Origin of the sequence: Pseudomonas duriflava (genome assembly GCF_007830155.1) — a bacterium.
In the GTDB taxonomy this organism is placed as follows: Bacteria; Pseudomonadota; Gammaproteobacteria; order Pseudomonadales; family Pseudomonadaceae; genus Chryseomonas; species Chryseomonas duriflava.
Window position 1 is genome coordinate 1 of record NZ_VLKY01000018.1, and the last position, 57671, is coordinate 57671.

The 57671-nt window shown below is 54.1% G+C and carries 53 protein-coding genes and 4 pseudogenes; 29 read left to right on the forward strand and 28 right to left on the reverse strand.

What is annotated here, in order from left to right; all coding sequences use genetic code 11:
• Positions 1–326 precede the first annotated feature (326 nt).
• From IQ22_RS19560 to IQ22_RS19575, 4 genes are all read right to left on the reverse strand, one after another.
• A complete protein-coding gene (locus IQ22_RS19560) occupies positions 327–818 on the reverse strand; it encodes a P-loop nucleotide/nucleoside kinase family protein (RefSeq protein ID WP_208733674.1) in 492 nt (163 codons plus the stop codon).
• Positions 819–930: 112 nt separating this feature from the next.
• The gene (locus tag IQ22_RS19565) at positions 931–1239 is read right to left on the reverse strand and encodes a hypothetical protein (RefSeq protein ID WP_145145150.1); all 309 of its coding nucleotides are present in this window, start codon (positions 1237–1239) and stop codon (positions 931–933) included.
• 76 nt (positions 1240–1315) lie between these two features.
• Positions 1316–1741 carry a hypothetical protein gene (locus tag IQ22_RS19570; RefSeq protein ID WP_145145152.1) on the reverse strand — a complete coding sequence of 142 codons (426 nt, stop codon included), beginning with the start codon at positions 1739–1741 and terminating at the stop codon, positions 1316–1318.
• Positions 1742–1827: 86 nt separating this feature from the next.
• Positions 1828–2223 carry a lysozyme inhibitor LprI family protein gene (locus IQ22_RS19575; protein ID WP_158635461.1) on the reverse strand — a complete coding sequence of 132 codons (396 nt, stop codon included), beginning with the start codon at positions 2221–2223 and terminating at the stop codon, positions 1828–1830.
• Between the two features lie 158 nt (positions 2224–2381).
• Between IQ22_RS19575 and IQ22_RS19580 the strand changes: the two genes are divergently transcribed.
• Both IQ22_RS19580 and IQ22_RS19585 read left to right on the forward strand, forming a co-directional pair.
• A complete protein-coding gene (locus IQ22_RS19580; protein WP_145145156.1) occupies positions 2382–2510 on the forward strand; it encodes a phage integrase N-terminal SAM-like domain-containing protein in 129 nt (42 codons plus the stop codon).
• A gap of 444 nt (positions 2511–2954) precedes the next feature.
• The gene (locus IQ22_RS19585; protein WP_145145158.1) at positions 2955–3350 is read left to right on the forward strand and encodes a YbaN family protein; all 396 of its coding nucleotides are present in this window, start codon (positions 2955–2957) and stop codon (positions 3348–3350) included.
• 55 nt (positions 3351–3405) lie between these two features.
• Here IQ22_RS19585 and IQ22_RS19590 read toward each other — a convergent pair whose 3' ends face one another.
• The gene (locus tag IQ22_RS19590) at positions 3406–4005 is read right to left on the reverse strand and encodes a DJ-1/PfpI family protein (protein ID WP_145145160.1); all 600 of its coding nucleotides are present in this window, start codon (positions 4003–4005) and stop codon (positions 3406–3408) included.
• 245 nt (positions 4006–4250) lie between these two features.
• A complete protein-coding gene (locus IQ22_RS23875; protein WP_280177103.1) occupies positions 4251–4379 on the reverse strand; it encodes a hypothetical protein in 129 nt (42 codons plus the stop codon).
• Between IQ22_RS23875 and IQ22_RS19595 the strand changes: the two genes are divergently transcribed.
• Complete coding sequence (locus tag IQ22_RS19595) at positions 4378–4707, forward strand: four-helix bundle copper-binding protein (protein WP_145145162.1); 330 nt, start codon at positions 4378–4380, stop codon at positions 4705–4707. The genes IQ22_RS23875 and IQ22_RS19595 overlap by 2 nt on opposite strands.
• 726 nt (positions 4708–5433) lie before the next feature.
• Here IQ22_RS19595 and IQ22_RS19600 read toward each other — a convergent pair.
• Entirely contained in the window at positions 5434–6126 is a 693-nt protein-coding gene (locus tag IQ22_RS19600) for a DUF2238 domain-containing protein (RefSeq protein ID WP_145145164.1), read from the reverse strand.
• A 287-nt stretch (positions 6127–6413) separates the two neighbouring features.
• Positions 6414–7016: a DUF4142 domain-containing protein gene (locus tag IQ22_RS19605; RefSeq protein WP_145145166.1), complete on the reverse strand. Its 603-nt coding sequence runs from the start codon at positions 7014–7016 to the stop codon at positions 6414–6416.
• Positions 7017–7578: 562 nt separating this feature from the next.
• Between IQ22_RS19605 and IQ22_RS19610 the strand changes: the two genes are divergently transcribed.
• Both IQ22_RS19610 and IQ22_RS19615 read left to right on the forward strand, forming a co-directional pair.
• On the forward strand, positions 7579–8589 hold the full coding sequence (locus tag IQ22_RS19610; protein WP_145145168.1) for an SDR family oxidoreductase: 1011 nt from the start codon (positions 7579–7581) through the stop codon (positions 8587–8589).
• A 192-nt stretch (positions 8590–8781) separates the two neighbouring features.
• Positions 8782–9390, forward strand: coding sequence for an exopolysaccharide biosynthesis protein (locus IQ22_RS19615; RefSeq protein WP_145145170.1), 609 nt, complete (start codon positions 8782–8784; stop codon positions 9388–9390).
• Positions 9391–9538: 148 nt separating this feature from the next.
• Here IQ22_RS19615 and IQ22_RS19620 read toward each other — a convergent pair whose 3' ends face one another.
• Positions 9539–10549 (reverse strand): zinc-dependent alcohol dehydrogenase family protein, encoded by a 1011-nt coding sequence (locus IQ22_RS19620; RefSeq protein WP_145145172.1) that lies wholly within the window; start codon positions 10547–10549, stop codon positions 9539–9541.
• Positions 10550–10715: 166 nt separating this feature from the next.
• Between IQ22_RS19620 and IQ22_RS19625 the strand changes: the two genes are divergently transcribed.
• Positions 10716–11630, forward strand: coding sequence for a LysR family transcriptional regulator (locus IQ22_RS19625; RefSeq protein ID WP_208733675.1), 915 nt, complete (start codon positions 10716–10718; stop codon positions 11628–11630).
• Between the two features lie 199 nt (positions 11631–11829).
• Here the strand turns inward: IQ22_RS19625 and IQ22_RS23390 are convergent, their stop codons facing one another.
• Entirely contained in the window at positions 11830–11979 is a 150-nt protein-coding gene (locus IQ22_RS23390; protein ID WP_167654194.1) for a hypothetical protein, read from the reverse strand.
• Positions 11980–12238: 259 nt separating this feature from the next.
• Positions 12239–12790 carry an ATP-dependent Clp protease proteolytic subunit gene (locus tag IQ22_RS19630; RefSeq protein ID WP_145145174.1) on the reverse strand — a complete coding sequence of 184 codons (552 nt, stop codon included), beginning with the start codon at positions 12788–12790 and terminating at the stop codon, positions 12239–12241.
• A gap of 264 nt (positions 12791–13054) precedes the next feature.
• Here IQ22_RS19630 and IQ22_RS19635 point away from each other — a divergent pair, with 264 nt between their 5' ends.
• Both IQ22_RS19635 and IQ22_RS19640 read left to right on the forward strand, forming a co-directional pair.
• Complete coding sequence (locus IQ22_RS19635) at positions 13055–13363, forward strand: con-10 family general stress protein (protein WP_145145176.1); 309 nt, start codon at positions 13055–13057, stop codon at positions 13361–13363.
• Positions 13364–13868: 505 nt separating this feature from the next.
• Entirely contained in the window at positions 13869–14351 is a 483-nt protein-coding gene (locus IQ22_RS19640) for a DUF421 domain-containing protein (protein WP_145145178.1), read from the forward strand.
• Here the strand turns inward: IQ22_RS19640 and IQ22_RS19645 are convergent.
• Complete coding sequence (locus tag IQ22_RS19645) at positions 14348–15637, reverse strand: DUF2254 domain-containing protein (protein WP_145145180.1); 1290 nt, start codon at positions 15635–15637, stop codon at positions 14348–14350. The genes IQ22_RS19640 and IQ22_RS19645 overlap by 4 nt on opposite strands.
• Positions 15638–16011: 374 nt before the next feature.
• On the opposite strand from IQ22_RS19645, the gene fdhF reads away from it, so the two are divergent.
• The 4 genes from fdhF (at position 16012) to cydB (ending at position 21964) form a co-directional block, all read left to right on the forward strand.
• Positions 16012–18993 carry a formate dehydrogenase subunit alpha gene (gene fdhF, locus IQ22_RS19650; RefSeq protein ID WP_145145182.1) on the forward strand — a complete coding sequence of 994 codons (2982 nt, stop codon included), beginning with the start codon at positions 16012–16014 and terminating at the stop codon, positions 18991–18993.
• Positions 18993–19475 carry a helical membrane plugin domain-containing protein gene (locus IQ22_RS19655; protein WP_145145184.1) on the forward strand — a complete coding sequence of 161 codons (483 nt, stop codon included), beginning with the start codon at positions 18993–18995 and terminating at the stop codon, positions 19473–19475. The genes fdhF and IQ22_RS19655 overlap by 1 nt, the downstream gene beginning before the upstream one ends.
• A 78-nt stretch (positions 19476–19553) precedes the next feature.
• Positions 19554–20927, forward strand: a complete 1374-nt coding sequence (locus tag IQ22_RS19660; protein WP_145145186.1) for a cytochrome ubiquinol oxidase subunit I — start codon at positions 19554–19556, stop codon at positions 20925–20927.
• Positions 20928–20962: 35 nt separating this feature from the next.
• The gene (gene cydB, locus IQ22_RS19665) at positions 20963–21964 is read left to right on the forward strand and encodes a cytochrome d ubiquinol oxidase subunit II (protein ID WP_145145188.1); all 1002 of its coding nucleotides are present in this window, start codon (positions 20963–20965) and stop codon (positions 21962–21964) included.
• Positions 21965–22002: 38 nt separating this feature from the next.
• On the opposite strand, the gene IQ22_RS19670 is transcribed toward cydB, so the two are convergent.
• The gene (locus tag IQ22_RS19670; RefSeq protein ID WP_145145190.1) at positions 22003–22452 is read right to left on the reverse strand and encodes a DUF3597 domain-containing protein; all 450 of its coding nucleotides are present in this window, start codon (positions 22450–22452) and stop codon (positions 22003–22005) included.
• A gap of 414 nt (positions 22453–22866) precedes the next feature.
• On the opposite strand from IQ22_RS19670, the gene IQ22_RS19675 reads away from it, so the two are divergent.
• The 7 genes from IQ22_RS19675 to IQ22_RS19705 all read left to right on the forward strand — a co-directional run bounded on the left by IQ22_RS19675 (position 22867) and on the right by IQ22_RS19705 (position 30299).
• On the forward strand, positions 22867–23985 hold the full coding sequence (locus tag IQ22_RS19675) for a COX15/CtaA family protein (protein WP_145145192.1): 1119 nt from the start codon (positions 22867–22869) through the stop codon (positions 23983–23985).
• 287 nt (positions 23986–24272) lie between these two features.
• Positions 24273–25241 (forward strand): cytochrome c oxidase subunit II, encoded by a 969-nt coding sequence (coxB, locus tag IQ22_RS19680; protein ID WP_145145246.1) that lies wholly within the window; start codon positions 24273–24275, stop codon positions 25239–25241.
• Positions 25238–27769: a cytochrome c oxidase subunit I gene (gene ctaD, locus IQ22_RS19685; protein WP_145145194.1), complete on the forward strand. Its 2532-nt coding sequence runs from the start codon at positions 25238–25240 to the stop codon at positions 27767–27769. The genes coxB and ctaD overlap by 4 nt, the downstream gene beginning before the upstream one ends.
• Complete coding sequence (locus tag IQ22_RS19690; protein WP_145145196.1) at positions 27766–28173, forward strand: hypothetical protein; 408 nt, start codon at positions 27766–27768, stop codon at positions 28171–28173. The genes ctaD and IQ22_RS19690 overlap by 4 nt, the downstream gene beginning before the upstream one ends.
• Complete coding sequence (locus tag IQ22_RS19695; protein ID WP_145145198.1) at positions 28170–28805, forward strand: cytochrome c oxidase assembly protein; 636 nt, start codon at positions 28170–28172, stop codon at positions 28803–28805. The genes IQ22_RS19690 and IQ22_RS19695 overlap by 4 nt, the downstream gene beginning before the upstream one ends.
• The gene (locus IQ22_RS19700) at positions 28789–29991 is read left to right on the forward strand and encodes a c-type cytochrome (protein ID WP_145145200.1); all 1203 of its coding nucleotides are present in this window, start codon (positions 28789–28791) and stop codon (positions 29989–29991) included. Before IQ22_RS19695 ends, IQ22_RS19700 begins: the two co-directional genes overlap by 17 nt.
• 68 nt (positions 29992–30059) lie before the next feature.
• Positions 30060–30299 (forward strand): hypothetical protein, encoded by a 240-nt coding sequence (locus IQ22_RS19705; protein WP_145145202.1) that lies wholly within the window; start codon positions 30060–30062, stop codon positions 30297–30299.
• Positions 30300–30302: 3 nt separating this feature from the next.
• On the opposite strand, the gene fahA is transcribed toward IQ22_RS19705, so the two are convergent.
• Both fahA and hmgA read right to left on the reverse strand, forming a co-directional pair.
• A complete protein-coding gene (gene fahA / locus IQ22_RS19710) occupies positions 30303–31607 on the reverse strand; it encodes a fumarylacetoacetase (protein ID WP_145145204.1) in 1305 nt (434 codons plus the stop codon).
• Positions 31604–32917 carry a homogentisate 1,2-dioxygenase gene (gene hmgA, locus IQ22_RS19715; protein ID WP_145145206.1) on the reverse strand — a complete coding sequence of 438 codons (1314 nt, stop codon included), beginning with the start codon at positions 32915–32917 and terminating at the stop codon, positions 31604–31606. The genes fahA and hmgA overlap by 4 nt, the downstream gene beginning before the upstream one ends.
• A gap of 102 nt (positions 32918–33019) precedes the next feature.
• Between hmgA and IQ22_RS19720 the strand changes: the two genes are divergently transcribed.
• Positions 33020–33802, forward strand: coding sequence for an IclR family transcriptional regulator (locus tag IQ22_RS19720; protein ID WP_145145208.1), 783 nt, complete (start codon positions 33020–33022; stop codon positions 33800–33802).
• A 42-nt stretch (positions 33803–33844) separates the two neighbouring features.
• Here IQ22_RS19720 and IQ22_RS19725 read toward each other — a convergent pair whose 3' ends face one another.
• A complete protein-coding gene (locus IQ22_RS19725) occupies positions 33845–34663 on the reverse strand; it encodes an AraC family transcriptional regulator (RefSeq protein WP_145145210.1) in 819 nt (272 codons plus the stop codon).
• Between the two features lie 539 nt (positions 34664–35202).
• Here IQ22_RS19725 and IQ22_RS19730 point away from each other — a divergent pair.
• On the forward strand, positions 35203–36531 hold the full coding sequence (locus tag IQ22_RS19730; RefSeq protein WP_145145212.1) for a peptidase: 1329 nt from the start codon (positions 35203–35205) through the stop codon (positions 36529–36531).
• 133 nt (positions 36532–36664) lie between these two features.
• Here IQ22_RS19730 and hppD read toward each other — a convergent pair whose 3' ends face one another.
• Both hppD and maiA read right to left on the reverse strand, forming a co-directional pair.
• Entirely contained in the window at positions 36665–37741 is a 1077-nt protein-coding gene (hppD, locus tag IQ22_RS19735; protein ID WP_145145214.1) for a 4-hydroxyphenylpyruvate dioxygenase, read from the reverse strand.
• A gap of 136 nt (positions 37742–37877) precedes the next feature.
• On the reverse strand, positions 37878–38510 hold the full coding sequence (maiA, locus tag IQ22_RS19745; RefSeq protein WP_145145218.1) for a maleylacetoacetate isomerase: 633 nt from the start codon (positions 38508–38510) through the stop codon (positions 37878–37880).
• A gap of 429 nt (positions 38511–38939) precedes the next feature.
• On the opposite strand from maiA, the gene IQ22_RS19750 reads away from it, so the two are divergent.
• Together IQ22_RS19750 and IQ22_RS24170 are read left to right on the forward strand one after the other, a co-directional pair.
• Complete coding sequence (locus IQ22_RS19750) at positions 38940–39362, forward strand: MFS transporter (protein WP_145145220.1); 423 nt, start codon at positions 38940–38942, stop codon at positions 39360–39362.
• A gap of 5 nt (positions 39363–39367) precedes the next feature.
• Complete coding sequence (locus IQ22_RS24170) at positions 39368–39589, forward strand: OprD family outer membrane porin (protein WP_158635462.1); 222 nt, start codon at positions 39368–39370, stop codon at positions 39587–39589.
• Here IQ22_RS24170 and IQ22_RS19760 read toward each other — a convergent pair.
• The 5 genes from IQ22_RS19760 to IQ22_RS19780 form a co-directional block, all read right to left on the reverse strand.
• A complete protein-coding gene (locus IQ22_RS19760; protein WP_145145222.1) occupies positions 39558–39884 on the reverse strand; it encodes a helix-turn-helix domain-containing protein in 327 nt (108 codons plus the stop codon). The genes IQ22_RS24170 and IQ22_RS19760 overlap by 32 nt on opposite strands.
• Positions 39885–40400: 516 nt before the next feature.
• Positions 40401–40736 (reverse strand): copper-binding protein, encoded by a 336-nt coding sequence (locus tag IQ22_RS19765; protein ID WP_145145224.1) that lies wholly within the window; start codon positions 40734–40736, stop codon positions 40401–40403.
• Positions 40737–40741: 5 nt separating this feature from the next.
• A complete protein-coding gene (locus tag IQ22_RS19770) occupies positions 40742–43894 on the reverse strand; it encodes an efflux RND transporter permease subunit (RefSeq protein ID WP_145145226.1) in 3153 nt (1050 codons plus the stop codon).
• Positions 43891–45366, reverse strand: coding sequence for an efflux RND transporter periplasmic adaptor subunit (locus tag IQ22_RS19775; protein WP_145145228.1), 1476 nt, complete (start codon positions 45364–45366; stop codon positions 43891–43893). The genes IQ22_RS19770 and IQ22_RS19775 overlap by 4 nt, the downstream gene beginning before the upstream one ends.
• Positions 45363–46616 (reverse strand): TolC family protein, encoded by a 1254-nt coding sequence (locus IQ22_RS19780; RefSeq protein WP_145145230.1) that lies wholly within the window; start codon positions 46614–46616, stop codon positions 45363–45365. The genes IQ22_RS19775 and IQ22_RS19780 overlap by 4 nt, the downstream gene beginning before the upstream one ends.
• Positions 46617–46831: 215 nt before the next feature.
• On the opposite strand from IQ22_RS19780, the gene IQ22_RS19785 reads away from it, so the two are divergent.
• From IQ22_RS19785 to IQ22_RS19795, 4 genes and pseudogenes are all read left to right on the forward strand, one after another.
• Positions 46832–47035, forward strand: a complete 204-nt coding sequence (locus tag IQ22_RS19785; RefSeq protein WP_145145232.1) for a hypothetical protein — start codon at positions 46832–46834, stop codon at positions 47033–47035.
• Positions 47036–47259: 224 nt separating this feature from the next.
• Positions 47260–47470: pseudogene (locus IQ22_RS23645) on the forward strand (copper oxidase); the annotation flags it as partial.
• Between the two features lie 180 nt (positions 47471–47650).
• The gene (locus tag IQ22_RS23880) at positions 47651–47773 is read left to right on the forward strand and encodes a hypothetical protein (protein WP_280177104.1); all 123 of its coding nucleotides are present in this window, start codon (positions 47651–47653) and stop codon (positions 47771–47773) included.
• 296 nt (positions 47774–48069) lie between these two features.
• Entirely contained in the window at positions 48070–48294 is a 225-nt protein-coding gene (locus tag IQ22_RS19795; RefSeq protein WP_145145234.1) for a CopD family protein, read from the forward strand.
• Here IQ22_RS19795 and IQ22_RS19800 read toward each other — a convergent pair.
• The 3 pseudogenes from IQ22_RS19800 to IQ22_RS19810 all read right to left on the reverse strand — a co-directional run.
• Positions 48284–49233 (reverse strand): annotated as a pseudogene (locus IQ22_RS19800) (IS481 family transposase). The gene IQ22_RS19795 and the pseudogene IQ22_RS19800 overlap by 11 nt on opposite strands.
• A gap of 270 nt (positions 49234–49503) precedes the next feature.
• Positions 49504–50240: pseudogene (locus IQ22_RS19805) on the reverse strand (DMT family transporter).
• Between the two features lie 226 nt (positions 50241–50466).
• A pseudogene (locus tag IQ22_RS19810) lies at positions 50467–51095 on the reverse strand (IS5 family transposase); the annotation flags it as partial.
• Positions 51096–51678: 583 nt separating this feature from the next.
• On the opposite strand from IQ22_RS19810, the gene IQ22_RS19815 reads away from it, so the two are divergent.
• Together IQ22_RS19815 and IQ22_RS19820 are read left to right on the forward strand one after the other, a co-directional pair.
• Positions 51679–52824: an aldose epimerase family protein gene (locus tag IQ22_RS19815; RefSeq protein WP_244309290.1), complete on the forward strand. Its 1146-nt coding sequence runs from the start codon at positions 51679–51681 to the stop codon at positions 52822–52824.
• Between the two features lie 54 nt (positions 52825–52878).
• Positions 52879–55293: a glucose/quinate/shikimate family membrane-bound PQQ-dependent dehydrogenase gene (locus IQ22_RS19820; protein WP_145145236.1), complete on the forward strand. Its 2415-nt coding sequence runs from the start codon at positions 52879–52881 to the stop codon at positions 55291–55293.
• A gap of 218 nt (positions 55294–55511) precedes the next feature.
• On the opposite strand, the gene IQ22_RS19825 is transcribed toward IQ22_RS19820, so the two are convergent.
• Both IQ22_RS19825 and IQ22_RS19830 read right to left on the reverse strand, forming a co-directional pair.
• Positions 55512–56549, reverse strand: a complete 1038-nt coding sequence (locus IQ22_RS19825; RefSeq protein ID WP_145145238.1) for an NADP-dependent oxidoreductase — start codon at positions 56547–56549, stop codon at positions 55512–55514.
• Between the two features lie 795 nt (positions 56550–57344).
• Positions 57345–57614 carry a hypothetical protein gene (locus IQ22_RS19830; RefSeq protein WP_145145240.1) on the reverse strand — a complete coding sequence of 90 codons (270 nt, stop codon included), beginning with the start codon at positions 57612–57614 and terminating at the stop codon, positions 57345–57347.
• Positions 57615–57671 lie beyond the last annotated feature (57 nt).

A 57671-nucleotide genomic window follows, 5' to 3' on the forward strand; every position in this document is an offset into this window, starting at 1 on the left:
CTGCTGGGCGGTGTGGTGCCATGAGCGACAGTTCAGCGGTAATTGGCACAGCATAAAGCCCGCCTGACGGCGGGGTTAACAATGAAGTGAGTTTCTAGTGGTTGTGGTGAGAAGCGAGACTGTCGGAACAGGCGAGTCCTGCAGCAGAGCAAGGTCGATAACAATGATGATCTTTGTGATCGCTTGAACGCTTGGCCCCTGCTGCGCGAACTACAGAATGGCCAGGGCAGTACCCAGAAAAGGCCGGATATACGAATGCAACCGCGCTGACGACAGGATCGAAAAAGCTATCCTCACTGCTTGTGGGGAGAGTCCATATAGAATTGTTAGGTGCGTTCAAGCCGAACCACGTTGAACTGCTCTTCCGGTGTTGGCGGTGCAAAGTGGGCCAGTAGGGCATCAAACGTGGCGTCATCTTGCAGCGGGTCACCGCCATTAATGGACCGGCGTTCCCTAAGCTGCCGTCTGCATGTCTCGTCCAATACATCAAGGTAGTGCAGTTGATGGTGCGCATCTGAGCTTTCAATGAGTTCCCGGAACCAGACCCGCTGATTCACAGTATTACCGGGAAAATCCAAGACAACAGACATACCTTGACGTAGCAGCGCACGGATATGGTCAGCCAAGGTGTCCTTGATGCGGCCAGACAGCGTGATGTAGCTGCCTAGATCGGTGACCTCGCCGGGATAGAGGCCACGCAGCAGATCGTCTTCCGAAAGGAGAACCGCACCTGAGGACTCTGCGAGCGATTTGGCGAAAGTGGACTTACCAGCGCCCATTTTTCCGCACATGAAGTGGAGGGTTGCTTTCTCAGTCACTGAAAATCTCCAAAGCGCATCTAACTATTAAGCTAAAGGGCCGGCTTTAGCCGGTCCCAGTGAGCGAAGCGAACGATTTGAGCGCCTTGTTAGCCGCTTCACGGCACGATACTCAGCGTAGGTGTGTGCCATCTGGGTTCTGCGCCTCTTCGTCTCTACGTGTGGGATAGAATTTCTTCTTTTCGTCTAGCTCGTAAAACAGTAAGCCATGAATCCCCATTGCTTCTTTCTTGGGGACACGGCGAGCCCATATACGCTCAAAGGCCGAATTTAATGCGCCCGCATCCTGACGCTCATAAACTTCATCGATGAATGCTACGTCTTCGCCGGTTGGAAATATCAAAGCGAATTCATCGTCTGTGGCCGAGAAAATGTCATATACAGCGTTACTGGCACCATCGAATACTTGGATATTTTTCATGAAGTGGCTAACGTTTGGTTAAGGGGGCGGGCTTTAGTCCGTCCCAGTGAGCGAAGCGAACGGCTTGAACCAGTTGTTAAATGACAAGTTCACGGATAGCTGCCGTGTCATCGAGATATTGCAATCCGTTGTAGGTTCTTGACGTGCCGCTCCACGCAGCTTTAGCCAATACGGGTAAGGCTAGATGGTTAGCAGTTAGAAACTCTTTGAATTCATTGACTGCGCTGATGCTTGGTTTTGAGACGCCGTACCAAAACGAGTACCAATGGCCATTGTGGGAAACTGAAAAAGATTCTGAGCCGTCAAATAGTCCTTTGTAGGTCTTTCCGTCAGAAAAAGCAAAATGTGCCAGCTCAACCTCAATAACATGCTCTGAGTAGTCTGGATGATTGTCGGGTATCACGAACTCAAAGCTGTCATAGCCTTCCTCGTCGTTGTGGTATACACACCAACGGCTACGTTCTAAGTCAGCGACCGTTAATTCTTCGATGCGTTTAGGCACAGTGTAAGCCATTGTCATTTAACGTTTGGTTAAGGGGCGGGCTTTAGCCCGTCCCAGAGAGCGCAGCGAACGATTTGAACCACTAGTTAGGGGTGCTGAATGAACCATTTAAGGTACTCGACTCTCTTCTGTGTCTGCTCTAAAAGACATGCAGTGTAGATTGTGTCGAAACCACTTCCTGCGACTGATTCATAGGTTTCAAAGCGACAACTTGCGTCACGCTGTTTGATCCATGCTATTTGGGCTTTTTTGAGATAGGCATCTTGCGTTTCTATTTCTGAGCCGGATGGGGAGCCATTTTCCTGATATCGGGCTATGAGAGTTTTATATGCAATATTCAGTTCTAGATCAGATTTTATTAGTTCGGAGTTAACGCATTCGTACATCTCTGCTTCAGTATTGGCAGCATTGCACGGATCACCTGCTTTGGCTGATGCGGTGGTCATGCTAGCGAGAGCAAAAAACGCACCGGGTATCGCCACGAATCTCCAGCGCATAATTTCCCTAACTATTATTAGACGTCATCTGACGGATAACATGCTGAACGGGTTTGACGCATAACCTTCCTTGTCATCTTCATTTTCCCTGTCTAGGCTAGGCGTTTCAGAGGGGCACTGACGGTATAAGGGAGTTACACGCCATGGACGGAAAGCCACGGCTGCTGGATCAGGTGCGGGAGCGGCTAAGGCTCAAACACTACTCGATCCGAACAGGGCGTGTCTATTGTGATTGGTGTAGGCGATTCTTTCATTTCTATCACGTTCGATAGCTGGTCTAAATGCATGTACTAGCGGTCTGGCGCAGTAAGAGGAGTTACCGGGCTGCGCTTCAGCGGTATCTGATAAGGCATTAAAAATAGAGCAAGACCTTATGGTTACCCTAGCCTGTGATGCTCGCGCTAAGACAGCTCCTTAACGGTTTGTGGCAGTAGGGCTCTATGAATGAACAGCGGTTCGATCAGGCGCGGAAGTAGGGCAGGCGAGAGAAGGCAGATGCGATAGATACCGCTTCGCTCGCCTTATTTTATGGGGTACAGCTCAAGAGAGGTCGATAAAAGAAGGTTTTTACTTCTTATGAATGCTCATGCAACGCTTGCCCCTTTTCCTCAGAGCTGAAACCATTCGTGGGGCAGTGTCGTATCGTGCGTGATCATGAGCGAGCGCTAGCTTTCATACCTTGCCGTACCGAAGCCTGTTGATGAGTATTCCTTTCCATGTCTGATCCTTCCCGGCGCCTGCGTTGGTTCTGGCTGCTGGTGGCCTACCTTGCGGTTGCGCTTGCCCTGATTGGCATTGTGGTGCCGGGGTTGCCAACTACCGAGTTCCTGTTATTAGCTGCCTGGGCCGCGGGAAAGAGTTCGCCGCGGCTGGCGGCATGGCTGGAAAACCATCGACTGTTCGGGCCGATGCTGCGGGATTGGCGCGAGGGCGGGATGATCAGCCGTCGGATAAAGATCACGTCCACCATGACCATGACCGCTGCATTCATTTTTATGGTGATGACTGTTTCCCATGTGCCATCCGTTGTATGCACAGGGCTGCTGATGCTGATAGGGGCCGTATACATCTGGTCGCGACCGGAGCGTAAGAAACCGTCCAAGCCCAAGTGATGGCGGTCTGTACCGCTATCCGTACCTGTAAACGTTTAGCAGTAGGTGTTTTGACTTACTCCAAATAAGGCCCGATAGCTGCTAGCGCTCGTTCGACATAGGCCTCTTTTTCACCAACCGGGGCCACGTAATGCAGTGCCTCCATACAGGCCTCACGGCTAGCAAGTTTGGCAATTACCCAACCGGCCAGATAAGGTGAGGAGAGGCAACCGCCTGCGGTGGCGATGGAACCCCGCGCATAGAAAGGTTGGTTCAGCACATCTACCCCCGCTTCGATAACCCAAGGTTTGGTGGTGAGGTCTGTACAGGCTGGAACATTCGTTAACAGGCCAAGTTTTGCCATGAGCAGAGCCCCCGAGCATTGCGAGCCGATCAGTTGCCGGGCGGGGTCCAGCGTGAGCTGATCAAGAAGGTTGTGGTCCTGGGCAATATCCCGTGTACGGCTGCCACTGCCAAACAGTATAACATCTGCCTCGTTGGCGAATTCCAGCTGCTGCTGGGCCTTAATTGTGACCCCATTTAGCGACGTGACGCTCGTGGTGGGACAGGTAATCTGCACCTGCCAGTCCAACGATCTCATCCGGTTAAGAATGCCGGCAGTAATGAACGAATCCAGCTCGTTGAAACCCTCGAATGTAAGAATGGCAATGCGCATGATTATTTCCCTACCGTTTGGGGAATCGTCGCATGAGGATGATTATTTGGAACTAGACAGCTAGAGTCAGGATGAGCCATACACCTGTATTGAGGGAATGGAACAACCAAACTTTGCGTTGATTCGCTGACCTTGTGGCAGGAAGGCATCTGCTCCTACTGCCTGTATCAATCATGTTCCCTTTCTCCCGCGCCTTCACACCTTACATTATTGTAATTTTTTCACTGAAACCTTTAGCAAGCTGCTTAGGTCGGACCTTGTGTACCTGTTAACCATAAAGCAAATTGCCAGCTGTTTTGTTTTGTTTTGTGGTGAGCGGGCTTTTCAAAAGGAGATTTGATTTCATTCATTTCAACCTTGGAGACGTATTCCATGACAAATTCCATGTACGAAACCTGTATTCAAGCTTGCTCTAACTGTGCACTTGTCTGTGAGATGTGCGCTTCGGCCTGCTTGCGTGAAGAAGACGTAAAAATGATGGCGCGCTGTATTGAACTTGACCGCGACTGTGCAGCCATGTGCGCTATGGCAGCCGTGCTGATGACGCGCGACAGTATGCTTGCCAAGGAATTTTGTGGCTTGTGCGCCAAGATCTGCCGTGCGTGCGGTGAGGAGTGCGCCAAGCATCAGATGGATCATTGTCAGGAATGCGCCAAGGCATGCATGAGCTGCGCTGAAGAATGCGAGCGTATGGCGGCGTAAGGATCACGAGCGAAACCGCTATAGCGGTTTCGCTCCAGTGTTCACGCCTATAGATGGAGCCCATAAGTAAGCTGCTCACTCACTTTCTTTTTGCTGAGAGCCTGTTATCAGAGTGGCTATTTCCTGAGCAGGCCCTATCGAGTGGGTAGCCTTGCCAGCAGACTCCAATACATGAATAAATGAAAAGCCCCGAAAACTCGGGGCTAGTGCCAGGCACTACAGGGGAATGGAGATTGCCCTACCTGGTAAAAAAGATATCGGCAGTGAGGGGCCTATCTTTAGTAAGGGTACGGTTACTCGCAGCTATCTGAGGTCTATAAAGACAGGGCGATGCGACTTTTCAGCATCGTTCATGTAACGACAAAACGCATTCTATTGTTGATAGGTCGGCTATCAATGAGTAATCCCGGACGAGTATTACTAACAGGACGTTTGATGGGCTTGCCAGGAAAGCTATATGCGCTCATGCAGGGGTTAAAGCAGCCGGCTAAGGCTTAAGACTCTACAAACAGTGCCATGCCTATAGCGCTAACAGTAAAGAGACCCATGCCATCACTCCGATGAGAAAGGCGCCAAAGCGATTTTGGCGCTTCCAGATAGCACCTCCCTGAATATGCTGCATGCCAAGGTATGCGATAGCACGGCTATATTCAGTACACCTACACAAGCCGCTAAAATGGCCAAGCTACTCTTTAGCACGCACGTGTCCTGGGCCAGCGGATGAAATCACGAAAGTGATAGGCGATATGGCTGTTTGAAGCGATTTGCCCATTCCAGAGCAGCGTCACGATGGCGATAGGCGTTAACGGCTGCAGCGCTCAGGAGAATAAGGGTGGCACCTAAAGTAGCCATGGCCATGTCTTTCTGGGCATCCCACGGATCCTGCTGGGCGCCTATGAAAGCCTTTGCCGTGTCGCCGCCCAGATACGCGCCCCCGATCCACTCGATCAACTCATATACGGCTGACGAAGACAAAATGAGATTGAGCGCTAGAAAATAACTCAAGAACCCTCTTACCGGAACAAACCGTAACAGACCCTCGCGAATGGGATAGGCCAGCAGAAAACCGTAACTGAAATGCACCAACCGGTCGAACTGGTTGCGTTGGAAACCCATGGCTTCATCCAGGCTTTGCCCGGTCAAGGCGTGCCACCAGGCGTTATAAGGTACCTGGGCATAGGTGTAGTGAGCACCGACCTCATGAATGCACAAGAATAAAAAGACCAGAGTGAACGAGGTGCGTGAAAATAAAAAATGCCGATGACTAGCCATCAGAGTGATCACGAACGCGATAACCAACAGATTTTCCATCAGCCAATCGCCCCGTTTGACCGGGGAGATAGCAAGCAGAGCCCAGATCACTCCAAACAGTGCCGTTAATGACAGTACGTACCAGCGGTACGAAACCTCTTTATGCATTGATAACTCCTGAACAACGTTTGAGCAAAGCAGCTGAAGGAGATTTTCCAGCTAAGTTATTGTTGCCATAACATTTATTCAGACGTCATTGAGCCGCTTAAGGTCCTCGGCAATAGGGCTCATCTGGCTCAGGATACTGTATGAGTTGCCAATCATGAGTGGAAATAGGTCCGCTTGCATCGCTTGATGAAGCACACACAGGGATAAAACTAGGAATGAGAACATTAAACGCAAGAAGGGCAACCGCTAACAGATTGCCCTTCTTACGATGACTAATTACCTAGACGTTATTGCTGCTTTTCGGCGTACTTGCTTTGCAGCGCCTTGGCTTGTTGCAGGTGAGCTTCAAGCTTGGGTAGTGATTCCTTGGCCAGCGCTTTTAGTTCCTGATCCTGGCCGTTGTTAGCCTCGTTGCGATAGATTTCAATGGTCTGCTCGTGAGCCATGACCTGGTTGTTCGCATAGGCGGGATCAAACGACTCGTCACGGACTTGAAGGATCAATTTCTTGGCCATATCCATGAGTTGAGCATTGTCAGCCACTTCCAGCTTCTTCTGTTGAGCAAGTTGGCGGAGCTGATCGTTCATCTTGGTATGGTCGTCAATCATCATCTGAGCAAACTTCTTGATGTCTTGAGCCTGGCTTTTTTCCAATGCCAGCTTGGCTGTCTCAATTTCAGCAATCCCTTTGGCAGTAGCGTCATCCACGAAGCCCTCAGGCGTCATGGCTTGGGCATTAGCAGAAGCAGCCGTTCCGGTGTTTGCCGTGCTCGTGGCGGTGCCACTTGTAGCGCCATTAGCGTTTTCACTGTTGGTCTGGGCAACGGCTGTGCCTGCGGATAGCAGCAGAGCGCAGGTAAACGCGAATTTTTTTGGCAGTGCTAGAGTCATTATCGTTCTCCTGGTCAAACATGGATCCACCGGGCTGCCTGCAATGCAAAGGCAATTATCAGGTTTCAAGTCCCGCTCCGATGGCTGATAGGCTAACCAGCCTTTTATTGTGACTTGAGTCTATTTCAGGCGTTCCCTGGTCTGCGGAACATATGTAATGAGCCATGTCTGGATAAGGCCCAGGCTTGTCTTCGCAAGTGGCAGGACAATTCAAGGGCCACGCTAGCGTATCGCTTACAAAAGATGTGCAAGGTGCCTAAAGAGGAATACAGCGGCAAAAAGCTTAGGCCGTAAAAGGCTCGAGAAACGATCCCCATAATTAAAGGCATGGGTAAAGGTATTAAATTTCCATGCGAGAGGTCTGGCCACTAGGGCAGGGCCACCTTTGTACAATTTTCTACTTCGGCATGACATGGGAACAATGCTGAAAGCTCTGCGTCTATCAAGGGCTTGTCTTTGTAGACGCAAGCGGTAACTGGCGTTACCAGGCGCGGCCAATCAATCCCTGTAGTAACCGAGTCGTTGTCTCGTGCGCTGCCTATCCTTTCCCATGGGAGCTGCCATGAATCCGAACGATATTTCTACTTCTCGACGTAAGCTTATGCAAGGTGCGGCTGTGACGCTGGCCGCTGCGGCTGCAGCACCTGCCTTGGCCCAGACCGATAGCAGCAATACCCAGGCGGCTTCTCCGCCACCGTTAAAGGATCCTAAGCAGCTCTACCCCAAGCCGCCGTTTCAGGAGCAGTCTCAACCCTGGCCGGGCCTGGCCGGTAAGATGACGCCAAAGCCGGATCACGGTGAGGACAGTTACAAAGGCAATAACCGTCTGGCCGGACGCAAGGCTCTGATTACAGGAGGTGATTCGGGAATCGGCCGGGCGGCTGCCATTGCTTTTGCCCGTGAAGGAGCGGATGTTGCCATCAACTATCTGCCGGATGAAGAACCCGATGCACAGGATGTGGTTCGGCTGATCCGCGAGGCGGGGCGCAAGGCTGTAGCTATCCCTGGAGATATCCGCAACGAGGCTTTTTGTCGTGAGCTCGTAGATAAAGCCGTTAACGGGCTTGGGGGCCTGGATATTCTGGTCAATAACGCGGCCCGTCAGCAGAGCCATGATTCGATCATGGATATTAGTACCGAGCAGTTCGACTGGACGCTCAAGACTAACCTGTATGCGATGTTCTGGATTACTAAGGCGGCTATTCCGCATCTGCCTGAAGGTGCAGCGATTATCAATACTGCGTCGGTCGTGGCTTATGACGCACCGGCTAACCTGCTCGATTACGCCTTGACCAAGGCCGGCATCGTCAACTTCAGCAAGAGCCTTTCCAAACAACTGATCAAGCAGGGCATTCGAGTGAATGCCGTGGCGCCCGGTCCGTTCTGGACACCTCTTCAGGTCAGCGGTGGGCAAACGATGGAAAAGCTCAAGAGTTTTGGTGGCGATACACCTTTAGGGCGCCCCGGACAACCGGCAGAAATCGCTCCGCTCTACGTACAGCTTGCTTCTACCGAGGCCAGCTATGTGACAGGCCAGGTTTTCGGCGCATCGGGCGGTCGGGGTGAGCCCTGATTGTTCAGGATTGCTATCTCTATGTTTCGGCTCCTCGTATGAGCCGGAGCATAGAGGTGCCGCCAGACCCGTACAAGGTCTGGAAGGGGCCATGTTTTACGCCCAGCTAACACAACTTGCCGTTCCGGTGTCGGAAGAATCCGTTATCCATAAGAACAAGTAAGCCCACCCCGAACAAGACGTGAGGTTTAGATGCCAGACGCCAAAGCAAACGATAAGCAGCAGGGCTTAGAGGGAGTTATTGATAACATTATCCAGTTGGGCGAGAAGCAGGATGAGGTATCGGTTGGTGATATCAAGCGTGAGATTGGCCAGCGAAGCTACGGGCCTTTTTTGTTCGTTCCGGCCGTTATTGAAATCAGCCCAGTAGGTGGCATTCCAGGTATATCCACACTGTTTGCGCTGATTATCGCTGTCTTTGCCGTGCAAATGTTACTTGGGCGAGACCACTTCTGGATGCCGAAAATACTGACTCGACGCTCCGTTAGTAGCCAAAAACTGGAGTCGGGTCTGAACAAGATTCGTAAGGTGATTCAGTGGCTGGACAAGATCATTCGACCGCGTCTGGTCTGGGCAACCGAAAAGGGATTCGTACGCCTTGTAGCCGCTATTTGCCTGATCCTGACAACGTCCGTACCTCCACTGGAGTTTATTCCCTTTGCCAGCCTGGCACCGTTTTCCGCCATTTGCTTGTTTGGTTTAGGCCTTACAGCAAAAGATGGGCTATTAGTGTTGGTAGGTATGGCAGTTTCCCTGGTTGCATTTTATCTAGCCATCACGGGAATGATAGGCGGGCAGTAGTAAGCCGTTTGCCTGTGAAGCTTAACGGGCTGGACCACTCAGCCAGGGCAAAGTGGCCCAAGAGTAACTTACCTTTCTTCCCTTTTACTACGAGCACAAACTAAAGAGAGAGTCGGTACAAGCCAGGTTCCTATAAGGCGCCCTGTGCTTAGGAAACGGTGATAACTACTTTACCGAATGCACCGCGGGCTAGGTGCTCATAAGCCTGAGGTGCTTCTTCGAACGAATACACCTGATCAAGTACCGGCCGGATTGCATGCTGGTTCAGGAAAGCATTCATACGATCAAAGGAAGAACGGGGTGCAACAGCAATACCGCGAATATTTGTTTGCCGGAAGATGAGCGGCATCAGGCTAAGTTTGGTTGTTTGTCCTGTCAGGAAGCCGATCTGTGCAATCCGGCCCGCGGCCTTAGTTGCAGCAATGGACTGGTTCAGGCCATCGCCACCAGCAACATCCAGCAAGAGGTCTACGCCTTTGCCATCGGTGAGCTTCAGAACTTCTTCTTCCCAGCGTGGAAAAGTCCGATAGTTTATGCCAGCCACTGCACCAAGCTTCTTTACCGCTTCAAGATTCTCATCACGGCTGGAGGTCACTATTACTTTGGCGCCAAGAGCGGTAGCAAGCTGCACTGCAAAAATCGATACGCCACCGGTGCCTTGTACAAGCACTGTTTGACCGGCCTGAAGTTGACCGTAATCCACTAAGGAATACCAAGCAGTCAGTGCTGCAATCGGCAGGGTCGAGGCCTCTTCGTCGGACATGGTGTCAGGGGCTCGGACAGCGCTGTCCTCGTGAATGATCATGTATTCGGCCAATCCTCCGGGCAGCGGAGAACCAAAGCAATAATCTGGCTCGTTCGGACCCGGCTCGCCATCGAGCCAACGTGAGTACAGGTGAGAATTAACTCGATCACCTACTTTGAATCGGGTAACGCCATCGCCGACCGCGACTACAGTACCTGCAGCGTCGCTCACTGGAATCAGTGGCTTGGGCACCAAGTGCGGTTCATAAATACCATCGACGATGGCCTTGTCGCGGAAGTTTAGTGAAACGGCCCCAACTTTCACGAGCAGTTCGCCCGCTTTGGGTTCAGGAGTAGCCGCCTCGTCGAGGACTAGATTATCGAGGCCAAAATCTTTCAAAAGCCACGCTTTCATTGCATATCTCCAAGCTGGATAAGAAACCTATTGACCGCATTGTTGCGAAGTAAAAGGGCGCAATAAATGTGCAGCTTGAGACAGGACTGTTATCCTTTTATGCAACAATTCCTTCTATATCTGATTTCAAGTGGTAACAAAGTCAGATAAGTAAATTGAGGTAGCCATGGAGTTGCTCCAGACAATGCATGTGTTTGCCCGCTTAGCCGAGCTGGAAAGTTTTACTCGGACGGCAGATGCCATGCAGATAGGGCGTCCTCAAATCACTCGGGCGATCCAAAATTTAGAGCGTTCGTTAGGGATAAGGCTTTTCCAACGCACAACCCGAAAGGTACGGCTCACGTCCGAGGGAGAACTATTTTACGAGCGAGTGAAAGAAATCCTTGGCGATATTGCTGAGGCTACTTCTATGTTTGGAAGGCCCAGCGCTGCCATGCGGGGACGGGTACGCCTTGATATCCCAACAGCCTTCGCGCAGCCAGGACTCATCAAAAGCCTTCGAGATTTCACACTGCTCTATCCAGAAATAGAACTGGTGCTGGGAGTCACGGATAGAGCTGTGGATCTAGTGGCGGAGGGAGTGGATTGTGTCTTACGCATCGGCGAGTTACCCAATTCAAGCTTGATAGCACGTAGTATCGGGCAAGCTACTATGGTCACCTGCGCATCTCCTGCATATCTTAACGAGTATGGTGAACCTAAAACATTGGATGATCTAAACGCGCACCAGGGAGTAGTTTTTCTCTCTGGTCAGAGCAAGCGTCCTTTGCCTTGGCAGTTCTTCGATGGTGGTAGCGACCAAACATATATCAGTCGTCATGGCATTACTGTCAATGAATCCAACGCTTATGTAGAGTGCGGAGTTGCTGGATTCGGCATTCTGCAGGCCCCTGGTATTACCCTTGACCGCTACCTTGAAGACGGGTCGTTAGTTGAGGTGCTCCGGAATTATCGACCTCGCCCTCGGCCGATATCTGTGCTGTATCCAAGCAAGTCTCATTTGGCACCACAAGTTCATATTTTCATTGATTGGGTACGCGAGCAATTTCCTCTTCTCTATGGTCGATGGCTAGAAAGTTAGCAATGACTTGGGATGAGGTTTTCTGGGACCTAGGCAAGAGTGTGTAGTCAGCCCTTACGGCGAACCGTTAGCACTACAGGAACAGCCTATGTTCAAACAGGATCAACCGGCGGGGTATTGTCTTCTGGCGGTACTTCTTCGGGGCTTGTTTCATCGGGAACGCCATCATCGAAATGCCGGTTAGGCGTGTTGTCAATCATCAACTGTACTCCGGATCGGTGGGGTTCTTTTGCGGCAAGCGTTCCGGAGGCTCCCGGTCATCTGGATCGTCACCAATTGGGCGGTCGGGTTGTGGAGGTGTTTTGCGATCGATTTCCGGGTCATCCGGTGCTTTCTGTGCCTGAGTCATAAAACTGCCTCCCTAGGTATTGCGCTCTGTTTGACGCTGCGTCCCAGTATGAGGCAAGCATAAAGCGGCTTTGTTCGACTGCTTCGATATACGGTGTTATAGCCATGCAGGCTTACAAAACAAGGAAATTCAGACGACGCAGAAGCTTATAGTCGGCGAAAGTCCATGGGATGGTTCGTGCGGTTGAGAGCAGAAGACCACAGTAAATCATGGCCTTTCTTTAGGCAGGACAGAAAAAGCTTAATGTTTCCCCAAGCGTTTAAAGATGAATGCAGGCATGAACTGCATCGACTGGCATAGCGACGTCATCAATCGCATGGATCAATCCTGTAGCAAGTGCTGCCTTAGGATTAAGGATGCGCGGTGAAGCTTTGAGGTAGCTGCGGATATCCATGGGTTCGTGGGCACCCTCGGTTCGTTCGTTAACGATATCGGCATACAAATCCAAGTCGTAATCCAGGCTCATGGCATATTCAGACATTCGCGCATGGTCAATCGAGCCGTGCAGGCTCCAGTGAAACGGATGAATCAGGAACTTGCTATGACGACAGGCCGTACGATGGCGGCCAGCCAGGAACATGATGTTGCCCATGGATTCGATGGTGCCCAGGTTATGGGTATGCACCGGTATTGGAAGAGATACCAGGAAGTTGTAAATGGAGAAGCCGTAGCTGCAATCGCCACCCATCGTCGCGATCTTGAGTAATACCGTTGAGGCATCCCGCTCAAGCGCTTGCGAGCACTTTTCGATCAGCTGACCGCACGTGGACGAATTGATGGGGCCGGTGAAGTTGATAATGTGTGTGGTCATGATGAATTGCTCTCAAAACTATGCCAGACGACTCCTGTTCAGGCCGGGCTTAAGCCAGCAGCCTACCCCATGACATCGGCCCGATTTATTAAGCCTTGAGCCGATTTGAAAATGGGCAGACCAGAGGTAACGCTCGGAAACATCCATTGGTCCGTTGATTGAAACAAATAGAAAAACATTGGAACTCAACGATAACGAAAGGCTCGGAATCTATGAGCCTGATTTTCAGGCTGCTGTTAAATCCACTTGAATAGAGGAAGAGCCATGACAGCCAAGAATGACAATCCCGGTAACTTTGCCAACGATCGCGAGAAAGCCTCTGAGGCGGGTAAGAAGGGCGGTCAGAACAGCGGTGGCAATTTTGCCAATGATCCCGAGCGTGCTGCCGAAGCTGGCCATAAGGGTGGCCAAAACAGTGGCGGCAATTTCGCCAACGATCCTGAGCGAGCCGCCGAAGCGGGTGCCAAGGGCGGTCAGAACAGTGGTGGCAACTTTGCCAACGACCGTGAGAAAGCGTCGGAAGCCGGCAAGAAGGGCGGTGAAAACAGCCATGGCGGCGGTCGCAAAAGCTAAGGCGACAAGTCAGCTATAAACGGGAGCCAAGGCTCCCGTTTTTTGTGTAACCAATAAAGGGGGTGCTTATGGCAAGCGCTTCAGTGAGTGTTCTTGTCGTCTAGTTGCCCTGTCTTTAAGGTCGGCGCTTTACTTCTCTCCTAGACAAGCCCGAAAGCTATTGGCTGCCATGGTAGTAGTGATAGTCGAATTGATAGCCCCCCTCAGTTGTAACTCCAGTAACGCCATTCTATCGGCGCGTCGATAGATCAGAGTCTGAACCTCATGAGCTCTGATTACCATCATAAATAGGGTTAAGAGGCCAAGAGGCTGCACGGGTAACAGCTTGGGAAGCCTTTGTGTGTTCTCAGATCAGACCAGTATTTGGATGACTGAGGCCTAAGCGGGCCAATAGTCGTTCATTAAATACATGGTCGAACGATGAGACCTCACCGCACGTCTGAACAGATAGCGATGAAGTAGTACGAGCGTTTATCCCAACAATATTCACGGTAGAGGAAATACTATGTTTTTCGATGGCTGGAGCGGGCTAGCACGGGTGCTGATTGTTGGTACGATGGCTTATGTTGCACTTATCCTGCTCTTGCGTATTTCAGGCAAACGAACACTGGCTCAACTCAATGCCTTCGATTTTATCGTCACGGTAGCTCTCGGTTCCACCCTGGCTACCGTGCTGCTGTCCTCCCAGGTCGCCTTGGCTGAAGGCATCCTGGCGTTTGCCTTGCTCATCGGGCTTCAGTTCGCGCTGACCTGGACCAGTGTCCGCTCGTCAGGGGTGCGCAAGCTGGCGCGGTCCTCACCGTCGCTGCTGGTCTACCGGGGTGAACTGCTTGGTGAAAACCTGCAGGCCAACCGGGTAACGGAAGATGAGATCATGCAGGCTGTGAGAAAGCAGGGCAAAAGTAGCCTGAGCGACATTGGCGCGGTTGTCTTGGAAACGGATGGCAGCTTTTCAATTCTGGATACGCCCCCTCAGCATGAGCTTTAACTATGCGCCAAGGAATATCGGTCAGGTGAGGGGTGACTCCATAATTCAGCCACGATGTGTCTCAGCCGTTGTTTGTCTTCATCAAGTGTCAAAGCCCCTTCGGCCCGCTTCAGGGCCCATCCGGCGTGCCGGGCCGCGGCCGCCTGAACGGTTGCATCACCCAGGCGGCTCAAGCAGGCCAAGGCTTTTTGCAAGCGGATATTCACTTCGATCATGCTGGCACCATCCCGAGCGATGGCCGTAAACAGGTCGTCGAATACGTCATCTACCTTTAGCTGTTTCACGAAAATCCGACTAAGTGTTGATTCTACCGGTGACTCGGGGGCCTGATGGGCCAGGTGAGAAAGTACTCTCACGCCTCGGCCAATCACATCGATAGCCGTGCCTTGATCATTGATGCCGGGGGACAAGGCGCGTGAGGCTATTTCTGCCAGAACCGAAAGGCCAAAGCGGGGATCATGCTCGTAGGTGCGTTTATCGCCGATTACAAAGGCCGCCCGGAGCTGATCCAGACATTCCTCTTCAATTGCCATTACCCAGGCGATGGGCTGGCTTGGATCGACAAAACTGCCGGGAAGAGACATGACGTAGAGACGGCTTGTCTCCGCGGCGGTGAGCTTGGCGAGCGCAGGCATATCAATATGCTGGATATAACCGATTTTGACGGGATACACCGGCTGGCAAACGGCTTGATAGCCAGTGTCGTCTGGCAAGGGGCTACCCCCGAGATGAGGATTTTGCAAACGATGGCATAGCGCCTTGGTGGCCGCTCTCTCGACTTGGGCCGTTGTTTCATCTACGCGCCCAAGCCCTGACAGACGATCAATCCAGCGCAGCAGAGCGTAGATGATCAGGACAATTACTAAGAGGGTGACCGCAAACAGGATGACTCGGCCTTTAGCACCATACAGGCCCGTACTGAGCGAGACGATGCCAACAAGGCTGAAGATGAACGAGCCTATGAACGTCGATAGGGCGTTTTGTGTCGTAGGGTCTTCCACCAGGAGCGAAGTGGCACGTGGTGTGACATTACTGGTCGCGGAGCCATAGGCCGAGACGGTAATGCTTAGTGAGAAGGTGGTCACAGCCAACATGCTGGAAGCAATGATGCCCAGGATGTTATCTACGGCATCGGCGCCGATCTTGGTAGGCAGCTCATCGGGTATATAAGGCGTAAGGACCAACGCCAGCAGAGCCGTGCCTATACCGAGCAATGAAAAAAGGCTTGCTCTGAACCAGGGTCGCTTACTCATCCTGACAATAAACCATTTCCAGCGTGCGACCATTAGGTAGCTCCTTGGCGAGATTGTGCTCCTATAGCGACCAGTAACCAGGCCAAGCGGTTCTCTGAATGCATGCATAAGGCCTGTCCGTACATGCCTCATCGGCCAGGCCGAACGGAGTAGGCTGTCCCAAACTTAAAACTCCATATTTCCAACGATAAGGAACAATCCTTCAACCAATGCGTCAGTTAAAAATACTTACAAATGCTACCGCTGCTGTTCGCTTGGTTGGCTGTGGCCGAGTACATGAACGAGGTGGGCTAGGAAAAGCGCTGCTCATGAGCCTGGTCAGACATTCAAGGGATTGTTAAACGAGAAAACCGTAGCAAGCCGCAGGCAGGCATGACCTGGCGCAGGCTGACGATAGGGTATTCCTGATGAGCAAGACGACCGAATGCACGATCATATATGACGGCAAGGCCCTTTCCGGCCAGGCGGACATTCCGCTGATCGAATTCCTGGCCGAGCACGATATCCATTTGTCCCATGTGTGTTATCACCGTGCGCTGGGCGCCCTCCAGACCTGTGACGTGTGCTGGGTCGAGAAGGACGGCGAATTGGTGCGTGGCTGTACGCTCCGTACCGCCGAGGGGATGACGGTTTCAAGCGAAGGGCGAGCCCGAGAAGCCCAGCATGAGGGCATGGACCGCATCCTTGCCAAACACGAGCTCTATTGCACGGTCTGCGAGCACAACACGGGTGACTGTACGCTGCATAATACCGTGGCCGACATGCACATCCCCATCCAGCGCTACAAATTCCAGCGCAAGCCCTACGAGAAGGATCACTCCAACCCGTTCTACACCTACGATCCCGATCAGTGCATCCTGTGCGGTCGCTGTGTGGAGGCCTGTCAGAACGTCGAGGTCAACGAGACGCTGAGTATCGACTTCAGCATGGAGCATCCCCGTGTCCTGTGGGACGGCGACGAAAAAATCGAAGGATCGAGCTGTGTGAGCTGTGGCCATTGCGTCACGGTCTGCCCATGCAATGCGTTGCTGGAAAAGACCATGCAGCCTGATGCCGGGCCGTTCACATCAATGCCGCAGGAACTCAAGCGACCCATGATCGATGCGATTAAGACGCTGGAGAACACTATCGGCGCACCGCCCATTACGGCCATCTCGGTAATGGACATGAAATGGCGGCAACCCGAGATCAAGCGCACCAAGACCGTCTGCACCTATTGCGGCGTCGGATGCTCCTTTGAGATGTGGACACGCGAGCGGCATATCCTCAAGGTGCAGCCTGTTGTCGAGGCGCCAGCCAACGGGATCTCTACCTGCGTCAAAGGCAAGTTCGCCTGGGATTTCGTCAATGATCCCAAGCGACTCACGACGCCGCTCATCCGAGAGAATGGCCGCTTCCGCGAAGCCAGCTGGGGCGAGGCTCTGGATCTGGTCGCACGTCGCCTGCTGGAAATCCGTGATACCCATGGGCCGGACAGCATCGGTTTCATCGGCTCCAGCAAGGCCAGCAACGAAGAAGCGTATCTGACCCAGAAGATTGCGCGCCTGATCATTGGCACCAACAGCGTCGACAATTCCTCACGCTACTGCCAGAACCCGGCGACCAAGGGATTGTTCCGTACCGTCGGGCATGGCGGCGACTCGGGCACTATCGAGGATTTACAAAAGGCCGAGCTGGTCATCATCGTGGGCAGCAACATGTCCGAAAACCATCCGGTCATTGCTTCCAAGCTCAAGGCGGCGCAGAAACATCACGGGCAAAAGATGATCGTGGTCGACCCGAGAAGGAACGAAATGGCGGAGCGCGCCACTCTATTCCTGCGTGTGAAGCCCAGCACGGATCTCATCTGGGCCTCGGCCATGTCCCGCTACATGTTTGATCATGGCTATGCGAACATGGCGTTTCTGGCCAGTCAGGTCAATCAGGTCGATGAATACCGCCGTTCGCTGGAGCCTTTCACCCTGGCGTTCGCCGAGCAGATGACGGGCATTCCCCAGGCTCAACTGATCGAGGCCGCCAAAATGATCGGCAAGGCCAAGTCGGTCTGCATTTGCTGGGCGATGGGCATTACCCAGCACAGCCATGGCGCGGATACCAGCACGGCGCTGTCCAATCTTCTGGTCGTGACCGGTAACTACGGCAAGCCCGGTACCGGTGGCTATCCCATGCGCGGCCACAATAATGTGCAGGGTGCCAGTGATTTCGGTTGCTTGAAGAACATGTATCCGGGCTATGAGAAAGTCTCGGATGACCAGGTACGTGCCAAGTGGGCCAAGGCCTGGGGCGTGCCGCCGGAAAAGCTGTCTGACAAGGTCGGGCAGGATAATTTCCTGATGGTGCAGGATGCCGACGAAGGCAAGATCAAGGCGATGTACATCATTGGCGAGGAGACAGCATTCTCCGACGCGAACTCCACGAACGTTCACGACGCCTTTACCAAGCTGGATTTCTTCGTGGTCCAGGATATTTTCCTGAGTCGCACGGCCGAGTTCGCCGATGTGGTACTGCCAGGCTGCCCAAGCGTGGAGAAAGAGGGCACGTTCGTTAACACCGAACGTCGTATCCAACGGTTTTACGAGGTCATGCCACCGCTGGGCGATAGCCGTCCTGACTGGCGCATCCTGACGGATCTGGCTGCGCGCATGGGGCATGACTGGGGCTATACCCATCCTTCACAGATCATGGACGAGGTTGCCGGCATCGCTACCATCTTCAACGGTATCAGCTATGAGCGGCTGGAGGGTTGGAAGTCGCTGCTGTGGCCGATGAAGCCCGATGGCACCGATACGCCGCTGCTCTACACCGATGGTTTCCACACCGATGATGGCAGGGCGGTATTGTACCCGCTGGAGTGGAAGGCGCCTGAGGAAGACACCGACGCCGAGTACGATCTGATGCTCGATAACGGGCGGATGCTGGAGCATTTCCAGAGCATGAACCAGACCGACAAAGGGCATCGAGTCACCTCGCTGTCACCAAACTGGTTTGTTGAGGTCAGCCCGGAACTGGCTGCCGAACGCGGAATGGAGGAGGGCACCTGGGTGCGCCTCACTTCACGCCGCGGATTGGTGGAGGTCCCGGTGGTCGTCACGGACCGAATGAAAGGGCATGTCTTGTTCATGCCCATCCACCAGGGCAAGCCGGGGCTCAACAAGCTGACCGGTGAACACCATGACCCGGACGTGAATACACCGGCCTACAAGGAAACGGCCGTCAGGCTGGAGGTCTTGCCAAAGGAAAAGTTCAACCAGCCGATTCCTCACGGCAATTTTCGCTATGGCAACCGCACCCCGCTTGACGGTGTACCGACACAGGTTGTCGAGGTCAAATGGGAGCGGGAGGACTATGTCTCGCCGCTCGAACAAGCCCCACATCCGGAGAGATTCTAATGGCCGAACGTATCAGCTACGACGTCAAGCCGCCCAAGATCGGGCCCGATGCCCATGAGGAACTGGAGCGGTTGCTCCAGACGCTGCACGAACATGGCATCCTGCGCTTTGCCAACGATCTGGCGGCGGCCAATACTCACGTGGCCAAGGTGCTGGTCGATGGGTTGAACAAAGAGGGCACCCTCAACGCCATCCAGAATATCTCGATCCTGGGTATGGCCTTGTCACGCATTCCCCCAGAGCAGTTCTACAAAGTGGCTTTCGCGCTCAAGGATGCCTTTACCCATGTCAGCACCTACAAGCTGGAAGAGAAGGGCACGGAAGCCCCAGGCGTGACAGGTGCCTACAAGATGCTCCATGACGACGCGTTGTGGCAGGCCATCACGCCGATCATCGAAGGGCTTAAGATCTTTGCCGAGCGATTGGACAAGGAGGTCGACAAGCCCATTTCGGAGTTCACTGGAAAGCCCAGCAGCGCTTAGCTCTTCTGATCCTGGGAAGCCCCGTTATCGTTGGAAGTGGGCCTTGATGCGCCTTATAAGTCGAACAAAGGGTAGTTAATGGATCCTTCTGACCCAACGTTGCTGGTGGCAAGAGCTCAATTCGGCATCACGATTGGGTTTCATATCGTGCTCGCTGCGTTCTCCATTGGTTTGGCGAACTTCCTGATGGCGCTCGAAGCGCTCTGGTTGTGGAAAAAAGATCACGCCTACATGGATGTCTACAGGTTCTGGTTGAAGATCTTTGCGTTGAACGTAGCCGTGGGGACGGTCTCCGGCCTGGTTATGGAGTTCGAGTTCGGGACCAACTGGGGCAGGCTTTCTACCAAAGCCGGTTCGGTCATCGGGCCGCTCATGTTTTTTGAAGTGATGGTGGCCTTCTTTTTAGAAGCAGGCTTTCTCGGCATCATGCTCTTTGGTCTGAAGAAGGTTGGACCGAAATTACATTTTTTCTCGACCTGTGCAGTGGCTCTAGGCTCACTTTTCAGCGCTTTCTGGATCTTGTCAGCGAACTCCTGGTTACACACTCCGGCTGGTTACAGCATAGCTTCGGATGGACGGTTTGTACCTGAGGACTGGCTTGAAATCATTTTCAATCCATCCTTTCCCTATCGGCTGGTTCACATGGTTTTTGCCGCGTTTCTCGGTACTGCGTTCATGGTGGGTGCAGCAGGGGCTTGGCATTTGCTGCGTGATCCAAGCAATGCGCGAGCACGCATCATGTTTTCCATGGCCATGTGGATTGCCGCTATCGTAGGTCCCATGCAACTCGTGGCAGGTGATCTGCATGGGGAAAATACCCTTGAGCATCAGCCACAAAAGCTGGCTGCGATGGAGGGCTCCTGGGAAAGGCCACCTTCAGGACAGGGGGAGCCTTTAAGGTTGTTCGCTATTCCTGACATGGAGGAAAGGCGCAACGATTATGAAGTAGCAATCCCTCACATTGGCTCGCTGTACCTTCGTCATAACTGGACGGGTACGATCAAGAGCCTCAACGAGTTTCCGCCCTCGGACATTCCTCCAGTACCTATTGTGTTCTTTGCCTTCCGCATGATGGTCGGACTGGGGTTCCTGATGGCAGGTATTGGTATTGCCAGCCTCGTGGTACGTAAGCGCGGCCATTTGTACAGCGCACGGTGGCTGCAAAAAGTCGTCGTGGTGATGGCGCCAGCAGGCTTTATAGCCATGTTGTGCGGCTGGGTGGTCACCGAAGTGGGCAGACAGCCGTTCACGGTTTATGGGCTGCTCCGCACGGCTGAAAGCAGCTCGCCTGTGTCCCTGTCGTTTGTGATGACTTCGTTTATCAGCATCATCCTTGTCTACGTACTCGTTTTTGGCGTCGGGCTCGTCTATCTCATGCGTGCCATTGTCCAGGAGCCAAGGAAAAACGAGCCGGGGCCTGAGCCTGAGCTGGCAAACGAGACGGGACGCTAGTCCCGGCAATCACAGCATGTCACCAAGAGGCCTGTATGCCGCTGTTCGATGAGCTCATACCGCTGTTGTCTGCAGGCGCTTTGGCATTTTCCATCCTGACGTATGTCATTCTGGATGGCACTGACCTGGGCGTCGGGATTTTGTTTGCCGTCAACCGCAAGGCCAGGCACCGGCATGTCATGGCCTTTTCCATCCTGCCGATCTGGGACGGTAACGAGACATGGCTGGTGTTGGGCGGAGGCGGCCTGCTGGCCATGTTTCCAGCCGCTTACAGCATTTTTTTGTCTGCCATGTATGCGCCGATCATCCTCATGCTGCTGGCACTGATCTTTCGGGGTGTTTCGCTCGAATTCCGGGATCGTGCCAAGACCGAGCGCAGACAGCGCCTGCACGACGTTGCGTTTATGAGCGGTTCTATTGTGGCGTCGTTCTGTCAGGGCGTTGTTCTCGGCGGGCTTATCCAGGGTATTCCTCATGCCGAAGGTCAATACAGTGGTAATGGATGGGACTGGCTGAGTGGTTTTTCAGTCTTTTGCGGTCTGGTGCTGGTTGTTGGCTATGCACTGCTGGGTGCCTGCTGGCTGTACTGGCGCACTGAAGACGCCCTGCAGGCCCGATCATGTCGTCAGGCGCGTCTGTTGGCCGTGTTAACAGTGGTATTGCTGGCCGGTGTGGTTGCCTGGACGTTCAGGCTGAACACGGTATATGAGGAGCGCTGGTTGAATCCCTTGATCGGCATTCCGTTCGTAGCATTGCTGATCGTGTTGATGGCGGTGTTCTGGCGTGCGTTTGCCTGGAAATATCATTTCCTGCCGCTTTTCGCTGTGTTGGGTTGGTTCGCTACAGCTTATGCCGCGATGGTCGTGGCATTGTATCCCCTGATAATTCCACCAGCATTAACGCTGGCAGAGGCCGCATCAGCTCCGCTGAGTCAGATGCTCATTCTGGCCGGCTTTGCCGTATTGATCCCAGCTACGCTGGCTTATAGCACATTTGGCTTCTGGGTCTTTCGTGGCAAGATCAGGGCAAAAGACTAAGCCCTGATCTTAGGGTATGCGGGGTCTGATGCTAAGCATCAATCCTTTAGTTCCGGCGGAACGGTGCCGTCATGTTCGGCCAGTTTTTGCATAACGGCTTTATGCAGCCATATGTTCATCTGTTCCGAGTCGTTCATTTTTTCGGGCGGGCAGCCCAACTCAGTAGCCAGTTCCTTACGGGATTGCAGGCTGCTGTCCAGGTCCAGCAACTTGAGCAGGTCGACAATCGAGGTGCGCCAGTTGAACTCTCCGGTACGATTGGCCGCCATGCTGTCCAGGCGAGTAGGTAAATCGACCGGATTCCGGACATCGGCAGGACCCGGGGCAAAACCCGGCCCCGTCGTGGCGTTATGAGCTGCCGTAGGCGCTTCCGAGCCTATCATGGGTTCCGTAGCGCTTTTTTCTACGTCAATCGTGCCATGCCTGGCTGGCTTTTCCGCTTCATTACTGACGCCTAGCTTTTCCATGATTGAATTGAAAAGGCCCATGACATGTCCTCTTGAAAGAATGGTTTTGCTTGGACCGCCTCGACGGCGTGCAGATTCACAACCATAGGTCTGAGCAGAAGAAGCATTGCAAAAAGACGGGAAGCACGGAGAGAAGAGCAGCTGTGATGCCAGAGACTGAGTGGCGATATAGCTATAAAAACGCTGCCTGATCATGAGGGGGGCATGATCAGGCAGCGAGCAGCAGGGTAGCGCTGGCAGTAAAATAGTGGCCTATCGCCACTGCTTCATAAGAGTAGGGCGTTTTAAAAAAGTTCTATGCTCTGAAGGTGAGCAGTATCACGCCAGTCAACGAGCCTGTTCTTTATGGAATTTTTCAAAAAAGCCTGTGGTCTAGCCTAGACGCATGATGCCTTGATGGCATTGCCGTTAGCGACATTACGCAAAGGAGCCTCCATGCGAAAGCCAGGATTTTGTATAGCTCTGTGTGCGACGTGTCTGGCATTTGTGGTGGTTTTGCTCGGCGCCTATACCCGCCTGACTCATGCCGGACTCGGCTGTCCGGATTGGCCCGGTTGCTATGGCTTTATTTATGTTCCTCAAACAGAAGAGCAGCTGGCGCATGCAATGCTGCGCTTTCCTGACGCGCCGGTAGAAGCGGATAAAGGCTGGAGCGAGATGATCCACCGTTATTTTGCCGGCGGGCTGAGTGTGCTGGTCGTACTGTTGGCCCTGCAAGCCATCAAGCGTCGTCGTCAACCTGGGCAACCGCTGGGCTTGCCGTTGCTGCTGCTAGGCGTTCTGGTAGCGCAGGCGTTGTTTGGGATGTGGACTGTTACTCTCAAGCTATGGCCTCACGTCGTGACGGGGCACCTATTAGGTGGCTTCATTACATTGAGCCTGCTGTTTCTTTTGTCCTTGCGGCTATCAGGGCGCGCGCCTGCCGTACCGTCTTCATGGCGGCTGCGTTTGTTGGCCCGTGCTGGGCTTGTACTGGTAATGCTGCAGGTCGCTTTAGGCGGGTGGGTCAGCAGTAACTACGCCTCGGTTGCCTGCCTTGACCTTCCCACGTGCAATGGGGTGTGGTGGCCGGCCATGGATTTTGACAATGGTTTTCATCTCTCCCAGCAGATCGGGCCTAACTACCTGGGCGGACACTTGCACAGCGAGGCGCGCACGGCCATCCATTTCACCCATCGCCTTGGGGCATTAGTGGTTGGGGTAGCTGTGGCGTTATTAGCCTGGCAGTTGTTTAGACGTGGATATAGTGTCCTGGCTGGCCTGGTATTGGCATTGCTGATCCTGCAGGTCTCGCTAGGGATGGGCAATATCCTGCTTCGTATGCCATTGATGATGGCCGTGGCTCATAACGGTGGCGGTGCCTTGCTTTTCCTGTCCCTGGTACTGGTGAATTACCGGCTGCGTGCTGTGCCCCATACATCCGCCGCAAATGCCTTCGACCTACCTTCGTTTCTTTCCCTTTCACCCTCGATATGGCGGCGAGGCTGGAATTTTACGATCGGAGCGGTATCCAAAGGAGCTCGTGTGGTTTCGCTCCTTCAGGCGCGCCGTTAGTTCATGCATGGAAAGTCGGCTAGTAGAAGCCGCCTTGGTTGTCGGTTTGATTCTCTCTCATGTACGGCGGCGTGCAGAGTGAAAGACGAACTGGTAACTGTTTGTAAACGGCGGCGGGTAAACGGGTGGTCGTGGTCTAGGGTTAGAGTGGGCCAATGGCCATAAAGAGGAAGTCTTTTTCTTCAACGAGCGATCCGGGACAGGATTAACGTTCAGACAAAGGAGCAAGGCTACCCTTGACCCTATACACGTCTCGCCAGATAGGATTAAACGGACGGCATGGTGGCATGATCGCGCCGGTAATTGCAGTGGGAGGCTGTGATCTGCACGGCCCTCAATCGGCGTTAAGTCCTGCCGGGGTTGGGGCTGAGCAAATATCAAGTCTCTTCTGGTGGATGGCCGGTGGTGCGGTCCTGATCTGGGCTGTGGTTATTGGCATCGCTCTCTATGCCACGCTGGCTCGGCCCCGCAAAAAACATGACGTCCAGGGTGCACGATGGCTGATCATTGGTGGCGGGATCGTCTTTCCTACCGTTGTGCTCACGATCCTGCTGAGCTACGGCCTCATGCTTATCCCAAAGCTTCGCTCTACGGGTAATGTCGATCTTCACGTAGCGGTATCCGGCGAGATGTGGTGGTGGCGGGTGCGCTATACATCTCCTGCAGGCGAGCCGGTGGAGCTGGCCAATGAAATACGCCTGCCGGTGGGCAAGCGCGTCTCGCTCAGCCTGACCAGCCCGGACGTCATTCATTCGTTCTGGGTGCCTTCGCTGTCCGGCAAGGTCGACATGATTCCGGGGCGGGAAAACACCTTGATCCTTGAGCCCACCAAGCCGGGTACCTATCGCGGCGTGTGTGCCGAGTATTGTGGCGCGTCCCATGCCTTTATGGCGTTCCGGGTGGTAGTCATGGAGCCGCAGGATTTCGAGGCATGGCTCACGCATCAGGCGCAACCTGCGGTGTCTTCTGGCAGCCCGTCGGCGCGGCAGGGTGAGCAGGCCTTTCTCGTCAATGGCTGCGGTGCCTGCCATACCATTCGTGGCACGGCGGCGGATGGTCGGGTCGGCCCGGATCTGACCCATGTCGGCAGCCGCCTGAGCCTGGGCGCTGGCATGTTGCCCAACGATGCACAGACCTTTGCTCGCTGGATCGGCCACACGCAACAGATCAAGCCAGAGGTGAGGATGCCATCCTTTGGCATGTTGCCCGAGGAACAACTGACCGCGTTAGCGACTTACCTGAGTGGGCTCAAATGACGGATATCACCCAAGAAAACCTTGAGCAGATGGACCGAAGCGAGGATGAGGCCCAGAAAGCGCGCCTGAAAAAAGCGTGGAAAACACCGGAGGGTTGGCGCTACTGGTCTGCCGTGAACAATACGGAGGTTGGGCGCTGGTATACGGCAGTTTCCTTTCTGTTTTTTCTTTTTGCCGGTGTGCTGGCCTTACTGATTCGTACCCAGCTCGCTGTACCCAACAATGATTTCCTGTCTGCCGATCTCTACAACCAGGTATTCACGCTGCACGGCTCCGTAATGATGTTTCTGTTCGCGGTGCCGATCTTTGAGGCCTTTTCCATCCTGATCCTGCCGCAGATGCTGGGTGCCCGAGACTTGCCGTTTCCGCGGCTGTCCGCCTATGGCTTCTGGTGTTTTCTTATTGGCGGCGTGTTTGTTTGCGGCTCCATCTTCTTTCAAGTCGCACCGCAAGGCGGCTGGTTCATGTATCCGCCGCTGTCGACTCAATACCATGAGGGGTTGGGAGCCGACATCTGGCTGCTGGGGCTGTCCTTTATCGAAGTATCTTCGCTGGCCGCTGCAGTGGAATTGATCGTCGGGATTCTTAAAACCCGCCCGCCGGGCATGCGCATCAATCTGATCCCACTCTATGCGTGGTACATCCTGGTGGTGGCAGGCATGATCCTGTTCGCCTTTCCACCGCTGATCGCAGGTGATCTGCTCTTTGAACTGGAGCGTCTCTTGGGCTGGCCCTTTTTTAATCCAGAGAAGGGCGGTGATCCTTTACTGTGGCAACACTTGTTCTGGATCTTCGGTCATCCCGAGGTGTACATCATCTTCCTGCCAGCCATTGCTCTGGTGGCGATGATCGTACCGACAGCGGCCCAGCGGCCTATTATTGGTTATGGGTGGATTGTACTGGCGGCCGTGGGAACCGGCTTTATCAGTTTCGGCCTATGGGCGCACCACATGTACGCCACGGGTATGCCGGGGATTTCGCTGGCCTTTTTCACAGCGGCCTCGGAAGCCGTGGCCATTCCCACGGGCGTGCAGATTTTCTGTTTCCTGGCGACGGCCCTGGCAGGGCGGTTTGTTCATTCGGTGCCCATGCTGTTTGTGTCAGGAGCTTTGGCGATTTTTGTGCTGGGGGGCCTGACTGGCGTCATGGTGGCAATCGCGCCGTTCGATTTTCAGGCACACGATAGTTACTTCATCGTGGCTCACCTGCACTATGTACTGATCGGCGGCATGCTATTCCCGGTGGCCGCCGGCCTCTACTATTTCTATCCGATGGCCGATGGCAAGCAGTTGTCCGAGCGCCTGGGCAAGTGGGCCTTCTGGTTGATGTTCGTCGGCTTCAACGTGACCTTTCTGCCCATGCATTTCACCGGTCTGCTGGGCATGCCGCGCCGGGTGTTTACCTATGAAGCCGGGCTGGGTTTCGATCTGCTCAATCTGATCTCCACCATAGGCGCCTATATCTTTGCCGTTGGTGTGGTCATCCTGGTGTGGGACGTAGTGCGCCCCAAGAAAAAGCAGCCCCACGCCCGTCGTAATCCCTGGAATGCCGGCACGCTGGAATGGTTGGTCAACATGCCCTCGCATCCTTGGAGTGTCCGCTCGATTCCCATTATCAAAAGCCGCTATCCGTTGTGGGACCAACCTAACTTTATCCGTGATGTAGACGAGGGGCGGTTCTACCTGGGCGATGCCGCCGAGGAAAAGCGCGAAACGCTAATCACCAGTACCATTGATGCCCGTCCTATCCAGTGCCTGCGTGTGCCCGGCCCAACCTTTCTTGGTCTGTGGGCCGCAGTGTTCACCGGAGGCGTATTCATCTTCTCCACCTATCACTGGTATGTAGCCGCCCTGATCAGCGGGGTTCTGGGGCTGATCACTATCCTGATCTGGCTATGGACCGGTACGGCCCTGATTCCGGAAAAGCCAGCCAAGGATATTGGTCTGGGTGTAACGGTGCCGCTGTACCTGTCTGGCGACAAATCAGTCGGCTGGTGGGCCATGTTTATTACCATGATTGGCAATATGAGCGCCTTTGCCAGTCTTGTGTTCGGCTACTTTTTCTTCTGGACGGTTCATGAGGATTTTCCGCCCGATCCGTCCCAGGGGCCGAATGCCCTGTGGTCGTTGGTTGGGGCAGGCTGTGTGTTGGGTGCCTGGGCGCTGACCCTGTTGGCCAGACAAGCTAACCGGAAGGATCGGGCCGCCGTTTTCTACGGGGCGCTGATCCTGGCTGCGCTCTGCTGCGTGGCGGGCGGGCTGGCCCTGTTCGCCGGTCCTTATTCCAGCGGCCTCGATCCGAAGAGCCATGTTTACCCGGCTACCGTCTGGGTGTTGGTGCTGTGGTCTCTGGTCCATCTGGCTGTGGGCCTGATCATGCAGCTCTATTGCATGGCCCGACGTCTGGCGGGGCGGATGACCGCCGAGTACGACATCGACATTCGGAACGTCGCTCTTTATTGGCACTTCATGGCGATCACCGCGACGGTTACTGTGGTCGTGATTGCCGGTTTTCCGAGGATGGTATGACGGAACCCGATGCGAATCGAGATGATCCCGAGACTCCGGCTGCACGCTGGCATAGCCTTTGGCTGCTGACTTTGGGGCCAGCCTTCTGGACCATGCATTTTCTAGCGTCCTACATCACGGCCGCCATCTGGTGTGCAAAATTTGCTGGGCGAGCCGGGTCTCTGGAGACCGTCCGGTGGCTTATCGGCGGCTATACCGCGGTGGCGCTGGTCGGCATTTGCCTGGTGAGCTGGTTCGGCTACCGCCAGCATAAACTGGGGCAAGCCACGCTACCGCACGATGCGGATACCGCTGGTGACCGCCACCGTTTCTTGGGTTTTTCAACCTTGCTGCTGTGCGGTTTGAGTTTTGTGGCAACCGTGTACATTGCACTCACGGTTGTTTTCATCGGAACCTGCGAGTGAAGCGCCGCGTCTCGCTGGTTATCGGCCTGCTGCTGCTGGCTGTGACATGGCTAGGGCCTTTACCCGCGCTGGCGGTGCATAGCTTTACCGCGCACATGAGCATGCACGTGCTGGTTATCGCGGCTGTCGCACCGCTCCTGGCGCTGGGTACGGCCCAGGAACAATGGGACCCGGTTATTCAATGGCCTTTTTTGTTTTCGCCCGTTCTGGCCTCGCTGATCGAGTTGGTAGTAGTGTGGGTGTGGCACACACCGGTACTTCATCATGCTGCCCGACATATCCCATTCATGCTGATTCTGGAGCAAGGCAGTTATCTTATCGTCGGGCTTTTGGTATGGCTGGCGGCGTTTGGTGGTCTCCCGGCGGATCGACAGGCGAGGGCCGCAGGCGGTATAGCAGGCCTATTGATGACATCAATGCACATGACCCTGCTCGGTGTGCTGCTCGCCATGGCGGATCGGGTGCTCTATCCCCATGCCGGCCTGGCACCTTTTGGGCTTACATCGCAACAGGATCAGCAATTGGGTGGCGTCATCATGCTGGTCTTTGGCGGTACCAGCTACCTGCTCGGTGGGCTGTATCTCTTGGCAGGCCTGTTAGGAAAGGAACGCGATCATGTTTCGACTCGCTAGGCATCTGCTGCATCTGATCGTTTCGCCTGTGCTCAATGGGGGGCGTTACCTGATTGCCGGGTCCTGGAAACGGGGACTGGCCTTGCTGGTCACGCTAGCCCTCGCGGCAGTGGTCGGTGGCCTGATGTTTGCCTGGCTGGGGTTGGCGTCAGTCTCGGCCCGTTCCGGCCATTGGCCGGTAACCGAATGGTTTCTTCATATGGCCATGCGCAACGCTGTCGAGACCCGCTCGGTGAGCGTCAAGCCACCACTCACTCTGGACGATCCAAAGCTGATTCTGAAAGGAGCCGGACATTACGAAACAGGATGCTCTTCCTGCCATGCCTCGCCTGGAAAAGGGCAATCATTGATCGTGCAGCAGATGACACCAATGCCACCGGTTCTGGCAACCCGAATCAAGGAGTGGACCCCGGAAGAACTGTTCTGGATCGTGAAGAATGGCGTCAAGTTTTCTGCCATGCCTGCCTGGCTTGCACCTGAGCGAGAGGACGAAATCTGGGCGATAGTCGCATTCATCCGGAAATTACCCGAGTTATCTTCCGAGCAATATGAGCATCTGGCTCTTGGCACCAGCGCCAGCGGTTGGCGGCAAAATCAGGAGGCGGGTCTGTTGAAAGGGCTGGATGATCCGCTTGGACCAACGCTAGCCAACTGTGTCCGGTGCCACGGCGCCAAGGGTGAAGGGCGCGGACCGAGTACCATTCCAATACTGGCGGGTCAGCGCGAGCGCTATTTGTTGGAAAGTCTTGAAGCGTATGCCAACGGTGAGCGTAAGAGCGGCATCATGCAGCCTATCGCGGCAGCACTTGATGATCAGACCCGGCGGGAACTGGCCAGACACTACGCGTCGCTTGCTCGCCCTGAACCGGCTGCCAGGGTTTCAGAGCAGACAGAGGCTATCCAGCGTGGTGAGACCATTGCGCAATATGGCGTTCCCAGGCAGGGCGTTCCCTCCTGTGCCCATTGCCACGGCCCTCGACAAACCCCGCGAAATCCTATTTATCCTGATCTATCCGGGCAGCATGCCGACTACCTGACCTTGCAGCTTGAGCTGTTCAAATCACAGAAGCGGGGAGGTACGGCGTATGTTCATCTGATGCATAGCGCCGTCAGGCGGTTGACGCCTGAGCAGATGAGCGATCTGGCTGCTTATTACGCTGCACAAACCGTTGAAGCCAGCCAGTAACTGCATTGAACCCTTCGGAGCCGATAGGGCCTATTGCTGGGATAGCTTAACAGTTGAGGAGCACTACCATGGTCGATCGCGTTTCCTATGATGTTGATGATATGCGCCAGCAACTCTCCGAACGGCTGGACCAAGCAGTGCAGGCTGTCCAGTCACGGCAGAGCAGTGGGCAGGATATTCCCGAGGCCATGCATGAGCGGCTTATCCGTATCCGCTCGATGCAGGCAACGCTGGAACAAGGGTTGGACATCAGCCCCGAGATGGAGAGTTTCCTGGCATGGGAAAAACAGCACGGGCTGGTGGAATAGCTTTCAACGTGCCGGTTGAACGACTCCTCGGCACTCGCCAAAGCCAATCGATGGATAACCTTGCCGATGGCAACGGGCGCGCAGGATCACTTCGTCGCCATCTTCCAGGAACGTACGGGTTTCGCCACTGGCAAGCGTTAAAGGTTTCTTACCGCCTAGGGTAATCTCCAACAGGCTGCCGTAGCTGTCTGGTTGCTCGCCCGAAAGTGTGCCGGAGCCGAACAGGTCGCCCGGCTGCAGGCTACAACCATTAACGCTGTGGTGCGTCACTAATTGCGCCAGGGTCCAGTACATGTTCAATGTGTTGCTCAAAGCAATGCGTTGAGCAGGCAGATTCTGCTCGCGCATGGTTGCGGTCAGCAGTAAAACTTCCAACTCGACATCGAGCGCTCCGGTTTCCTGATCAGTAGGGTCGAGCAAGTAGGAGAGCGGCTGCGGATCGCCAGCCGGGCGAGCAGGCTGAGCGCAGCGGAACGGCTCCAGGGCCTCGGCCATGACCACCCAGGGCGAAACGGTTGTGGCAAAACTTTTCGACAGGAACGGGCCCAACGGCTGATATTCCCATGCCTGAATGTCACGGGCCGACCAGTCGTTGAGCAGGCACAGTCCGGCAATGTGTTGGCTTGCCTCGGCAATGGGTATTGATTCGCCGCGAGCATTACCCTGGCCAATCCAGACGCCGATTTCCAGTTCGTAATCCAGCCGCTTGCTCGGGCCGAATACCGGCTCGTTCTGACCGGGCGGCAGCGTCTGGCCGTTAGGGCGTCTTACCGGAGCCCCCGAAATGTCGATCGTCGAGGCCCGACCGTGATAGCCAATGGGCACGTATTTGTAGTTTGGCAGCAGTGGATTGTCCGGCCGGAACAGCTTCCCCACGTTTACCGCATGATGAATACCAACATAAAAGTCAGTGTAGTCACCGATACGTGCTGGCAGATGCATTTGGCAGGCTGCTATCGGCCGTAGCAGGGTATCGCCTAGCGCCTGCATCCGGTCGCGCTGCGGGCTGGCTTCTTCCAGCAGTTCGGTAAGCTCTTCACGCAAGGCGCGGCGCTCGGCCATCTCCAGCGCAAAGAAAGCATTCAAGTGCGGTTGAGCCGCGACTCTGGCGGCGCGTTGTACGTGTTGACTGAACAGATCGGCTTCCAGGGCCACAAGCATATCCAGAATCAGATCGCCAATAGCCACTCCGCCTCGTGGGGGCTCATCGGCTGTGCTAAAGACGCCGAAGGGTAAGTTTTGTAAAGGAAAGTCAGGGTGCTCATTGGCAGAAGCTACCCAACTGCGACGGTGCGATTCCGGAGTCATGTGAGCCCTCCTTGCTTGTTAAATGTTTTGGCAAGACCGGACCAACAAGCATCATAGTTGGCCTGCAGCGAAGGCGTTTCCAGTGCATGACGCGTCGGCCGCAGCACGCAGCCGGTTTCAAACATGAATGCCATGGTGTTTTCGATCTTGTGCGGTTTGAGCACGGCGCTAATGGCTTGACTAGTCGAGACGTGATCCGGTCCGTGGGCGCTCATGCAACTGTGCAGCGAGGCGCCTCCCGGCGAGAAGCCCTCGGCTTTGGCATCGTAAGCGCCTTGAATCAAGCCCATGAATTCATTCATGAGGTTCCGGTGGAACCACGGCGGCCGAAAGGTGTTCTCGGCCACCATCCAGCGCGGTGGGAAAATCACGAAGTCAACGTTGGCCATACCGGGTGTAGTGCCGGGCGATGTCAGTACGGTGAAGATAGACGGGTCGGGGTGATCAAAGCTGACAGTGCCAATCGTGTTGAAGCGCCGCAGATCGTACTTATAGGGCACGTTGTTGCCGTGCCAGGCCACCACATCCAGCGGGGAATGATCCAGGGTTGTTGCCCATAGCTCGCCCAGGTACTTCTGCACCAAAGGGGTGGCTTCGTCGTACTCTTCATAACGGGCCACAGGTGCCAGAAAGTCACGGGGATTGGCCAGCCCATTGCTGCCGATTGGCCCGAGGTCTGGCAGGCGCAGCACGCAGCCATGGTTTTCGCACACATAACCCTTGGCCGTATCGTCGATTAGTTCGACCCGAAAGCGCATGCCGCGTGGCAGTACGGCAATTTCCAGCGGCTCAATCTGCAAGATGCCCAGTTCGGTGACAATACGCAGCCGGCCTTCCTGAGGTACGACGAGCAGTTCACCATCTGCATTGAAGAAAACGCGCTCCATCGACGCGTTTGCAGCATAGCGATAAACACTGACGCCGCTGGCCTGTTGGGCATCGTGTGTGGCGGTCAAGCATTCCAGCCCATCGATAAAATCCGTGGGCGTACCGGGCATTCCGGCGGGGTTCCAGCGCAGGCGGTTAGGCGTGACGGCGCCCAGTCCGCCGTGTACCAGTTGCCTGTCCAGGCGCTCATAGCGTGGATGATTGGCCGAGGGCCGGATGCGATACAGCCACGTCCGGCGCGCATCGCTACGCGGTACCGTAAAAGCCGTGCCGGAGAGAAGTTCGGTGTATAGCCCGTAAGGGACTTTCTGCGGTGAGTTCTGCCCGATAGGAAGTGCGCCGGGCAATGCCTCGCTGGCGAGTTCGTTACCAAAGCCAGACTGATAGGGCAGGGTGTCTATGTTTTGTTCTTGTATATTCATAGCGCAACCTCATTTTGCGTAAATGAGTTACGCAAAAAGTAAATTGAATCATGGGGCCCGTCAAGCTATAACACCGCATCGTTTAGGCAGGCGGTTGTAGAAATGGCAAAGGATACGCAGGGGCCGGAAGTGCCCAGACGGCAAAAGGTACAGGCGGCAGAAGTCGGTACCGATATTCTGAGAGGACTGGCGGAGCTGGCACCGGCCACGTCGCTGTCAAAGCTGGCAGAGCATCTCGATATGCCGGCCAGCAAGGTGCATCGCTATCTACAGGCGCTTATTGCCAGTGGTTTCGCTGAACAGGATGAAACCACCAATCATTACGGCCTTGGGCCTGCGGCGCTGTTTGTTGGTATGGCTGCCTTGGGGCGCCTGGATGTTGTCAAAGTTACGATTCCGCGCTTGGCTGAACTGCGTGATGCTGTGAATGAAACCTGTTTTCTGGCCGTATGGGGCAACCATGGACCAGCTGTAGTGCATGTAGAGCAGGCCGTGCGTGCAGTCACGCTTGTCACTCAGGTTGGCTCGGTGCTGCCGCTTCTAAGCTCCTCAACGGGGCTGGTCTTTAATGCTTTTCTGCCCGATCGGGAAACAGCGCTTTTGCGCGAGCGCGAGCTGGCCATGGCTGATGCACCCTTTGAGCATGAGCTTCAACGTACTCTGGAAGCGATTCGGACACAGCATCTCCACGCCATTCATGGCTTGCTCATGAGGGGTGTGAATGCGCTGTCGGCGCCTCTGTTTGCCGCAGGAAATCGTCTGATGGGCGTTATTACAGTTGTTGGGGCGGCTCAGAACTTTTCCGCCGAACCGGACAGCTATGCGGCACAGCGCCTGCGCGAAACCGCTCAAGAAATCAGCTCACGTATGGGGGGCGTGTTCTAAGCTCCTCTGGCGCCATGAAGCGCTTGCCGCCGTCAGAGACAATCAGATGCCTGACTGGGCGAGGCCTCGCCACCACCGTGACGGTGACAAGCCAAAGGCGTTCTTGAAATGCCGGGTCATATGGCTCTGATCAAAGAACCCGGCATCAAGCGACGCCTCGATCAGCGTCTTGCCGGCATAAACCTGGGATTTCACTCGATCTAAGCGGCGCATGGTCAGATAACGATGCGGGCTCGTGCCAAAGTACATGCGAAAATCCCGCGACAGGCTCCATTTGTCCCTGTTGGCACACCAGGCCAGTTCGTCCAGGGTAATGGCGCGGTCAAGGTTGTCGTCGATGTACTCGCGTGCACGGGCGGCTGCCATGAAGTCCTGTGAGGTCTTGGTTTGTCGTTGACCGCTGACTTCAGCCAGGACGGTGATCAGGTTGTAGAGGGCATCCTCTTCCGCAAGCGGGTCCAGCTTGGGATCGGGGGTATACAGCAGCGCATTGGTCACTGCTGCCAGCCGGGGATCTTGCGAGAGCCCTTCCTTGAGGAAGGGCAAGGGAGCACCCTTCAGAACCTGCTGTACCAGAGCCGGAGGTACATATAGCATCCGATAATGGAAACCGCTTTCCGAACCGGCATGGCCGTCGTGTACTTCATCCGGATGCAGCACCATCGTGACGCCTGGATGGCTGTGCTTGCTAGCCCCTCTGTAGGAAAAGCTTTGTACTCCAGCCAAGGTACGGCCAATGGCATACGTATCGTGCCGGTGCGGGTCGAAGGCATGAGCACTGAAAAACGCTTCGATTCGCTCGACGCATGATGATGGCGAAGCATGCTTGACCCAGTTTTGCGATGAAGGGAGCTCTAACAAGGGGTTCACCTCTAATACACCTTGATGCGATCAGGGACCTTTTCCCGACAGGATAAGGCTCGCCTGTCAGCAAGGCTTGTACGTTTGTGGTGCCCGGCTCGGCAAGAGGGGCTGCTGTCAAATATTCCTAATATAAAGTCATAGGCTCTCCCACGCAGGGCGCCATAGAGATCTGTATCAACCTCTTTACTGCACCGTTACGCTACGTTGACACCTATACCCCGCCCGACTTGGCATCATACGTTCATGCTGGAAAGACGAGCGCGAATCCAGGTTCCTGGACTTGTTTGATCCTCCGGCCACTGTGCAAAATGCCTGTTGCAAGAGGCGAATCTTCAATATCACCGTTCTACCCGTCGGTTCATACCCCGCAGCAGGCCAATATTCCGCCGGGCTGGTGTACCACAGGCGCAAGGCAGGTGAATCCGCTTCCTGGTCGTATCGGTTGCCGCTACTAGCGACCACTATTTTCACAGGCGCGTTTATTGAGTAACCGAGATGGATGAGCAGCATCCAATATTGAGCCGGAGAATATATTTATGCAGTCACGCCGCACCTTTTTGATCCTAAGTGCCAGTGCTGGAGCCTTGCTGGCAATAGGCGCTCCAGTGCTGGCAAAAGGTGGTGTCCAGGCGCAACACGCAACAGCTATCACCGAGGTATTTGGGAACGGCCCGCGCCTGACGGGAGTAGCCGTGGAGTACGACTCGCCGGTTACAAGTGCCGAGCTGACAGCAAACGACTTTCACGTGGAAGGACGCACCGTTACCGGCGTTTTCGCCAGTACCTCAAGCGATCCGGCGGATCGGACGGCGATCGGTCGCTTCGTCATTGTGACCCTATCTCCCGAAGATACAGATGCCAGCCTGTCACCTAAAATGCATGGGCCTGGTGGTGGAATGAAACCGCCCGGTGGCAGCGGATTTGGCAAGCCGAATAGCCATGGGGCGGGTGGTATGGGCAAAGCCGGTAGTCGTCCAGGCGGTATGGGCATGGCCTATCGAACAGCCGAAGCAACTATTGGCCTGCCAGACGGCAAAACGATGGTCACCTCTACGGTACGCAACCTGATCGTTGATGAGTTCCAGCAGCTTGAATTTCATGATTCAAAGACTGGCGAAACGCTGAAATACAACCTCTTTGTGCCAAGGCACTACGATCCCACACGCTCGTACCCGCTGGTGCTGTTCATGCACGACGCTAGTGTGACTGGAGACAGGCCTAGGGCGACCCTGCTGCAGGGATTGGGTGCAATCGCCTGGGCCAGCCCCGAAGATCAGGCCAGGCGTCCAGCCTTTGTGTTGGCGCCCCAATATGCCGAGATCATCGCCGACGATGACTTTCAAACCAGCATGCTAGACACCACCATCAACCTGGTGAACGCATTGGCCGTTGAGTACAACATCGACCGTAAGCGGCTTTATACCACTGGTCAATCCGGTGGTTGCATGATGTCCATTGCCATGGACATCAAGTATCCAGACTTTTTCGCAGCCTCTTTCCTGGTGGCGGGCCAGTGGGACCCAGCGTTGGTAAAGCTGCTCGCCGGGCAAAAGCTATGGGTTCTGGTTTCGCAGGATGACAACAAGGCGTTTCCAGGCCAGAACGCCATTATGGATGTCCTGGAAAAGGAGGGGGCCAAAATTAGCCGCGCGGTATGGGACGGTACCTGGAACGCTGAACAATTCCGTGCAGCTTTCGAGAAAATCGATGCCGAAGGCAGCCCGATCAACTATGTGACCTTTAGCCCGGGCAGTGTCATACCTGCAGGTGAGTCGGCAGCCGGTGCCAGCGGGCACATGAATACCTGGCGCATCGCCTATGCCGTCGAGCCGATCCGCGAATGGGTTTTTCGCCAGCACAAATGAGTAAAGGGCTGTAAGCGTCAAGTTGATAGCAACACCGAGTTAAGCCGGGCCGAGAGGCCACAAGTCTCATCCGGAGCCTCTTGTATCAGGCGAAAAAGAAGGGCAACCGGTAAGGCTCCGGCTGCCCTCACAGTTACTCGGTTACCAGCACGCCGCGGCGGATCTGATCGCGTTCGATGGATTCGAACAAGGCCTTGAAGTTACCCTCGCCAAAGCCGCTATCGCCCTTGCGCTGGATGAACTCGAAGAATACCGGGCCGAGTAGCGTTTCCGAAAAGATCTGTAAAAGGAGGCGCCGCTCGCCGTTTTCCGAAGTGCCATCGAGCAGGATGCCACGTGATTGCAGTTCCGCCGTAGGTTCGCCATGGTTGGGCACGCGACTTTCAAGCATTTCATAATAGGTTTCCGGCGGCGCGGTCATAAAGCGAGTGCCGCAGGCCTTAAGCGCATCCCATGTCTTGATAAGGTCGTCGGTCAGGAAGGCAACATGCTGGATGCCTTCACCGTTGAACTTCATCAAAAACTCTTCAATCTGGCCCGAGCCCTTGGAAGACTCTTCGTTCAGCGGAATTCGAACCATGCCGTCGGGGGCCGTCATAGCCTTGGATGTCAGGCCCGTGTATTCGCCCTTGATATCGAAATAGCGGATTTCACGGAAGTTGAACAGCTTTTCATAAAAGTCTGCCCAGTAGGCCATGCGCCCGCGATATACGTTGTGGGTCAGGTGATCAATGATCTTCAGACCTGCACCTACAGGCTTGCGGTCTACTCCATCCCGAAAGACGAAATCAATGTCATAGATTGAGCTACCTTCCTCGAAACGATCGATCAGATATAACGGCGCGCCACCAATGCCCTTGATCGCTGGCAGACGCAGCTCCATCGGACCGGTCGGGATCTCTACAGCCTGTGCACCCAGCTCTAGCGCCTTGTAATACGCATGATGGGAATCCCGGCAACGAAAGGCCATACCGCACACCGATGGGCCATGTTCCGCCGCAAAATAAGCCGCACGGCTCTTTGACTCGCGATTGACGATGGCATTGATATCGCCCTGGCGATACAACGCCACATCCTTCGATCGGTGGTCAGCAACATGGGTGAAACCAATGCTTTCCAGTACAGGCTCTATGACGTTAGGAGTAGGGGAAGCGAATTCGATGAACTCGAAGCCCATGAGTCCCATAGGGTTTTCAAACAGATCGGCCATGATGTGGCTCCTGACGTAGCGATAAAAAGTATTGGGTTAACAGCGTTATCAATACTTTTTACAGGCGGCGCGCAGGAGAGGCCGCGAACACTACGGGCCAGAAAATGGCCGAGAATAAGTTGGAAGCCGTGGATTTTCATGCGGGCTTGTCCGCTTGGGCATCTGGGTGAGCCTGCTGAAAGGCCGGATGTGCCAATGCCTCACGCTCAACACGACAGATGCGGGGGAATTGACCCAGCTCCACATTGAAGCGCCGCGCTGCATACACCTGAGGCAGGAGATACACATCGGCCAAGCCCACATCGCCAAAGCAGAACTGCTTTTCGCCAATCAAGGCTTCGACGGCCGAGAGACCCTCACCAATCCAGTGTGCTATCCAGGCCACGACGTCCTGCTCCTGAATCTGTAACTGACGTAAGCGATTCAGTACGGAAACGTTATGCAGCGGATGTACATCGCAGCCAATGATCGCAGCAATACTACGATGCCGAGCGCGCGCCAAAAGCTCGGTTGGCAATAGCGGCGCCTCAGGATAGCGCTCTTCCAGATATTCGAGGATTGCTGGTGATTGGCAAATCAAAGCGCCTTCATCGGTACGCAGTAACGGGACGCGGCCCTGCGGATTGAGCGCCCGATAGTCCGCCTGGCGATGTTCGCCACCGTCTTTGATCAGATTGATTGGAATAACCTCGTACGACAATCCCTTCAAGGCGAGAGCGATGCGTACCCGGTAAGAAGACGTGGAGCGATAGTAGGTATATAGATCCATGGCTTACACCGCTGTCGTAAAGGGCTCTTCTTGAGTCTTTTTATTTTGCGTAAGTGAATTACGTTTAATGAAATTTGCTCTGGCAGGTTCGAACTGTCAAGAGATAAGGGCTGGCATCGCGTGGTTTCTTGTTCAGCACAGTAGAGAAAGGCGAATCGGTCAATGAGGGATAACAGGCTGGCTGGGTTTTAGAAACGTGTTGAGCCTTGGGCAAATGTCGGTTCAGGATAGCTATATAGGTCGCACGGACTCATGTCTGTAGGGCATGTGACTGTCCAGGCGACACCAGTCGAAAGCCTGACAAGCGCATGGGCCAAGACCTCCTAAAGACTGGACTTTCCGTTCTTTTCTATGCCCGCGTATGCCGTCAAGCAACTGGGTTTGACCGCCTCTATCGGCTTTGCAGGAGCACCCTTAATGGTGTGATCCTTGACGGTACTTACCTCCTTTATTGGTCATCTATCCGATGTCTTTGGTCGTACGCGAATCATGGTGGCGTCGTCAGCGGTTTTCGCCATTACTATCTATCCTGCCTTTATGTACCTTTCGCTGAACGCGACCCTGGCCGGTCTCTTGACTGTTCTGGTCTGGCTTAGCTTGCTCAAAGCCATGTATTTCGGGGGGCTTCCAGCCTTGATAGCCGAGCTTTTCCCAACCAAGGTTCGGGCTACCGGCATGGCACTGAGTTACAACATCGGTACTACCGTGTTTGGAAGCTTTACTCCATTCTTTATCACATGGCTCATTGGCCTGAGCGGTAGCAAGATGTCGCCCGCGTTTTATCTGCTCTTCACTGGTCTGCTCAGTCTTGTTGCGCTCATGACTATTCGCCACTGCGTCAAGTTATCCTGATTTCGGTGCGGACATACCGTCCGCACCTTCAGAGCGGCGAGACGGAGCGTCCGGCAATCGTCAGCTACGTTGTTGAAAGTGGTCCGTTAAAAGGCATTGGTCTACGATGGATGAACATTGGCGTCGATACTAAAAACAGCGCTAAATACGAAGAAAACCGATTGTATGTGACCTATACCTATAACATCTGGCGACCTAGGCGGAATCTGAGGGCAGGGCCGGTATAGAAAAGCGCGGGTCCTGCGTCGCGGTGGTTAATTGCTCTTCAAGATAGCTAAGGAAATAGCGCACCAGTACCGGCAACTTACGTCCCGCCATGACCTGTACCTGCAGGCTCCGCTGGCGCAGTTGTGAATCTGCCAAATGATCGGACTGGATAAAAACATCGGCCGGTGTGAGATCCTTCAGAAGCCTCCGCTCGCGCTCCATGGCAAGCTGGAAGATGCGGTCGTGCAGAGCTCTTCCCTGTAAGGTCAGACTGACCGTGTAGCGTCGAGCATCGCGACTATCCACTGCGGTCATAACGTGGCTGCTTGCCTCAAGCCCTTGCAAGGAGTGGCTTACTGCCCCTTTTGCTGGTAAATATGCTGGGGCGGATGCATCAAAAAATTGATCAAGTTAATGAGTACGAGCCTGATCGGTAGGACGATGATGTCCGCAGTGATAAACGAAAGCCAGAAATTGGATGAGATTATCTGAAAGAAGATATGGCAGACGCCTCATGGCTTTGGCCAGCCATGAAGCCGGTGCTGGGACTTGCCCTGCGTTGGTAACTGGCAAACCCTTGTCTCGAAAGAGTGGGTCAGTGGAATAGTTGGTTAAAGCTAGAGCAAGTATGGAGCTAGAACAAAGAAGGTTTGTTCCGGCTCCATACTTTTACGTGTCACGTGAGGGTTCACTCGCTACTGCTTTCAGCAGCGGCGCTGCCTTTTGACAAGCTCCTGCCATGTCCTTTTGTACTAGTCACCATAAGCACGGCCTTCTTATGGTAAGGAAAGGCGATGTCTATCGTCTTAGAGGCTTGTCCAAGGCATAACGTTATTGCTTTTTGATAGACGTAATTGTCGCGCTCATGCCTTCTGACTTGAACGTAAAGTCTATCTTGTCGCCTTGTTTAACGTTGTTTAACTGATCCGGCGTGGCCTTGAAAGGCATGGTCATGGCGGGCCACTGAACTTCAGGCACAGGGCCATGGCTGATCGTAACAGTGCCTTTCTCCGTATTGATCGACTTGACCGTACCACTGGCCTTAGCCTCTGTTGCCGCTTGAGCTTTTTCCATGGTCATGCCTTTCATGGGCATTTCATGAGTCTCTGCCGCAAAAACAGGCGCAACAAATACCAATGCAGAGATCGCTAGAAATGTACGTTTCATGGTTATTAACCTTTCAGTGAAAGAGTGCTGTGGGTGGTTGTTTCCCGCCGGCGCATCAGGCGATAGGCGGCTGGCAGGACGAACAGGGAAAGCAGCGGCGCAGTGATCATGCCGCCAACCATGGGCGCCGCGATGCGGCTCATGATTTCGCTACCGGTACCGCTGCCCCATAGGATGGGCAGTAAACCGGCAATAATGACTGCAACTGTCATGGCTTTGGGCCGTACGCGTTGCACAGCGCCCTCATTGATCGCATCGAGAAGCGCGCCTTCTGACGTGAGTCCAGCGTCAAGCCGCTCGTGCCAGGCATTTTTCAGATAGAGCAGCATGATCACGCCAAACTCGGCTGAAACGCCAGCCAGGGCAATAAAGCCCACTCCGGTAGCAACCGAGAGGTGATAGTCGAGCAGGTAAAGAAACCAGACACCACCCGTCAGGGCGAAGGGAAGCGTAGCCATGATCAAAAATGCTTCGCTGAAGCGGGTGAAGACGAGATACAGCAACACAAAAATGATCAAAAGCGTGGCGGGTACTACAAGTTTCAGGCGGGCATTGGCCCGCTCCATGAACTCAAACTGTCCCGAGTAGCTGATACTCATGCCAGGTTCCAGTGTGATCTGCTCACTTACCTTTTGCCGAAGATCGTTTACCACCGCCGCCATGTCACGGTCTCGCACATCAACATAAACCCAGCCAGACAACCGTGCGTTTTCGCTTTTCAGCATGGGCGGGCCGTCACTGATCTTTACCTGGGCTACAGTCCCTAGAGTGATCTGGCTGCCCTGAGGCGTATAAATAGGCAACTGCTGAAGATCAGTTACCGAGTCTCGCCACTCTCGGGGATAGCGCAGATTGATAGGGTAGCGAGCCAGACCCTCCACGGTTTCGCCAATGGTTTCGCCGCCAATAGCGCCAGCAACGATGGATTGCACTTCGGCAATATTGAGCCCGTACCGCGCCGCAGTAACGCGATCAATATCAACATCGATATAACGGCCTCCGGTTAGGCGCTCGGCCAGTGCAGAGCTGACGCCAGGCACCGTCTTGGCGATGCGCTCGACGGCCTGAGTAGCCTTGTCGATTTGCATCAGGTCCGTGCCGTATACCTTGACGCCGATGGGGCTCTTGATCCCAGTGGCCAGCATATCGATACGGTTGCGGATCGGTGGAATCCACAGGTTGGCAATGCCGGGCACATTAACTGTGCGGTCCAGCTCCTCGACTAGCGTCTCCATGGTCATCCCGGGCCGCCATTGCTCTCGGGGCTTGAATTGAATAGTGGTCTCGAACATTTCCAGCGGTGCCGAATCGGTAGCCGACTCGGCACGGCCGGCTTTACCAAACACATGCGCAACTTCCGGTACTGTTTTGATCAGCCGGTCGGTCTGCTGTAAGAGCTCGCTGGCCTTTTGTGCTGAAAGCCCTGGCAAGGCGGTCGGCATATAGAGCAAATCGCCTTCATCCAACGCGGGCAGAAACTCGCCGCCCAGGCGGGTAACAGGCCAGAGCCCAGTGAGGAACACCAGCAGGGCTACGAACAAGGTGGTTTTTGGCCGGCGCAGCACAGCACTTAGCGCGGGCTGATAAAGACGAATCAACCCTCGATTCAGCGGATTTCGGTGTTCGTCAGGAATCTTTCCACGAATCCAATACCCCATCAGTACCGGCACCAGGGTTACTGACAGGCCCGCCGCTGCCGCCATGGCATAGGTCTTGGTAAAGGCCAGCGGGCCGAATAGGCGGCCTTCCTGGGCTTCCAGTGTAAACACAGGAATAAACGACAGGGTAATGATCAACAGACTGAAAAACAGCGCAGGCCCTACCTCCACGGCGGCTGCGGTTGTGACCTTCCAATGCGCCTCGCCCTTAAGCTCTTCATCAGGATGCTGCTTATGCCAGGCCTCGATGTGTTTATGAGCGTTTTCAATCATTACGATGGCCGCATCCACCATGGCGCCGATGGCGATGGCAATTCCGCCCAGGGACATAATATTGGCGTTGATGCCTTGCCGCTGCATGATGATGGCGGCGATCAAAACGCCCACCGGCAGGGAGACGATAGCCACCAAAGACGAGCGCAGGTGCCACAGGAAGACAGCGCAAACCAGTGCGACGACCAAAAACTCCTCGAGCAGCTTGTGGCTCAGGTTTTTTACCGCTCGGTCAATGAGCTGGCTGCGGTCGTAGGTCGTAACAATATCAACCCCGTCCGGTAGGCTTTTCTTGAGTTGTTCCAGCTTGTCCTGAACAGCTGCAATAGTTTCTCGGGCATTTTTGCCGCTACGCAGGATGACCACCCCGCCAACAACTTCTCCCTCTCCATCAAGCTCTGCGATTCCTCGGCGCATCTCCGGGCCAAGCTGGATGTGCGCTACATCTCCCAGTAGGACTGGCACGCCATTGCTGTCCAGGCGTAAGGGAATAGTCCGAAAATCCTTCAGGGTTTGCAGGTAGCCTGAGGCACGCACCATGAACTCTGTTTCTGCAAGCTCCAGGACGCTACCCCCAGCTTCCTGGTTGGCCTGGCTGATAGCCTCGGCTATTTGCTGTTGCGTTACCCCACGGCTGGCCATACGGATAGGATCAAGTACTACCTGGTATTGCTTGACCATTCCGCCAATAGGCGCAACTTCAGCTACGTTAGGGAGTGTTTTGAGCTCATAACGTAAAAACCAGTCCTGTAAGGAGCGAAGCTGGGCCAAGTCATGTCCGCCAGTACGGTCAACCAGTGCATATTGGTAAATCCAGCCCACTCCGGTCGCATCCGGGCCCAGTGCCGGCTTGGCGGAAGCCGGTAGACGGCCTTGTACCTGACTCAGATATTCCAAGACACGTGAGCGCGCCCAGTACAGGTCCGTGCCGTCTTCAAACAAGACATAAACGTAACTATCACCAAAAAACGAGTAGCCCCGCACCGTCCTGGCTCCCGGTACCGAGAGCATGGTTGTAGTCAACGGATAGGTAACCTGATTTTCAACAATCTGAGGTGCCTGCCCTGGATAAGATGTGCGAATGATGACCTGAACGTCGGATAGATCCGGCAAGGCGTCAATCGGCGTGTTTTTGACCGACCAGACGCCCCAGACAATGGCAAACAAAGTTGCCAGCAAGACCAGGAAGCGGTTGGCCACTGACCATCGAATAAGCGAGGCAATCATGGTTTATCCCCCAGCTTTTCGATGCGCTCGACCAGCAAACCCTCATCGGTTTCCCGCACGCCAAACCGGACCCGGTCACCCAGTTGCAGATCGCTAGCAAGTGCTGGATCAGCCAGGGCAAAGCTCATGGTCATGCCCGGCATACCCAGTGTCTTGAAGGGTCCGTGAGAAATACCGATCATGTCGCCATCAAGCTCGACGACAGTTCCCTCAGCTTCATGCAAAGCGTGTTTAAGTACTGTAGGCGTCTGCTCAAGGGTTTGTGCGGTCAGCCCCCGTAAGCTGGCCTCGGAGTCCAAGAGGAACTGTCCTGAGGCAACAACGTGTTGGCCTTCTTCCAACCCCTGGAGTACCTCCGTCTTGTCTTCGACTTCCCGTCCAGTACGGATTTCAACCGGGCGATAGCGACCTGCCTCTTCAGCCAGCATGACGAGCGTACGCTTCCCAGTACGGATTACCGCTTCGGTGGGAATTGTCAGAGCACTGTGCTGCTCATGGCTTAGGGTGACCTCGGCGGTCATGCCTGGGCGCAAGCGTTGTTGCGGGTTGGGCAACTCGACCCTAACCCGTACCGTTCGGCTGTCACGGTTAGCTTCTGACAGGATGGCCTTGATCGTTCCGCTTACGACCTCATCGGGATAGGCAGGCAGACGTGCCTCGACACGCTGCCCGGCCTGTAAATGGGCAATTTGCGCCTCCGGCACGGCTACTTCGAGCCAAACAGTGTCGATTCCATTAATCCGAGCCAGGGTAGAGCTGCTTGAAAGCGTCATACCCTCACGCACATCAAGCGTCTGGATAACTCCCGCTATAGGACTTGTAGCGGTCCAGACGGACTGCACCTTGCCACTGCGTTCCAGATCCTTGATCAGGTCGGCTGGCATTCCTGCAAGACGCAGACGCTGGCGCGCTGCCGCTAATAGCTGAGAGTCTTTAAGGTCCCGTAGCGCAAGGTATTCTTCTTGGGCTGCGGACCATTCGGGAATGAGCACATCGGCAAGAGGTGCCCCTTTCTTTATTACGTCTTCAGGGGCTCTATCGTATACGCGCTCGACAAAGCCTCCGCTACGGGTCTGCACGACCGCGACATTGCGCTCGTCAAAGGTCAGTGTTCCTACTGCATTAAGGACCTGGCCTATAGACTCGCGGGTAACAGGCGCTACGCGCATCCCCAAGTTCTGGGTTACACCAGGATCAATGGTAATGGCCGCGCTGTCTCCGCCTTCATCGGCATAGCGCGGTACAAGATCCATATCCATGAAAGGCGATTTGCCAGGCTTATCGAACTTTTGCTGCGGATACATCGGGTCATACCAGTACAATACCTGCCGCTCCTCTTGCTGGGCTGGCAGGTTGGTAGGGGAAGGCTGTCCAGGTTGAGCGGATTTCGCGGCGAGCCAGTAACCTGTAGCCCCAGCCAGAAGTGCTGTACCGATAAGGAGCAGAAGCAGCGAAAGGGTGCGCTTACTCATTGGTGTTCTCCATAAGCGAAATGCAGACGTGCACTGGTAAGCGCTTGCTGTTCAATAAAGTCGATCGCTTTGAGGCGCGCCTCAACCAACTCGCGACGCGCCTGCACTACGGTGCCCAGATCAGCTTTTCCTGACCGGTAGCTACTAAGCGCGAGATTGACCTTTTCCTGGGCAAGGGGAACAAGAATCTTCTGGCTACGTTCGACGGCCCGCTTCAAACGCTCATATTCAGCAAGATCGCTTTCGAGCTCCTGAACGTGTTCACGTCGCATACTGATACGCTCAGCCTCGAGCTCGGAAAGCTCTGCACGTTTGGCTGCAATCTTTGGGTCCTGTCTGGATGAGGTAAATAAGGGAAGATCGAAGCTTACTTGCAGGCTGACCATGTCGCCGTACTCGCGCCCACGGTTCTGGTAGCCCACCTGCCAGCTCCAGTCAGGTTTCTTTTCTGCTACAGCCTGACGAATCTGCGCTTCGGCTTCCTGGGTCATAGGATCAAAGACAGCAAGCTTGGGGTGCCGCTCAAGGTTATGAGTGAGGCTTCGGGTATCGACAGGCCAGAAAGGCAGGTTCCCAACCAGTGGCTCGTCAGCTGCAGCTCCAACCCAGCGTCGTAGATCAGCCCTGGCCTGCTGTAACGAACGCTGTAGCTCATCTTCTTTCTCGGCCAGCAGTGCAGCTTCTTGTTTCGGCACAACGCTGTCTGAGATCTGCCCCGCATTACCTGCAAGCCTGGCCTGAACCGCTTTAGCCAAAAGACGATTTTCTTCGTAAAGACTTTTGAACACTTCCAGCTTGCGCTCGATCGCTCGAGCCTCGATCCAGGCCAGGGCTGTTTCAATCCTTACATTCAAACGCTCTACACGCTGAACGGCTTCTGCACGCGAAACGCTTGCTTGTGCAGCCTCAACACGTGCGCGTCGCTTATCGCGATTAGGCACGTCCTGCGTGACTCCTACCATTTGCATGGTCATGGAATCGCGGTTCAGGCTGAAGCGGTCTTCGCCTTGAATAGGGACGTTTTGCAGGCCAAGCGCTAACTTAGGATCAGGCAGCTCGCCAGCAGGTATGGCAGCGCTACGAGCCGCTTCAATACCAGCCTGCCGGGCAGCCATTGACGGAGCGTCTCGTTCGGCCAGACGTATGGCCTCATCCAGGGTCAAGGCTGATGAAAAAACAGGTACAGCCAGAAGGCACACTGCCACAGCCGTCTGGGATGGCTGCTTTTTACCGTCGCGTCGAAAAATCATCGCGTGAATCCAGTCATGTTTCGGTGCCCATGATTCATGCGCACACACCAATCGGCTTACGACTCTGCAGTCGCAAGACAAAGATTAGAAGAGACTAGAAATCAGGCGCGAGGAGGTCGCCAGACATCGCTGGGCGTAAGGGAGACAGCACGTTCAGGAAGAGCTGTTTGGATAGGCGGGGCTATGGGTACACAAGGAGTTTTAAAAGCGCTGGTTTGAACAAGCGTGTTAGCCTGACATTGCTCGCCACTTTTACACATCTTGCCACCCAGATGGGCGCTTTTCTGTTCATCGAAGCAACTGTCGTGCATCTCCATGGCGCTTTTCATGGAAGCATCATGCTGCTCCATGGAGCATGGGCTCGCTGGCAGCAGCGAGCCCGCCATCCCATTGAAGGGAAGCGCCAAGCTAAGAACTAATAGGAGACAAAGTCGATGAACAACGCTCATGGTTGTGATGCTAGCTGCATATCAGAGGCTAGACAAGGGCTTAGTCCTAGGAGAGGGATCAATCCCTTCAGTCAAAGTCTACTTCTGGCCTGAAAGTTTGTAACGATCTGTTATGTCTGTCTCTCCCAATGGCAGCAAGCTAACCGTCGCAACTTTTAGACAAGCCCTAGGATATTTTACATCTGTAGTGAAATATGAATCCAAGTCCTAGGCTAGTGGATGATCTGGGTCTTAGTTTGAGAAACTATGGACGCCGCGTTCCGACCTATTCGGACCTCAAAAGTACCTTTTTGACCCGGATGAACAAGAGCCTAGTCGTACCCTTGAGCTGCACCTCACCGGCTCAAGTATGGCGAGCGGGTCAGAATCGTGCTGGTCAACGACACCATGATGACCCGTCCCATTCTTTCCTTTAATGTGAAGTAGCGATGTCATTGGCGACTGGATCAACATTGGCGTACGCTTTGCTTTTTGCATGGACTTATGCTGCTATTTGGTTTTATGCCCTTTAGGGCCATGAGCATGTAGCCAGGTATAGGCATAAGGTTCGGCTCGTTCCTGGCCGTGATGGCGCTGGCAGGTCTCGTGCAGTCCCTGGGAGCCATGCTGGTACTGGCCAAATCCATGAGTGGTGCTCAGGAGTTCATGGCGCTTGAACTCCACCCCTTTGAAATGATCATTGCCGGTACGGATGTCGGGTTGACCTAGGGGCGGATCTCCGTCCTTATACTGCCTCTGCTCAGTGCACTATGTGCCAAGCGGCGCGCTAGGGTTAGTAATGCTCTTTGGCGCTATTGCACTGGCCACGTTAGCCTGTACAAGGCATGGCGCGATGGATGAAGGCGGCCGGTGCTATCTTCATATCACCTGTGACATCCTCTATCTTCTTGTGGCCGATAGCTGGCTGGGAGCCTTGGTAGTCTTTGTCGTGCTAATGCATTCTCCTAGGCTGAATACTCCCTCAGCACCTAGTGTTGTTAAGTCGCATTTTGAGCAGTTTCACGATGGCCAGAACGGTTATCGTTGTGGTGATCAGCCTCACTGGTATCACCAACTACTGGCTAATTGTAGGGCCTACGTTAAGCGGTCTTGTCTCCAGCATGTATGGACAGCTTTTACTGGTAAAGCTTGCATTATTCGTTCTGATGTTGGGGTTAGCTGCCGCTAACCGATTTCACCTGAGCGCCTTGCTTGAAGAGCCATTCATGATGGGAAACACTAGGTGTTAGGTCCCGGGAAGAGGGGGTTTGGGTCGGTTAAAAAGAGCTGTGGTTGTTTGAGCCATTGCCCGAGGATAAAGCCAATCGGTGTTTGCCCTTTCAAGGCGCGCAATGGACGAGCGCTGTTATACGCCCAAAGATAATCCTTTATATGCTCCTGCAGCTGTTTAAGCGAGGCATAATGAAAGGCCTTGGTGGTGGCCTGCTTGATCGTCCGGTTCATGCGCTCAACCTGGCCATTGGTCCAGGGATGGAAGGGCTTGGTTAGCCGATGTTCAATGCCGTGCCGATAACAGATCACATCGAAAGGATGGGCCCGGTAGCGTTCAGTACCGACCTTCCTGGCAAATTGAATGCCGTTGTCGGTGAGTACCGTATGCACCTTATAGGGTAACGTCTTAAGCGTGGCCTCCAAAAAGTCGACCGCATCTTTGCGCATCATCTGCTCATGTAACTCGGCATAGACAAACTTCGACGTGCGATCGATCGCCACAAAGAGATAGGCCCGGCCCTCTGCGGTATGCACCTCGGTGATATCGATATGCAGATAGCCCAGCGGATAGCGTTTGAAGGCTTTCTTCTCACGTACCGGCTCAGCTGAGCGCGGGAGGTTGCTGATGCCGTGTCGCTGGTAGAGCCGATGCAGGCCCGAGCGCGAAAGCCTGGGTATAAAACGCTGCAAGGCATGCGGCAATCGTCCAGAGGCAGCAACGTCTTCTGCCGGAACGCGATGGCAACAGCCTCTCCAGCCAGGGTCAGGGAGGTCGAATGCGGCTCCCGAGGTCCCATGGGCTGATCTTCAACCGAGTCACGCTTACGCCATTTGATTACTGTTTTCGGATTTAAGTTATAGCGCTTACTCAGTGTCGCGATCGAATCCTGCGATCGCTGTAACTCCGCTCGGATGGTGTGCGTGGTCGTGGCGCGTTTGTGTAGAACCTGAGCCATGGATCCTCCTTCGATAGAGGTCTATACCATAAACCCTTTCTCCCTGGGACCAAACACCTAGGTCGCCATTTCTGCGCTGCGTCGGAGCCTCATAGTCGAGATAGTCGCCTCTATCGTGATCCCTGCACTCGTGGCTTGGCTGGGAGCGCTGAGCCCTGGCCGATTTGCATCAAGTAAACGGCTGGTTTGCGGCCAGCCGCGACGCTGATCTAAGTTGATCTTAATGAGGAGAGGAAGCGATGTTGGTATTTCAAGAATGCATTTACAGGCTTACTTCACAGTCTCTCTGTTCACGATCCGTGGCGGTTTTCCCGGACTCAAGACCATCCCTACTGCAATGCCTACCATCACGGCGCCCGCGATAAAATCTTTGGTAATGATTTCGCCCAACGCGAGGTAGCCCCAAAGAGCGCCAAATGGAGGAATCAGGAAGGTTACGGTCATCGTGCGAAGCGGACCGATATCAGCGATCAACCGAAAATACAGGATGTAGGCCAGCGCCGTGCAGAGGAGGCCAACCGCCAGCACGCTGATCCAGGCCTCTGGCTGCGCCCATTGAACGAGAGGCCCGTTGTTGAGTGTCCCGATAAAGATGGGCATCAGAAACAGTGTCGCACCGGCCTGGCTGCCAAAGGCGACTATCTTGGGGTCAAGTCCTCCTCGTTCCGATATCCAGCGTTGCGTAAGAAATCCGGCAACGCTATAACAACTCGTAGCGATCAGGCAGGCAAGACTAGCCATAGCGGCTCCGCTCGCAGACTGCACATCACCAACATGGGTAATCATCGTGATCCCGACTAATCCCAATGCCACGCCTAGCCATTTTCGAACTGTCAGTTTTTCTCCAAAGAAGCCAAATCCAATCAGGGCTCCCATCAAGGGCGTTGTGGCATTCAATATCGCCGAATTGATCGCTCCAAAGGCTGGGCCGCTATTCTCATGAAAAGAAAGCTGGCGCCCCATATCGCGGCCAGCAGTATCAATCTCCCATAGTCTGAAAGACGCATGCGATCCTTTCTCCCATAGTGAACGCACTGTTCGTATTTCCTCTTTACCAACGCATAGGCGTTTTCAGCAGAGGCTCTACTATCGTCGTTGTTATTGGTAGTAGCTCGCCATTTTCGGACATGACTGTCGAACTATGATTAACGCCGGAGTCGCTTGGCCCTTGACGTCACACGAGCTGGACCGGGATTCGCTTGGAAAGGTGCAACAGCATTTGAGCTTAGGATCTGTTTGAAAAGATTTCCTCAAGCAAATCCCTATGCAAGCTAGAGAAATCATGGCCTCGAAGCTGCTGGCGAGTTTTCGAAACGGGTAGCTATTCAGCGATGCTCCTTAAGCCAGCTAAAGAGCCGCTCGATTGCATTGCGCTTACGATAGGCCTGTCGGTCAAAGAGTCTGGACAGACCTGTTCTAGAGTGTCGATGCATCTGGCGTAACGGGATAATGGGCTTGATCCTGAAGCGATCGCAGGCCAGATGGAGCTTACTGGTCAAGCCACCACGGCTACGTCCCAATGCCTAGTTGCCTATTTTTTAGCGGCACCTGGATGGAGGGTGAATCAACCATCCAGGTGCTTAGATCAATACGACCGTCCTGCTTCAGCTCTAAATGAAGCCGCCTGAGCAGAGCCTTGAACAGCGAGCGGTCTCGCCAGACACGGAAACGGTGGTAGACCGTTTGCTAGGCTCCAAAGTGATCGGGTAGATCACGCCACTTCGCTCCTGAGCACAGCACCCAAAAGACATCATTAAGCATCAGGCGATCATCCTTGCGCTGCCACCCCGCTGCTGCCTGTGAGAAACCAGATCGCTAATTAGTGCCCATGACCGATCGTCTAACTGGTAACGGCCTGTCATCTCAAGTCTCCGCTCGGAAAAGACAGGACAGCCTAGCAAATCGATTTTTCAGACAGAACGTAGCGGCTATTCAATCCGCATCGGTGGGCATGTTGGGGAGTACGTTTATAAATGGCGTAATCCGCTAATCAATAAATTAAAACTAAGCACACCTGTTTCAAACGGGAAACTAAATGCCTAGTCATTGTAGGTGATTACATTAGAGTTTCGTATTAATAACTTATAATGATTAGGTAATAACCTCGTAGAGAGAGTTATCGCCCTTGGCGAAATACAGGTGCTTCAACTCTCTAAATCCCTTAATAAAATTACGAAACGCAGGCAAGAGTTTATACCGTGGCCCAAGCTTAAAATTTGCATTTGATTTTTAAGCGAGCGCTTTTTATCTAGAGCGAAGCAAGGCGTGGTATGGCTGAGGGTGTCTAGGTCAAGGCTCTAATGGCTTTTTGCTAGCGCTCGATTCCAGAGTGCAGCAAACAATTTAATTGAGAACTCTTATACATCTACCTTCCATCGGGATTAGGCAACGACCGCCTACATTGTTACTCTGAATTGCATTATGAAATTAATGGAGTTCTAAAAAGTGCGGGTAATAAATGTTTTCGGTGCTCTTGTAGGGTTATTTGCCAGTCAATACGTTTTCGCTTCAACGCTTAGTCAGCAACCTTACGGTACGACTCGAGAAGGGCTGGAAGTTATACGCTATACCATGAAGAACGATAAGGGAGTGAGTGTATCGTTCTTGAGTTTTGGCGGGGTCATTACCGATATTGTTACGCCTGACCGTAACGGTAAACGAGAGAATATTGTTCTCGGCTTCGATGATTTACAGGGTTACGAAGTGGTGGACGCGCGGGAAGGCATCCATTTTGGTGCCCTGATTGGCCGTTATGCTAACCGTATTGCCAATGGTCAGTTCACGCTTGATGGACACACCTATCAACTTGAAAAGAATGATGGCTCTAATACCTTGCATAGTGGGAATAACGGCTATGACAAGCGTGTTTGGCATGTGAAGCCATTAATCACCGAGGGGCCGGTGGTTAAGGCAGCTCTAGAGCTCAACAGCCCGGACGGGGACCAGGGTTTTCCTGGCAACTTGCAGGTGACGGTTACCTACAGCCTTTCTGATGACAACACGTTTCGTATCGATTATCAGGCCAAAACCGATAAAGGTACTGTTATCAACCTAACCAATCACAGCTACTTCAACCTGGCCGGGCCCAGCAGTACCCATGGTGTACTAGACCAGATCGTACAAATTAATGCCGATCACTATCTGCCTACCGATGCTCATTCGATTCCAACCGGAATACTACAGCCGGTTAATGGCACCGTCTTTGATTTCCGCAAGCCCAAAGCCATAGGCAAGGACATCCGCGCGAATGACCCGCAGCTGCTGTACGCCCGTGGTTTCGATCATAACTGGGTGTTGAACAAAGGCTCTGAGCCAGATGCTCTGCAAATGGCCGTACGGGTAGTCGATCCCGAGAGTGGTCGTACGCTTGAGTGCCTGACCACGCAGCCCGGCTTACAGTTTTATACCAGTAATGCCCTCAAGGGTAACGTAGCCGGTGCAGGCGGAAAGGTATACCGGCAAACCGAGGCGTTTGCGTTGGAAACCCAGCACTACCCAAACAGCCCGAACCAGCCTGGTTTTCCCAGTACGGTGCTAAAGCCTGGTGAAGTCTTTAACAGCTCGACTGTATTTCGTTTCGGTACGCAATAGTGCCTTTGATCGTTAACTGAAGGATTTCATTTCTCGCAAAGAAGGAAACAGTTGATGAGTACCTTATCGACAAGGTCTGGATTGAGAACTTTCACAGCCATCATTACTGCACTTTTTGCATTGGTGTTACTGGGTGGGGGAGGTTGGCTTGCAGTACTGGGCGGCTCGTATTACTACGTGGTCAGCGGCCTTGTTTTGCTGATCACCGCCATTCTGCTGGCGCGTCGCTCCACCGCAGCGATCTGGCTGTATGCGCTCTTGATGCTTGGTACGGTGGTGTGGGGGCTGTGGGAGACAGGTACAGACTTCTGGGCTCTGGTACCACGCCTGGATATCCTGGGCCTGTTGGGTATATGGCTGTTAATTCCTGCGGTTACGCGCGGTATTGGCGCAGGGCTTAAGGGAAGCAAGATATTCCTATCCGCAACGCTGGCTCTGGCCATCGCGGTTCTGGTGTATTCCATTTTCAACGACCCACAGGAAATCGATGGCAGCATAGCCTCAGCGCAGCCGGCGCAGGCCGCGCCCGTAGAGGGCGTAGATCCTGCCGACTGGCCGGCTTATGGGCGTACCCAAAGCGGTACGCGGTATTCGCCGCTGAGTCAGATCAACGAAAGCAACGTTAAAGATCTTCAGGTGGCTTGGACCTTTCGTAGTGGTGAGTCAAAGCAGGAGAACGACTCGGGCGAAACCACCAACGAACTGACGCCAATAAAGATTGGCGACAACATGTACATCTGTACCATGCACCAGATCCTTGTGGCGCTGGATCCTGCTACCGGTAAAGAGAAGTGGCGATTCGATCCAAAGCTCAAGTCGGAGCCTTCCTTCCAGCACTTGACCTGTCGCGGCGTGGCCTATTATGACCAGGCCAATACGACCGAATTTGCTGCCAGCCTGGCGGGCAAGACTCCGGCGCAAACCAGTTGTCCGCGTAAGGTATTCCTGCCGGTTAATGATGGCCGCTTGTTTGCCATCAACGCCGATAATGGCGAGCGTTGCGCCGACTTCGCCAATAACGGCGAGCTGGACCTCTTGCATATGCAGCCTTATACCTATCCGGGCGGTCTGGAGCCTACATCGCCACCTGTCGTAACTGGAACTACGGTTATCATCGGTGGTTCGGTTACCGATAACTTCTCCGTACATGAGCCCTCAGGCGCTATCCGCGGTTACGATGTTAATACTGGTGAACTACAGTGGATCTTTGATACAGGCGCAGAGGATCCCAACGCGATTCCAACCGACGGTGAAACCCTGGTAAATAACTCACCAAACGCCTGGGCACCGTTGGCCTATGATGCCAAAGCTGACGTGGTTTACATTCCAACTGGTAACCCAACCCCTGATATCTGGGGAGGTAATCGCACCAAGGTCATGGAGCGTTATGCTGCTTCTATCGTGGCGCTGAACGGCTCGACCGGTAAATTGGTCTGGAGCTTCCAGACTACTCACCACGACCTATGGGATATGGACGTACCCTCACAGCCGACCTTGGCTGATGTGAAAATGCAATCCGGTGAGGTTGTTCCAGCTGTTTATGTACCTACCAAGGCCGGGGATCTCTTTGTCCTGGATCGCCGTGACGGTAAACCCATCGTTCCGGTTACCGAGGTCCCTGTACCCCAAGGTGCCGCTGAAGGCGACTGGGTCAGCAACACTCAGCCACGTTCGGCCTTGAACCTGACCCCGATTCAGACATTGACTGATAAAAACATGTGGGGTGCCACCATGTTCGATCAGTTGATGTGCCGTGTGATATTCAAACGCCTTTCTTACAAAGGCCAATACACACCACCTTCAGAGCAGGGCACTCTGGTGTTCCCCGGCAACCTCGGGGTGTTTGAGTGGGGCGGTATTTCCGTTAACCCCGATCGCCAGATTGCCCTGATGAATCCCATGGCCTTGCCCTTTGTGTCCAAGCTGATTCCGCGAGGTCCAAACAACCCGATGTGGCCTCAGGAGGGCGCCAGAGGTACAGGGACCGAGCAGGGTATTCAGCCTCAATATGGCGTACCGTTTGGCGTGGAACTCAATGCATTTCTGTCACCTCTGGGTCTTCCCTGTAAAGAGCCGGCGTGGGGCTATGTAGCAGGCGTGGACATGAATACCCACGAGGTGGTGTGGCGTAAGCGTATCGGCACTATTCGTGACAGCCTGCAGGGGCTTCAATTGCCGCCGCTTAAGATTGGCGTACCTATGTTGGGTGGCCCTATCTCCACAGCTGGTAACGTGATGTTTATTGCAGGGACACAGGACAACTATATCCGGGCCTACAATGTGACCAATGGCGACAAACTGTGGGAGGCACGTCTACCTGCAGGAGGCCAGGCAACCCCTATGACCTATGAAGCCGATGGTAAACAGTACGTTGTCATTATGGCTGGCGGTCATGCGTCTTTTGGGACGAAAATGGGCGACTACCTGATCGCTTACGCGTTACCGTCTACAAAAGGTAATAACGAGTAACTGGTTGAAGCGCTCTACCGCCGTTAGCGGGCGCCCTGAGCGCCTGCTAACGGCTATGGTTTATAGAGGCGATCTGTCTGTCCAGAAAAGGGACGCGGCAGGCTTGGTCTTCTACCACAGTAAGCTGATTAAGCCTCGCTTTTGCAGCAGACTGATTATCAAAGCGTAATAAACGTACGGGCACTGCCTCGGTCAGAAGCAGTGCCCATGCCTGCTAATCAATCCTCACCCACACGGATGACCAGTTTGCCGAAGTTCTTGCCTTCCAGCAGCCCCATAAAGGCTTCAGGCGCGTTTTCCAGACCATCCACAATCTGCTCGCGATACTTGATCTTGCCTTCTTTTACCCAGGGCGTCATGGCCTCAAGGAACTCGCCATAACGGTCCCCATAATCCATAAAGATGATGAAGCCCTGCATGCGTATACGTTTGTTCAGAAAAACGGATTCCAGTAGGGGAAGGCGGTCCTTGCCGTCAGGCAAATCTTCAGGATTCGAATTGTACATGGCGATCAGGCCACACACTGGTACCCGTGCCTTGGTATTCAATAAAGGCAGTACCGCATCGAATACCTTGCCCCCTACGTTCTCGAAATATACATCGATACCGTCCGGACAAGCCTGGGTCAGCGCTGCAGAGAAGTCGTCGCTGTGGTGGTCGATACACTCATCAAAACCCAGGTGCTCTTTGGCATGTCGGCATTTTTCGGCACCGCCAGCAACACCGACTACACGACATCCCTTGAGCTTGGCAATCTGGCCGACCGTAGAGCCCACTGGGCCAGTGGCCGCAGCTACTACTACCGTTTCGCCAGGTTTGGGCTGGCCGATATCCAGAAGGCCCATATACGCAGTAAAGCCGGGCATTCCAAGAACACCCAGGGAGTAGGAGGGGTACTCAGGATTACCCAGTTTGTTCAGGCCGGTACCGTCGGAGACTGCATAGTCTTGCCAGCCGCTGCTGGCCAGTACCCAGTCACCTTTCTGATACTCGGGGTGGCGAGATTCTTCTACCCGGCATACGGTACCGCCGACCATGACATCATTGACCTGCATCGGCTCGGTATAAGATTTCGTATCGCTCATGCGTCCGCGCATGTAGGGGTCAAGCGATAGATAAACCGTACGCAACAGAACCTCTCCCTCCTGCGGTTCGGGCCGCGGCTCACGCTCCAGGCGGAAGTTCTCGGCAGTAGGGGCCCCGGTGGGGCGCGAGGCCAACACGATGCGACGATTTTCGGTAGGGGACTGGGCCATCTTCAACTCCTGTTGATGCTGAGGCAGTGCTGCCCTTGGCCGAAAGGTTAGGCTGTGGGCAAAAAAGGACTGACTGGTACGGCGTCTGGAGGTTCCTGGACGCTGAACGCATGAGGTCAGTTAGGCTGGGTCTGCTGGTAACCAGCGGCGTGAATTTTTAGTTGAAGTGTTGGGTAATAGGCTGTCACGATCTGTTCTGATCGAACCAGTGAATGATGGAAAGTCTCATTTGATTGGTTCCTCCTGGGAGCCAGGCAACACTCAGTTTTCTCTCAGAAAGAGCCAGGGTGTCATCAATATGGTAGGGCACCACACGGATGGGCCCAATAGCAAGCCCCTTTGAAGCTCGCTCTCATCTGCAGTCGGTAGGCTTGCTTGATTGAAAGACGAAGCGGGTTGGTAAAAACCTAAAACGAATATCCATGGTTATAGGCGCCGGCCCTGTTTGACGTTCAAGGTAAGCCGTTACGCGTTTGCCAAGCCGTAGATGCGTAATATCTACGCAAGAATCACCAAAGGTGAGGTGTTCCAGGTCGAGGCGATCAAAACCCATAGGTGAGCGCGGTTCGGTCGATTTTCAGGCGAAATTTGCACGCCTTTCTCCAAAAAAGAATGGGATAGAGTCAGAAACGGCAAAGGCGACCAAATATTTTCAACAACCTGAAGAAAATTGTGCGGCTGGATGTAAGAGCACTGCTTTGGAGTCCGTAGTATTTATTATACTCGCAGTGAAGCTTTAAGATTTAGTTATCAGTCTGAGGTTGTATTTATAAATCATGTCGGAGATGTATTTTATCAACGCATATCAACATGAGCGGTAATGTTGTAGCCGCCCCCCGGATAACCGCGGACCATAACTTTAGCGCTGGGAAGAAGATCCCGGATGTGCTGCTCAAAGACAGCTCTTACATCAACGCCTATTCTCATTTCTTCGATGTCCTTGAGTGTAAAAGCAAAATTCATGATTTTATGTTTTGGCCTGGCTTCAAGTTTAGGGATGGTCTGAAGTAGCCCTATATTTCCCGCCGACTTCAGCCCCGCCGATTTGGAAAGCGGCGAATCCATCAAAAATGATTGGATCGTCTGCTCATGTCGGTGTTTCTGGTCGCCGCGACAGCCTCC

Coding starts and splice junctions, on each gene's coding strand:
- IQ22_RS19565 (WP_145145150.1), bottom strand. CDS start 1,239: ATGAAAAATATCCAAGTATTCGATGGTGCCAGTAACGCTGTATATGAC.
- IQ22_RS19580 (WP_145145156.1), top strand. CDS start 2,382: ATGGACGGAAAGCCACGGCTGCTGGATCAGGTGCGGGAGCGGCTAAGG.
- IQ22_RS19585 (WP_145145158.1), top strand. CDS start 2,955: ATGTCTGATCCTTCCCGGCGCCTGCGTTGGTTCTGGCTGCTGGTGGCC.
- IQ22_RS19590 (WP_145145160.1), bottom strand. CDS start 4,005: ATGCGCATTGCCATTCTTACATTCGAGGGTTTCAACGAGCTGGATTCG.
- IQ22_RS19595 (WP_145145162.1), top strand. CDS start 4,378: ATGACAAATTCCATGTACGAAACCTGTATTCAAGCTTGCTCTAACTGT.
- IQ22_RS23875 (WP_280177103.1), bottom strand. CDS start 4,379: ATGGAATACGTCTCCAAGGTTGAAATGAATGAAATCAAATCTCCTTTT.
- IQ22_RS19600 (WP_145145164.1), bottom strand. CDS start 6,126: ATGCATAAAGAGGTTTCGTACCGCTGGTACGTACTGTCATTAACGGCA.
- IQ22_RS19605 (WP_145145166.1), bottom strand. CDS start 7,016: ATGACTCTAGCACTGCCAAAAAAATTCGCGTTTACCTGCGCTCTGCTG.
- IQ22_RS19610 (WP_145145168.1), top strand. CDS start 7,579: ATGAATCCGAACGATATTTCTACTTCTCGACGTAAGCTTATGCAAGGT.
- IQ22_RS19615 (WP_145145170.1), top strand. CDS start 8,782: ATGCCAGACGCCAAAGCAAACGATAAGCAGCAGGGCTTAGAGGGAGTT.
- IQ22_RS19620 (WP_145145172.1), bottom strand. CDS start 10,549: ATGAAAGCGTGGCTTTTGAAAGATTTTGGCCTCGATAATCTAGTCCTC.
- IQ22_RS19625 (WP_208733675.1), top strand. CDS start 10,716: ATGGAGTTGCTCCAGACAATGCATGTGTTTGCCCGCTTAGCCGAGCTG.
- IQ22_RS23390 (WP_167654194.1), bottom strand. CDS start 11,979: ATGACTCAGGCACAGAAAGCACCGGATGACCCGGAAATCGATCGCAAA.
- IQ22_RS19630 (WP_145145174.1), bottom strand. CDS start 12,790: ATGACCACACACATTATCAACTTCACCGGCCCCATCAATTCGTCCACG.
- IQ22_RS19635 (WP_145145176.1), top strand. CDS start 13,055: ATGACAGCCAAGAATGACAATCCCGGTAACTTTGCCAACGATCGCGAG.
- IQ22_RS19640 (WP_145145178.1), top strand. CDS start 13,869: ATGTTTTTCGATGGCTGGAGCGGGCTAGCACGGGTGCTGATTGTTGGT.
- IQ22_RS19645 (WP_145145180.1), bottom strand. CDS start 15,637: ATGGTCGCACGCTGGAAATGGTTTATTGTCAGGATGAGTAAGCGACCC.
- fdhF (WP_145145182.1), top strand. CDS start 16,012: ATGAGCAAGACGACCGAATGCACGATCATATATGACGGCAAGGCCCTT.
- IQ22_RS19655 (WP_145145184.1), top strand. CDS start 18,993: ATGGCCGAACGTATCAGCTACGACGTCAAGCCGCCCAAGATCGGGCCC.
- IQ22_RS19660 (WP_145145186.1), top strand. CDS start 19,554: ATGGATCCTTCTGACCCAACGTTGCTGGTGGCAAGAGCTCAATTCGGC.
- cydB (WP_145145188.1), top strand. CDS start 20,963: ATGCCGCTGTTCGATGAGCTCATACCGCTGTTGTCTGCAGGCGCTTTG.
- IQ22_RS19670 (WP_145145190.1), bottom strand. CDS start 22,452: ATGGGCCTTTTCAATTCAATCATGGAAAAGCTAGGCGTCAGTAATGAA.
- IQ22_RS19675 (WP_145145192.1), top strand. CDS start 22,867: ATGCGAAAGCCAGGATTTTGTATAGCTCTGTGTGCGACGTGTCTGGCA.
- coxB (WP_145145246.1), top strand. CDS start 24,273: ATGATCGCGCCGGTAATTGCAGTGGGAGGCTGTGATCTGCACGGCCCT.
- ctaD (WP_145145194.1), top strand. CDS start 25,238: ATGACGGATATCACCCAAGAAAACCTTGAGCAGATGGACCGAAGCGAG.
- IQ22_RS19690 (WP_145145196.1), top strand. CDS start 27,766: ATGACGGAACCCGATGCGAATCGAGATGATCCCGAGACTCCGGCTGCA.
- IQ22_RS19700 (WP_145145200.1), top strand. CDS start 28,789: ATGTTTCGACTCGCTAGGCATCTGCTGCATCTGATCGTTTCGCCTGTG.
- IQ22_RS19705 (WP_145145202.1), top strand. CDS start 30,060: ATGGTCGATCGCGTTTCCTATGATGTTGATGATATGCGCCAGCAACTC.
- fahA (WP_145145204.1), bottom strand. CDS start 31,607: ATGACTCCGGAATCGCACCGTCGCAGTTGGGTAGCTTCTGCCAATGAG.
- hmgA (WP_145145206.1), bottom strand. CDS start 32,917: ATGAATATACAAGAACAAAACATAGACACCCTGCCCTATCAGTCTGGC.
- IQ22_RS19720 (WP_145145208.1), top strand. CDS start 33,020: ATGGCAAAGGATACGCAGGGGCCGGAAGTGCCCAGACGGCAAAAGGTA.
- IQ22_RS19730 (WP_145145212.1), top strand. CDS start 35,203: ATGCAGTCACGCCGCACCTTTTTGATCCTAAGTGCCAGTGCTGGAGCC.
- hppD (WP_145145214.1), bottom strand. CDS start 37,741: ATGGCCGATCTGTTTGAAAACCCTATGGGACTCATGGGCTTCGAGTTC.
- maiA (WP_145145218.1), bottom strand. CDS start 38,510: ATGGATCTATATACCTACTATCGCTCCACGTCTTCTTACCGGGTACGC.
- IQ22_RS19760 (WP_145145222.1), bottom strand. CDS start 39,884: ATGACCGCAGTGGATAGTCGCGATGCTCGACGCTACACGGTCAGTCTG.
- IQ22_RS19765 (WP_145145224.1), bottom strand. CDS start 40,736: ATGAAACGTACATTTCTAGCGATCTCTGCATTGGTATTTGTTGCGCCT.
- IQ22_RS19770 (WP_145145226.1), bottom strand. CDS start 43,894: ATGATTGCCTCGCTTATTCGATGGTCAGTGGCCAACCGCTTCCTGGTC.
- IQ22_RS19775 (WP_145145228.1), bottom strand. CDS start 45,366: ATGAGTAAGCGCACCCTTTCGCTGCTTCTGCTCCTTATCGGTACAGCA.
- IQ22_RS19780 (WP_145145230.1), bottom strand. CDS start 46,616: ATGATTTTTCGACGCGACGGTAAAAAGCAGCCATCCCAGACGGCTGTG.
- IQ22_RS19795 (WP_145145234.1), top strand. CDS start 48,070: ATGGCCAGAACGGTTATCGTTGTGGTGATCAGCCTCACTGGTATCACC.
- IQ22_RS19820 (WP_145145236.1), top strand. CDS start 52,879: ATGAGTACCTTATCGACAAGGTCTGGATTGAGAACTTTCACAGCCATC.
- IQ22_RS19825 (WP_145145238.1), bottom strand. CDS start 56,549: ATGGCCCAGTCCCCTACCGAAAATCGTCGCATCGTGTTGGCCTCGCGC.
- IQ22_RS19830 (WP_145145240.1), bottom strand. CDS start 57,614: ATGGATTCGCCGCTTTCCAAATCGGCGGGGCTGAAGTCGGCGGGAAAT.